Annotated in this window: 51 protein-coding genes; 38 read left to right on the forward strand and 13 right to left on the reverse strand. The window is 66.7% G+C overall.

What is annotated here, in order from left to right:
- Positions 1-107: 107 nt before the first annotated feature.
- From rplP to MEICH_RS0107980, 25 genes are all read left to right on the forward strand, one after another.
- Positions 108-533, forward strand: a complete 426-nt coding sequence (gene rplP / locus MEICH_RS0107860; protein WP_027892143.1) for a 50S ribosomal protein L16 — start codon at positions 108-110, stop codon at positions 531-533.
- Positions 511-708, forward strand: a complete 198-nt coding sequence (gene rpmC / locus MEICH_RS0107865) for a 50S ribosomal protein L29 (RefSeq protein WP_119315157.1) — start codon at positions 511-513, stop codon at positions 706-708. Before rplP ends, rpmC begins: the two co-directional genes overlap by 23 nt.
- 144 nt (positions 709-852) lie before the next feature.
- Positions 853-1,146, forward strand: a complete 294-nt coding sequence (gene rpsQ / locus MEICH_RS0107870; protein ID WP_027892145.1) for a 30S ribosomal protein S17 — start codon at positions 853-855, stop codon at positions 1,144-1,146.
- Complete coding sequence (gene rplN / locus MEICH_RS0107875) at positions 1,143-1,511, forward strand: 50S ribosomal protein L14 (RefSeq protein WP_018466899.1); 369 nt, start codon at positions 1,143-1,145, stop codon at positions 1,509-1,511. The genes rpsQ and rplN overlap by 4 nt, the downstream gene beginning before the upstream one ends.
- Complete coding sequence (rplX, locus tag MEICH_RS0107880; RefSeq protein WP_027892146.1) at positions 1,511-1,900, forward strand: 50S ribosomal protein L24; 390 nt, start codon at positions 1,511-1,513, stop codon at positions 1,898-1,900. The genes rplN and rplX overlap by 1 nt, the downstream gene beginning before the upstream one ends.
- Position 1,901: 1 nt before the next feature.
- The gene (gene rplE / locus MEICH_RS0107885) at positions 1,902-2,450 is read left to right on the forward strand and encodes a 50S ribosomal protein L5 (RefSeq protein WP_027892147.1); all 549 of its coding nucleotides are present in this window, start codon (positions 1,902-1,904) and stop codon (positions 2,448-2,450) included.
- A 16-nt stretch (positions 2,451-2,466) separates the two neighbouring features.
- Complete coding sequence (gene rpsN / locus MEICH_RS0107890) at positions 2,467-2,736, forward strand: 30S ribosomal protein S14 (RefSeq protein ID WP_027892148.1); 270 nt, start codon at positions 2,467-2,469, stop codon at positions 2,734-2,736.
- A gap of 168 nt (positions 2,737-2,904) precedes the next feature.
- On the forward strand, positions 2,905-3,300 hold the full coding sequence (gene rpsH / locus MEICH_RS0107895; RefSeq protein ID WP_027892149.1) for a 30S ribosomal protein S8: 396 nt from the start codon (positions 2,905-2,907) through the stop codon (positions 3,298-3,300).
- A 106-nt stretch (positions 3,301-3,406) separates the two neighbouring features.
- On the forward strand, positions 3,407-3,946 hold the full coding sequence (rplF, locus tag MEICH_RS0107900) for a 50S ribosomal protein L6 (RefSeq protein ID WP_027892150.1): 540 nt from the start codon (positions 3,407-3,409) through the stop codon (positions 3,944-3,946).
- Positions 3,947-3,958: 12 nt separating this feature from the next.
- Positions 3,959-4,297, forward strand: a complete 339-nt coding sequence (gene rplR, locus MEICH_RS0107905; RefSeq protein ID WP_027892151.1) for a 50S ribosomal protein L18 — start codon at positions 3,959-3,961, stop codon at positions 4,295-4,297.
- Positions 4,298-4,385: 88 nt separating this feature from the next.
- Positions 4,386-4,859, forward strand: a complete 474-nt coding sequence (rpsE, locus tag MEICH_RS0107910) for a 30S ribosomal protein S5 (RefSeq protein ID WP_027892152.1) — start codon at positions 4,386-4,388, stop codon at positions 4,857-4,859.
- Positions 4,856-5,038, forward strand: a complete 183-nt coding sequence (gene rpmD / locus MEICH_RS0107915; protein ID WP_119315161.1) for a 50S ribosomal protein L30 — start codon at positions 4,856-4,858, stop codon at positions 5,036-5,038. Before rpsE ends, rpmD begins: the two co-directional genes overlap by 4 nt.
- Complete coding sequence (gene rplO / locus MEICH_RS0107920; protein WP_027892154.1) at positions 5,038-5,514, forward strand: 50S ribosomal protein L15; 477 nt, start codon at positions 5,038-5,040, stop codon at positions 5,512-5,514. Before rpmD ends, rplO begins: the two co-directional genes overlap by 1 nt.
- A 1-nt stretch (position 5,515) precedes the next feature.
- A complete protein-coding gene (gene secY, locus MEICH_RS0107925) occupies positions 5,516-6,841 on the forward strand; it encodes a preprotein translocase subunit SecY (RefSeq protein WP_027892155.1) in 1,326 nt (441 codons plus the stop codon).
- Positions 6,842-6,938: 97 nt separating this feature from the next.
- Positions 6,939-7,517, forward strand: coding sequence for an adenylate kinase (locus MEICH_RS0107930; protein ID WP_027892156.1), 579 nt, complete (start codon positions 6,939-6,941; stop codon positions 7,515-7,517).
- Positions 7,518-7,530: 13 nt separating this feature from the next.
- The gene (gene map, locus MEICH_RS0107935; protein ID WP_027892157.1) at positions 7,531-8,304 is read left to right on the forward strand and encodes a type I methionyl aminopeptidase; all 774 of its coding nucleotides are present in this window, start codon (positions 7,531-7,533) and stop codon (positions 8,302-8,304) included.
- Between the two features lie 22 nt (positions 8,305-8,326).
- The gene (infA, locus tag MEICH_RS0107940; RefSeq protein ID WP_026234799.1) at positions 8,327-8,545 is read left to right on the forward strand and encodes a translation initiation factor IF-1; all 219 of its coding nucleotides are present in this window, start codon (positions 8,327-8,329) and stop codon (positions 8,543-8,545) included.
- 17 nt (positions 8,546-8,562) lie between these two features.
- Positions 8,563-8,676 carry a 50S ribosomal protein L36 gene (gene rpmJ, locus MEICH_RS0107945; RefSeq protein WP_027892158.1) on the forward strand — a complete coding sequence of 38 codons (114 nt, stop codon included), beginning with the start codon at positions 8,563-8,565 and terminating at the stop codon, positions 8,674-8,676.
- A 14-nt stretch (positions 8,677-8,690) separates the two neighbouring features.
- The gene (rpsM, locus tag MEICH_RS0107950; protein WP_027892159.1) at positions 8,691-9,071 is read left to right on the forward strand and encodes a 30S ribosomal protein S13; all 381 of its coding nucleotides are present in this window, start codon (positions 8,691-8,693) and stop codon (positions 9,069-9,071) included.
- A 215-nt stretch (positions 9,072-9,286) separates the two neighbouring features.
- A complete protein-coding gene (gene rpsK / locus MEICH_RS0107955) occupies positions 9,287-9,682 on the forward strand; it encodes a 30S ribosomal protein S11 (protein ID WP_027892160.1) in 396 nt (131 codons plus the stop codon).
- Positions 9,683-9,696: 14 nt separating this feature from the next.
- Positions 9,697-10,314 carry a 30S ribosomal protein S4 gene (rpsD, locus tag MEICH_RS0107960; protein WP_027892161.1) on the forward strand — a complete coding sequence of 206 codons (618 nt, stop codon included), beginning with the start codon at positions 9,697-9,699 and terminating at the stop codon, positions 10,312-10,314.
- Positions 10,315-10,388: 74 nt separating this feature from the next.
- Positions 10,389-11,366, forward strand: a complete 978-nt coding sequence (locus MEICH_RS0107965) for a DNA-directed RNA polymerase subunit alpha (protein ID WP_027892162.1) — start codon at positions 10,389-10,391, stop codon at positions 11,364-11,366.
- Positions 11,367-11,376: 10 nt separating this feature from the next.
- A complete protein-coding gene (locus MEICH_RS0107970; RefSeq protein WP_027892163.1) occupies positions 11,377-11,856 on the forward strand; it encodes a bL17 family ribosomal protein in 480 nt (159 codons plus the stop codon).
- An 83-nt stretch (positions 11,857-11,939) separates the two neighbouring features.
- Positions 11,940-12,875, forward strand: coding sequence for a tRNA (guanine(46)-N(7))-methyltransferase TrmB (gene trmB, locus MEICH_RS0107975; protein WP_027892164.1), 936 nt, complete (start codon positions 11,940-11,942; stop codon positions 12,873-12,875).
- Positions 12,876-13,126: 251 nt separating this feature from the next.
- Positions 13,127-14,293 carry a MalY/PatB family protein gene (locus tag MEICH_RS0107980; protein ID WP_027892165.1) on the forward strand — a complete coding sequence of 389 codons (1,167 nt, stop codon included), beginning with the start codon at positions 13,127-13,129 and terminating at the stop codon, positions 14,291-14,293.
- Between the two features lie 353 nt (positions 14,294-14,646).
- Here the strand turns inward: MEICH_RS0107980 and MEICH_RS0107985 are convergent, their stop codons facing one another.
- Complete coding sequence (locus MEICH_RS0107985; protein WP_036218458.1) at positions 14,647-15,246, reverse strand: GNAT family N-acetyltransferase; 600 nt, start codon at positions 15,244-15,246, stop codon at positions 14,647-14,649.
- 66 nt (positions 15,247-15,312) lie between these two features.
- On the opposite strand from MEICH_RS0107985, the gene MEICH_RS30130 reads away from it, so the two are divergent.
- Positions 15,313-15,984, forward strand: coding sequence for a hypothetical protein (locus MEICH_RS30130; protein WP_245587632.1), 672 nt, complete (start codon positions 15,313-15,315; stop codon positions 15,982-15,984).
- A gap of 29 nt (positions 15,985-16,013) precedes the next feature.
- On the opposite strand, the gene MEICH_RS0107995 is transcribed toward MEICH_RS30130, so the two are convergent.
- Positions 16,014-16,421, reverse strand: coding sequence for a ketosteroid isomerase-related protein (locus MEICH_RS0107995; protein WP_027892168.1), 408 nt, complete (start codon positions 16,419-16,421; stop codon positions 16,014-16,016).
- Between the two features lie 64 nt (positions 16,422-16,485).
- Between MEICH_RS0107995 and MEICH_RS0108000 the strand changes: the two genes are divergently transcribed.
- The 4 genes from MEICH_RS0108000 to MEICH_RS0108015 all read left to right on the forward strand — a co-directional run bounded on the left by MEICH_RS0108000 (position 16,486) and on the right by MEICH_RS0108015 (position 20,869).
- Positions 16,486-17,442, forward strand: a complete 957-nt coding sequence (locus MEICH_RS0108000; RefSeq protein WP_027892169.1) for a prohibitin family protein — start codon at positions 16,486-16,488, stop codon at positions 17,440-17,442.
- Positions 17,443-17,698: 256 nt separating this feature from the next.
- Positions 17,699-18,961, forward strand: a complete 1,263-nt coding sequence (locus MEICH_RS0108005) for an extracellular solute-binding protein (protein ID WP_027892170.1) — start codon at positions 17,699-17,701, stop codon at positions 18,959-18,961.
- A 99-nt stretch (positions 18,962-19,060) separates the two neighbouring features.
- The gene (locus tag MEICH_RS0108010; protein WP_027892171.1) at positions 19,061-19,966 is read left to right on the forward strand and encodes a carbohydrate ABC transporter permease; all 906 of its coding nucleotides are present in this window, start codon (positions 19,061-19,063) and stop codon (positions 19,964-19,966) included.
- 87 nt (positions 19,967-20,053) lie between these two features.
- A complete protein-coding gene (locus MEICH_RS0108015) occupies positions 20,054-20,869 on the forward strand; it encodes a carbohydrate ABC transporter permease (RefSeq protein ID WP_027892172.1) in 816 nt (271 codons plus the stop codon).
- A 93-nt stretch (positions 20,870-20,962) separates the two neighbouring features.
- Here the strand turns inward: MEICH_RS0108015 and MEICH_RS0108020 are convergent, their stop codons facing one another.
- The 5 genes from MEICH_RS0108020 to MEICH_RS0108035 form a co-directional block, all read right to left on the reverse strand.
- Positions 20,963-21,727, reverse strand: a complete 765-nt coding sequence (locus MEICH_RS0108020; RefSeq protein ID WP_027892173.1) for a glutaminyl-peptide cyclotransferase — start codon at positions 21,725-21,727, stop codon at positions 20,963-20,965.
- Positions 21,728-21,729: 2 nt separating this feature from the next.
- Positions 21,730-22,335, reverse strand: a complete 606-nt coding sequence (tmk, locus tag MEICH_RS0108025; protein WP_027892174.1) for a dTMP kinase — start codon at positions 22,333-22,335, stop codon at positions 21,730-21,732.
- On the reverse strand, positions 22,332-23,474 hold the full coding sequence (locus MEICH_RS28525; RefSeq protein ID WP_157202673.1) for a DUF3800 domain-containing protein: 1,143 nt from the start codon (positions 23,472-23,474) through the stop codon (positions 22,332-22,334). The genes tmk and MEICH_RS28525 overlap by 4 nt, the downstream gene beginning before the upstream one ends.
- Positions 23,471-24,217 (reverse strand): Nif3-like dinuclear metal center hexameric protein, encoded by a 747-nt coding sequence (locus tag MEICH_RS0108030; protein ID WP_027892175.1) that lies wholly within the window; start codon positions 24,215-24,217, stop codon positions 23,471-23,473. Before MEICH_RS0108030 ends, MEICH_RS28525 begins: the two co-directional genes overlap by 4 nt.
- A gap of 275 nt (positions 24,218-24,492) precedes the next feature.
- Positions 24,493-25,947, reverse strand: a complete 1,455-nt coding sequence (locus MEICH_RS0108035) for a UDP-N-acetylmuramoyl-L-alanyl-D-glutamate--2,6-diaminopimelate ligase (protein WP_027892176.1) — start codon at positions 25,945-25,947, stop codon at positions 24,493-24,495.
- A gap of 310 nt (positions 25,948-26,257) precedes the next feature.
- Here MEICH_RS0108035 and MEICH_RS0108040 point away from each other — a divergent pair, with 310 nt between their 5' ends.
- The 6 genes from MEICH_RS0108040 to MEICH_RS0108065 all read left to right on the forward strand — a co-directional run bounded on the left by MEICH_RS0108040 (position 26,258) and on the right by MEICH_RS0108065 (position 30,454).
- Entirely contained in the window at positions 26,258-26,866 is a 609-nt protein-coding gene (locus MEICH_RS0108040) for a helix-turn-helix domain-containing protein (protein ID WP_027892177.1), read from the forward strand.
- A gap of 181 nt (positions 26,867-27,047) precedes the next feature.
- Positions 27,048-28,067, forward strand: coding sequence for an NAD(P)/FAD-dependent oxidoreductase (locus tag MEICH_RS0108045; RefSeq protein WP_027892178.1), 1,020 nt, complete (start codon positions 27,048-27,050; stop codon positions 28,065-28,067).
- Between the two features lie 213 nt (positions 28,068-28,280).
- Positions 28,281-28,703, forward strand: a complete 423-nt coding sequence (locus MEICH_RS27040) for an NUDIX hydrolase (protein ID WP_027892179.1) — start codon at positions 28,281-28,283, stop codon at positions 28,701-28,703.
- On the forward strand, positions 28,704-29,222 hold the full coding sequence (locus MEICH_RS0108055; RefSeq protein ID WP_027892180.1) for a ribonuclease FAU-1 family protein: 519 nt from the start codon (positions 28,704-28,706) through the stop codon (positions 29,220-29,222).
- 477 nt (positions 29,223-29,699) lie between these two features.
- Entirely contained in the window at positions 29,700-29,936 is a 237-nt protein-coding gene (locus tag MEICH_RS0108060) for a zinc ribbon domain-containing protein (protein ID WP_027892181.1), read from the forward strand.
- Positions 29,937-29,947: 11 nt separating this feature from the next.
- Complete coding sequence (locus tag MEICH_RS0108065; RefSeq protein WP_027892182.1) at positions 29,948-30,454, forward strand: hypothetical protein; 507 nt, start codon at positions 29,948-29,950, stop codon at positions 30,452-30,454.
- Here the strand turns inward: MEICH_RS0108065 and MEICH_RS0108070 are convergent.
- The gene (locus tag MEICH_RS0108070; protein ID WP_027892183.1) at positions 30,451-31,119 is read right to left on the reverse strand and encodes a LuxR C-terminal-related transcriptional regulator; all 669 of its coding nucleotides are present in this window, start codon (positions 31,117-31,119) and stop codon (positions 30,451-30,453) included. The genes MEICH_RS0108065 and MEICH_RS0108070 overlap by 4 nt on opposite strands.
- 480 nt (positions 31,120-31,599) lie before the next feature.
- Here MEICH_RS0108070 and MEICH_RS0108075 point away from each other — a divergent pair, with 480 nt between their 5' ends.
- Together MEICH_RS0108075 and MEICH_RS24245 are read left to right on the forward strand one after the other, a co-directional pair.
- Positions 31,600-32,061 (forward strand): DinB family protein, encoded by a 462-nt coding sequence (locus MEICH_RS0108075; RefSeq protein WP_027892184.1) that lies wholly within the window; start codon positions 31,600-31,602, stop codon positions 32,059-32,061.
- A 9-nt stretch (positions 32,062-32,070) separates the two neighbouring features.
- The gene (locus tag MEICH_RS24245) at positions 32,071-32,622 is read left to right on the forward strand and encodes a DinB family protein (protein WP_051304043.1); all 552 of its coding nucleotides are present in this window, start codon (positions 32,071-32,073) and stop codon (positions 32,620-32,622) included.
- Between the two features lie 229 nt (positions 32,623-32,851).
- Here MEICH_RS24245 and MEICH_RS0108085 read toward each other — a convergent pair whose 3' ends face one another.
- The 5 genes from MEICH_RS0108085 to MEICH_RS24250 form a co-directional block, all read right to left on the reverse strand.
- A complete protein-coding gene (locus MEICH_RS0108085; RefSeq protein ID WP_027892185.1) occupies positions 32,852-34,780 on the reverse strand; it encodes a DNA topoisomerase subunit B in 1,929 nt (642 codons plus the stop codon).
- A 425-nt stretch (positions 34,781-35,205) separates the two neighbouring features.
- Positions 35,206-36,741, reverse strand: a complete 1,536-nt coding sequence (locus MEICH_RS0108090; RefSeq protein ID WP_027892186.1) for a S8 family peptidase — start codon at positions 36,739-36,741, stop codon at positions 35,206-35,208.
- A 132-nt stretch (positions 36,742-36,873) separates the two neighbouring features.
- The gene (locus MEICH_RS0108095; RefSeq protein ID WP_027892187.1) at positions 36,874-37,779 is read right to left on the reverse strand and encodes a hypothetical protein; all 906 of its coding nucleotides are present in this window, start codon (positions 37,777-37,779) and stop codon (positions 36,874-36,876) included.
- Between the two features lie 303 nt (positions 37,780-38,082).
- Positions 38,083-38,469: a hypothetical protein gene (locus MEICH_RS0108100; RefSeq protein WP_027892188.1), complete on the reverse strand. Its 387-nt coding sequence runs from the start codon at positions 38,467-38,469 to the stop codon at positions 38,083-38,085.
- A gap of 248 nt (positions 38,470-38,717) precedes the next feature.
- Entirely contained in the window at positions 38,718-40,319 is a 1,602-nt protein-coding gene (locus tag MEICH_RS24250) for an amidase family protein (protein ID WP_051304044.1), read from the reverse strand.
- Positions 40,320-40,700 lie beyond the last annotated feature (381 nt).

The following is a 40,700-nucleotide window of genomic DNA, read 5'->3' on the forward strand; positions in this document are numbered from 1 at the left end:
CTTCCGATCTCGCCGCGCCCCGCCGCGACCGCGAAGACGGCCGTCCCCGCCGCCGCTCGGCCGTGCGCCGCAGCGGGGGTGGCACCCGTGAGGGGGGTGAATAAGCCATGCTGATGCCCAAGCGCATGAAGTACCGCAAGGCCCACCGCGGCCGCATGGCCGGGGCCGCCAAGGGCGGCGACTACGTGGCCTTCGGCGAGTGGGGCCTGGTGACCACCGAACCCGGGTGGATCACCGCCCAGCAGATCGAAGCCGCCCGTGTGGCCATGGTGCGCCACTTCCGCCGCGGCGGGAAGATCTTCATCCGCATCTTCCCCGACAAGCCCTTCACCAAGAAGCCCCTGGAAGTCCGAATGGGTAAGGGTAAGGGTAACGTCGAAGGCTACGTGGCCGTGGTCAAGCCCGGCCGGGTGATGTTCGAGGTGGCGGGCGTGACCGAGGAGCAGGCCCGCGAGGCGCTGCGCCTGGCCGGCCATAAGCTCCCGGTGCTGACGAAGGTGGTGAGACGCGATGCCTACGATGAAGCTCAGTGAGATCCGCAAGCTCTCGGTGGCCGACCTGCAGAAGGAGGTGGCCGCCCGCAAGAAGGAGCTCATGGAGCTGCGCTTCCAGGCTTCCATCGGCCAGCTCGACAAGAACCACCGCGTGCGGGAGACCAAGCGCGAGATCGCCCGGCTCCTCACCGTCCTGACGGAGAAGCAGAAGTAGCTCGCGGCCCCCGCCCAGCGGGGGCGCGGCCCTTGGCGGCCAGGCAGCGTTGGTGTATACTCGCCATTTGGACTGCTTGGGTCGCCCCTTTCCTGCAGGGCAGAGTGCGGCCTGTGGCTCTTGAAATAAAGGAGAAGATCGAGGATGCCGAAGAAAAGCCTGACCGGCGTGGTGGTCAGCGACAAGATGGAGAAGACCGTCGCTGTCCTGGTGGAGCGCCAGTTCCCCCACCCCATTTACGGCAAGGTGATCAAGCGCTCCAAGAAGTACCTCGCCCACGACGAAAAGGGCGAGTACAAGCTGGGCGACGTGGTCGAGATCCGGGAGTCCCGCCCGATGTCGGCCCGCAAGCGCTTCACCGTGGTCAAGAAGGTCGAGGAAGGCCGGATGGACCTGATCGAGCGTTACCTGCTGCGCAAGGAGCGTGGTAAGGCATGATCCAGAACGAGACCGTACTCGACGTAGCCGACAACACCGGAGCCCGCAAGATCGCGGCCATCCGCATCATGGGGGGCTCCAACCGCAAGTACGCCAGCGTGGGCGACATCATCGTGGCTTCGGTCAAGGAGGCCATCCCGCGCGGCATGGTCAAGGAGGGCGAGGTGGTCAAGGCCGTGGTGGTGCGCACCGCCAAGGAGATCCGCCGCGCCGACGGCAGCACCATCCGCTTCGACACCAACGCTGCCGTGATCATCAACAACCAGAACGAGCCCCGCGGCACGCGCGTGTTCGGCCCGGTGGCCCGTGAGCTGCGCGAGCGCGGCTTCATGAAGATCGTCTCCTTGGCCCCCGAGGTGCTGTGATGGAAAAGGCCAAGCTTCATGTGAAGAAGGGGGACACCGTCCTGGTGATCTCCGGCAGCAAGGACCGCACCGACCCCAAGACCGGCGAGTTCAAGCCCGGCATCAAGGGCAAGACCGGCAAGGTGCTGGCGGTCAACCCCAAGGAACAGACCGTGGTGGTGGAGGGGATCAACATCATCAAGCGCGCCGTGCGCCCCAACCCCCGCAACCCCCAGGGCGGCTTCGTGGAGAAGGAAGGCCCGCTGCACGTCTCCAAGGTGATGCCGGTCTGCCCGAGCTGCGGCAAGCCCACCCGCGTGCGCAAGAAGGAAGTCACCGAGAACGGCAAGACCCGCCGCGTCCGCGTGTGCGTGAGCTGCGGGGGCGCCTTGGACGTGAAGGAGAAGTGAGATGGCGCTCGAGGTTTACCTGCGCAACAAGTACAAGACCGAGGTCGTCCCCGAGCTGATGAAGCGCTTCGGCTACGACAACGTGATGGCGGTGCCGCGCCTGGTGAAGGTCGTGGTCAACCAGGCCCTGGGCGAAGCCAAGGAGGACAGCCGCATCCTGGAGAAGGCCGGGCAGGAGCTCGCGCTCATCACCGGCCAGAAGCCGGCCATCACCCGCGCCAAGAAGTCGATCTCCAACTTCAAGCTGCGCCAGGGCATGCCCATCGGCCTGCGGGTGACGCTGCGCAACGACCGCATGTGGATCTTCCTCGAGAAGCTCCTCACCGTCGGCCTGCCCCGCATCCGCGACTTCCGCGGCATCAACCCGGGCGGCTTCGACGGGCGCGGCAACTACAACCTGGGGCTGCGCGAACAGGCGATTTTCCCCGAGATCACCTTCGACATGGTCGACGCCGTGCGCGGCATGGACATCGCCGTCGTGACCACCGCCAAGACCGACGAAGAGGCGCGGGCGCTGCTCGAGCTGCTGGGCTTCCCGTTCCGCAAGTGAGAGAGGAGGTGAGTTAATGGCGAAGAAATCGCAAGTCGAGAAGATGAAGCGCAAGCAGAAGACCGTCGCCAAGTACGCCGCCAAGCGGGCCGCGCTCAAGGCCGCCGGGGACTGGGCCGCGCTGGCCGAGCTGCCCCGCGACGCCAGCCCCACCCGCCACAAGAACCGCTGCGCGTTCACCGGCCGGGCCAAGGGCTACATCCGCTACTTCGGCATCAGCCGCATCCAGCTGCGGGAGATGGCCCACAGGGGGCTCCTGCCCGGCGTGAAGAAGGCTAGCTGGTAAAGGTGGTCTGGCCGGTCGGAGGCTTTGCTCCGAAACCGCAGGCCAACCAAGCCCACGAGCCGGAGGGGTTACCCAAGTCGCACGGTTGAGCGCAAACGGCTCAAGACCTGACTTGCGGGGCAGACCCGCCAAGACAAGCTCCGCTCGGGGTGTAAGAGGAGAGGAAGAATGTACAGCGATCCTATTGCCGACATGTTGACCCGGATCCGCAACGGTCTGACGGTCCACAAGGAGAGCGTGGAGGTGCCTGCTTCGAAGTTCAAGGAGCAGATCGCCCAGCTCCTGGTGCGCGAGGGCTACCTCAAGGGCCTCGAGCGCGTCGAGGTCGAGGGCAAGCCCTACCTGCGCCTGATCCTCAAGTACGGCCCCCGCCGTGAGAAGGTCATCCAGCACATCCAGCGCGTCAGCCGCCCCGGCCGGCGCGTCTACGTCAACGCCGAGAACGTGCCCGTGGTGCGCAAGGGCCTGGGCACGGCCATCATCTCGACCTCCAAGGGTGTGCTCGTGGACCGCGAAGCCCGCAGGCTGGGCGTGGGCGGCGAAATCATCTGCGAGGTGTGGTAATCGAGACCCCAAACCAGCTGATTTGGGGCCGGCCCGAAGTTGACACCAACTGCCGAACGAGACCGTCGCGCTTGTTCGGGGGCCCCCAGAAGGAGAAATAAAAGCCATGTCTCGAATTGGTAAACAAGCCATCCCCCTGCCCAAGGGCGTGACCGTGGAAGTGGCCTATGCCAACGTCAAGGTCAAGGGCCCCAAGGGCGAGAACACCGTTGCCGTCGACCCCGAGCTCAAGGTGAGCGTCGCAGACGGCAGCGTCAAGGTCGAGCGCCCCACCGACCAGCGCCGCCACAGGAGCCTGCACGGCCTCACCCGCACCCTCATCGCCAACGCGGTCAAGGGCGTGGCCGAGGGCTACAGCCGCGAGATGCTGATCAAGGGCATCGGTTACCGCGCCAAGCTCGCCGGCAAGAACCTCGAGCTCACCGTCGGCTACAGCCACCCGGTGGTCGTCGAGCCCCCGCAGGGCATCACCTTCGAGGTGCCCGAGCCCACCAAGGTGGTCATCCGCGGCATCGACAAGCAGCTCGTGGGCCAGACTGCGGCCAACCTGCGCTCGATCCGCAAGCCCAGCGCCTACCACGAGAAGGGCATCTACTACGCCGACGAGCCCATCAAGCTCAAGCCCGGCAAGACCGGCACCAAGTAAGGAGGATGAGCCATGTCCAAACTCTCCACTGCTGATCGCCGCAAGTTCCGCGTGCGCAATGCGGTCAAGGCTTCGGGACGGCTCCGCCTGTCGGTCTTCCGCAGCCTCCAGCACATCTACGCGCAGATCATCGACGACTCCAAGGGCGTGACCCTGGCCTCGGCCTCGAGCAAGGCCCTGGGCCTCACCGGCAACAAGACCGAGGTGGCCAAGAAGGTGGGCGAGGCCCTCGCCAAGGCCGCCAAGGAGAAAGGCATCACCCAGGTGGTCTTCGACCGCGGCGCTTACAAGTACCACGGCCGGGTCAAGGCGCTGGCCGACGGCGCCCGCGAGGGCGGTTTGGAGTTCTAACGCCGAGGGTCGAGCGTCCAGGGTTAACGGCCGACGGAAGGCGCTAGACCCCAGACCCTCGACACCCGACGCGCTGAAGGAGCAGATAATGCCCGAGACCGATTTCGAAGAAAAAATGATCGTGGTACGCCGCACCGCCAAGACCTACCAGGGCGGCCGCCGCTTCCGCTTCGGGGCGCTGGTCGTGGTGGGCGACCGCCAGGGCCGGGTGGGCCTGGGCCTGGGCAAGGCCAAGGAAGTGCCCATCGCGGTGCAGAAGGCCCAGAACTACGCCCGTCGCTCGCTGGTCGAGGTCCCCCTGCAGGGCGGCACCATCCCCCACGAGATCCAGGTGACCCACGGCTCCTCCACCATCCTGCTGCGCCCGGCGGCCCCCGGCACCGGCGTGATCGCAGGCATGGTGCCCCGCGCCATCCTCGAGCTCGCCGGCGTCACCGACGTGCTCACCAAGGAGCTGGGCTCGCGCAACCCCGTCAACATCGCCTACGCCACCATGGAGGCGCTGCGCCAGCTCCAGACCTGGCAGGACGTCAAGCGCCTGCGCAAGGAGGAGGTGGCCTGATGGCGATCCGCGTCAAGCTGACCAAGAGCCCCATCGGCTACCCCAAGGACCAGAAGGCCGCCCTCAAGGCCCTGGGCCTGACCAAGATGCACCGGGTGCGCGAGCTGGCCGACAACCCCGCCGTGCGGGGCCAGATCGCCAAGGTCGCCCACCTGGTCACTGTTGAGGAGGCCAAGTAATGAAACTCTCCGACCTGCGCCCCAACCCGGGGGCCAACAAGAAGCGCAAGCGCGTCGCCCGCGGCCCCGGCTCCGGCCACGGCAAGACCGCCGGGCGCGGCCACAAGGGCCAGAAGTCCCGCTCGGGCGGCCTGAAGAACTCCAACCGCTTCGAGGGCGGGCGCTCGACCCTGCTCATGCGGCTGCCCAAGCGCGGCATGAGCGGCCAGGTGCCCGGCGAGATCAAGCGCGTGGAGTACCAGGTGGTCAACGTCGGCGCCATCGCCAAGGCCTTTACCCAGGGCGAAGTCACCCCCGAGGCCCTGGCCGACGCCGGGCTGGTGCGCCCCGGCTACCCGGTGAAGGTGCTCGCCAACGGCGAGATCGGCACCGCCCTGAAGGTGACGGCCCACAAGTTCTCCGCCGCCGCGGCCGAGAAGATCAAGGCCGCCGGGGGTGAGGCCATCGCCCTCGAGGGCAACAGCGAGGGAGCCTAACATGCTCCGGGCTTTTCGGGATGCCCTCTTCATCCCCGAGCTTCGCGCCCGGATCATCTTCACCTTGATGGTGCTGGCGGCCTACCGCCTGTGCGCCTTCATCCCCACCCCCGGCGTGGACTACACCAAGATCAAGGAGTACCTGGGCACCCAGGCCGGGGGGGCGCTGGGCATCATCAACCTCTTCTCGGGCTCCAACTTCGAGCAGTTCTCCATCTTCGCGCTGGGCATCATGCCCTACATCACCGCCTCGATCATCATGAACCTCCTGGTCACGGTGGTGCCGGCGCTCGAGAAGCTGCAGAAGGAGGGCGAGGAGGGCCGCCGCATCATCAACCGCTACACCCGCTACGCGGGCGTGGCGCTGGGCGGCGTGCAGGCGCTGTTCCTTTCCACCGCCTTCCTCTCCTCCAACAACGGGCAGTTCCTGCTGCCCGGCTGGGAGCCCAACTTCTTCTTCCACTTCATCGTGGTGGTGACCCAGGTCGCGGGGATCGCGCTGGTGCTGTGGATGGCCGAGCGCATCACCGAGTACGGGGTGGGCAACGGCACCAGCATGATCATCTTCGCGGGCATCATCGCGGGCTGGCCGCTGTCCATCGCCCAGACCGCCGGTCTGGTGGGCGCCGGGCAGTCCAACCTCATCGCGCTGATCCTCTTCATCGCCTTCCTGGTCGCGGCCTTCGCCTTCATGGCGACCATCACCCAGGCCGAGCGCCGCATCCCCGTGCAGTACGCCCGCAAGCAGGTGGGGCGGCGGGTCTACGGCGGGCAGGCCACCTACATCCCGGTCAAGGTCAACGCGGCGGGGGTCATCCCCATCGTGTTCGCCGCCGCGCTGCTGCAGGTGCCCTTGTTCATCGCCGGCTCCTTCACCCAGAGCCAGGTGGCCCAGTCCATCGCCAACTTCTTCAACCCCACCAACCTCTCCGGGCTCGTCATCGAGGTGCTGCTGATCTTCGGCTTCACCTACATCTACACCGCCGTGCAGTTCGACCCCCGGCGCATCGCCGAGAACCTGCGCGAGTACGGCGGCTTCATCCCCGGCATCCGCCCGGGCGACCCCACCGTCAAGTTCCTCGAGCACATCGTCTCGCGCCTGACGCTGTGGGGGGCGCTGTTCCTGGCGGCGGTCGCGGCCATCCCCACCCTGGTGCTGCAGGCCACGGGCTTCAGCCTGGTGGCCTTCTCGGGGATCAGCCTGCTGATCGTGGTCGGGGTGGCGCTCGACACCCTGCGCCAGATCGAGTCGCAGCTCATGCTGCGCAACTACGAAGGCTTCTTGTCCAAAGGCCGCATCCGCGGCCGCACCGGCTCGCGCTTCTGAGTCTCCCGGCGGCGGGCGTGTAGTCCGCCGCCGGGGGCCCCGGGGCACGAGCTCGGGGAAGACCGGAGGCCGCACACTTTTCAGGGGAACATTCACTATGGGCGAAGCGGTTATCTTCCTGGGACCGCCTGGGGCCGGAAAAGGCACCCAGGCCAAACGTCTGGCTGCCGAGAAGGGCTACCGCCAGCTCTCCACCGGCGATATCCTGCGCAGCCACATCGCCCGCGACACCGAGCTGGGCCGGAAGGTCGGGCCGATCCTGGACCGGGGCGATCTGGTGCCCGACGACCTGATCCTCGAGCTCGTCAAGGAAGAGATCGCCGCCATGCCCACCCCCAGGATCATCTTCGACGGCTTCCCGCGCACCTACGCCCAGGCCGAGGCCCTGGACCGGCTGCTGAAGGAGCTGGGCGTCGAGCTGCGCGGTGTGCTGCTGGTGGACGTGCCGCGCGAGGAGCTCATCAAGCGCCTGCTGGGCCGTGCCGAGGCCGAGGGGCGCTCCGACGACAACGAGGCCACCATCCGCAACCGCCTGGCGGTGTACGAGGAGAAGACCCAACCCCTGGTCGAGTACTACGCCCGCACCGGCAGCCTCAAGGCCATCGACGGCCTGGGCAGCATGGACGAGGTGTGGGCCCGCATCCAGAGCGCCCTGAACAACGGGCGCCTGCACTGAAGGAGACGGCGGCGTGGCGATCGTGATCAAAAGCCCCTGGGAGCTCGAGCGCATGGCCGAGACTGGCCGGCTGCACACCGAGATCTTCGCCGAGCTCGAGCCCCTGATCCGCCCCGGCGTGACCACCCTGGAGCTCGAGCAGTTCGTCGCCCGGGCCATCAAGGAGCGCGGCGGGGTGGCCCCGCAGATGGGCTACCAGGGCACCTACCCCTTCGCCACCTGCATGTCGCTCAACGAGGTGGTGGTCCACGGCTTCCCCGGCAAGCGCCCGCTGAAGGAAGGCGACGTGCTCAAGGTGGACTTCGCCTTCACCTACCAGGGCTTCACCACCGACATGGCCCGCACCTACGCCATCGGCAAGGTCTCGCCCGAGGCCGAGAAGCTCATCCGCGTCACCGAGGAGGCCTTCTGGGCGGGGCTCGAGGTCATGAAGGCGGGCAACCGCACCGGCGACGTGGCGGCCACCGTGCAGCAGTACGTCGAGGGCCACGGCTTCTGGGTGGTGCGCGAGATGGTGGGCCACGGCGTGGGCCGTTCGATGCACGAAGACCCCCAGGTGCCCAACTTCGGCAAGGCCGGGCAGGGCCCCAAGCTGCGCCCGGGCATGACCCTGGCCTTCGAGCCAATGGTTACGCAATTCCCGGCCAAGGTGGTAATATTGGAGGATGGTTGGACGGCCAGCGCCGGCAAGGGCAACCTGGCCGCCCACTATGAAAACACCGTAGCGATCACCGAGGCCGGCCCAAGGCTCCTCACCGGGAGCCCGCGGTCGGTTGCGGCACGCTGAGGGTGAGGGGAAGGAGAGGCGCTTGGCGAAGGACAAAGACACGATTCGGATGGAAGGGGTCATCTCGGAGGCCCTGCCCAACACCACCTTTAGGGTTCAGCTCGACAGCGGCCCCGAAATCCTGTGCTACATCTCGGGCAAGATGCGCATGAACTACATCCGCATCCTGCCGGGCGACCGGGTGGTGGTCGAGGTCACCCCCTACGACCCGAGCCGGGGCAGGATCGTTTACAGGAAGTAGCCCACGGAGGAGAGAGCATGAAGGTCAGAGCGTCGGTCAAGAAAATCTGCGACAAGTGCAAGATCGTGAAGCGCCACGGTCGGGTCTTCGTGATCTGCGAGGAGCCCAAGCACAAGCAGCGGCAAGGTTAAAGGAGAGAAGAGGAATGGCTCGTATTGCAGGCGTCGAAATCCCCCGCAACAAGCGCGTGGACATCGCCCTCACCTACATCTACGGCGTGGGCCCCCACCGCGCGAAGGAAGCCCTCGAGGCCACCCAGATCGACCCCTCGGTGCGCGTGAAGGACCTCAGCGAGGCCGACGTGGCCAAGCTGCGCGAGCACATCGAGAACAGCTACAAGACCGAGGGCGAGCTGCGCGCCGAGGTCGCGGGCAACATCAAGCGCCTCATGGACATCGGCTGCTTCCGCGGCCTGCGTCACCGCCGCGGTCTGCCCGTGCGCGGCCAGCGCACCCGCACCAACGCCCGCACCCGCAAGGGCCCGCGCAAGACCGTGGCCGGCAAGAAGAAGGCCCCGCGCAAGTAACCGTCAGGGCTTCCGGGACCCGCTTGGGGTTTTGGAGGCGAGGCAATTAGGAAGTACAAAGCTGGAATGAAGTCCCACTTTGGGCCAGCAGAGACTCCTAGCTAGCGTTGAGCCCCCGGTTTCGGGGTTTCCGCCCCGGGCGCGACCAGGCGCACCCAAGTCGCAGTAACCCCCAGCGGAAGAACTCGCTCAACGTGGGTGCAACCGAGGAGAGTATGGCCGCACCGAAGAAGGCAACCAAGAAGAAAGTCAAGCGTCACGTGACCAGTGGGCGGGCGTTCATCCACGCCTCCTACAACAACACCATCGTCACCATCACCGACGCCGACGGCAACCCCGTGACCTGGTCGTCGGGCGGGGTGATCGGCTACAAGGGCAGCCGCAAGGGCACCCCCTACGCCGCCCAGCTCGCCGCCATGGACGCCGCCAAGAAGGCCCAGGGCTTCGGCATGACCAGCGTGGACGTGGTGGTGCGCGGCACCGGCGCGGGCCGCGAGCAGGCCATCCGCGCCCTGCAGGCTTCGGGGATCCAGGTGCGCTCCATCGTCGACGACACCCCCGCCCCCCACAACGGCTGCCGCCCGCGCAAGAAGTTCCGCAAGATTGCTTAAGGAGTGATTGAACGATGGGTCGTTACGCTGGTCCTGTTGTCAAAGTCGCCCGCCGGCTGGGCATCAACATAGCCGAAACCGAGAAGGTACAGAAGTACCTCGACCGCCGCCCCTACTCGCCCGGCCAGCACGGGCAGAAGAAGACCCGCCGCCCCTCCGACTACGCGGTGCGCCTGCGTGAGAAGCAGAAGCTGCGCTTCATCTACGAGGTCGGCGAGCGCCAGTTCCGCAACCTCTTCGAGGAGGCCAGCCGCAAGAAGGGCGTCACCGGCACCATCTTCCTCCAGCTCCTCGAGTCCCGCCTCGACAACGTCGTCTTCCGCATGGGCATCGCCTCCACCCGCCGCCAGGCCCGCCAGTTCGTGCGCCACGGCCACATCCTGGTCAACGGCAAGAAGGTGGACCTGCCCGGCTACCGCGTGCAGCAGGGCGACGAGATCGCCGTGAGCGAGAAGGGCAAGAAGCTGGCCTTCATCCAGGCCAACGTCGAGCGCTTCAAGGGCCGCAAGTCCTTCCCCTGGGTCGAGTTCAACCCCGAGACCATGAAGGGCCGCTTCCTGCGCGTCCCCGAGCGCGAGGCCCTCTCCATCCCGGTCAACGAGCAGCTCGTGATCGAGTTCTACTCGAGGTAAAGCGTCGGGTGTCTGGGGTCGGAGCCTCGGACTGAGGATGCCCCAGACCCCAGACGCCTCCGTAGGAGGAAACTTTGGAAACCACCAAGACCAAAGCTCCGGTGTTCAACGCCCGAATTGACGGGAACTACGGCGAGTTCGTGCTCGAGCCCCTGGAGCGGGGCTTTGGCGTGACCCTCGGGAACCCGCTGCGGCGCATTCTGCTGTCCTCGATCCCCGGCACCGCCGTCACCAGCGTCTACATCGAGGACGTGCTGCACGAATTCTCCACCATCAACGGCGTCAAGGAGGACGTCGTCCAGCTCATCCTCAACCTCAAGGAGCTGGTGGTGAAGTTCCACACCCCCGGCACCAAGACCCTCACCCTGCGCGCCCAGGGGCCGCGCGAGGTGTACGCCCGCGACCTCGAGGTGCCCTCCGACGCCGAGATCGTCAACCCCGACCTCTACATCGCGACGCTGGGCGCGGGGGCCAAGCTGGTGCTCGAGGTGCGCGTGGACGAGGGCGTGGGCTACGTGCCCGCCGAGCGCCACGGCATCAAGGACCGCATCTCCTCGATCCCCGTGGACGCGCACTACTCGCCCGTGCGGCGCGTGGCCTACCAGGTTGAGGACACCCGCCTGGGCCAGCGCACCGACCTGGACAAGCTCACCCTGCGGGTGTGGACCGACGGTTCGGTCTCCCCCATGGAAGTCCTCCAGCAGGCGGTGGGGATCCTGCGCGAGCAGCTCGGCTTCTTCGACCAGTCCCCGGTGATCCGCGCGCAGGAGAAGCCCGTGACCCCCTCGCTCAGCAGCTCGAGCTTCGCCCCCCCCGCCCGCGAGGTGGGCGTTCCCAGCAAGCCGGCGGTGGCCTCCACCGGCCTGACCCTCGACGAGCTGGGCCTCACCACCCGCGTGCTGCACAACCTCAAGGAAGAAGGCATCGAGTCGGTGGAGAGCCTGCTGGCCCTCTCCGAGCGCGAACTCAAGAAAGTGCCCGGCATCGGCGACCGCAGCCTCGACGAGATCAAGGCGGTGCTGATGCAACACGGGCTCGACCTCAAAGAGTAGGAGTCAGAACATGCGTCACCTGAAGTCCGGACGGAAGCTCAACCGCAGCTCCTCGCACCGCGTGGCCCTGGCGCGCAACCAGGCCAAGGCGCTGCTCGAGCACGGCCGCATCACCACCACCATCCCCAAGGCCAAGGAACTCGTCGGTTTCGTCGACGGCCTGATCAACACCGCCAAGAAGGCGCCCACCGTCAGCGTCCCCGAGGGCGTGCGCTTCACCAAGCCCCTCGACAAGGACGGCAAGCCCCGCGCCCTGAAGGAAGGCGAGCGCATGGCCACCCCCGAGGAACTCAAGGCCGTCTCGCAGCGCAACCACCTGCGCCGCCTGCTGCTGCGCGACCTGCACGACCCCAAGCTCGTGCGCAAGCTCTTCGACGAGATCGCCCCCAAGTACGCCTCCCGCCCGGGCGGCTACACCCGCGTGCTCAAGCTGGCCGAGCGCCGCCGCGGCGACGGCACCCAGCTCGCGCTCGTGGAGCTGGTGGACTGATCCGCCCAGCGCCCGACGTTCAACATCCAACGCCGAAGGCCGAAAACCTTTGGCGTTTTTTTCGCTCCGAAGGTGAAAGCGTGTTGCTGTTACGTCCCGGAACCCTGAATTTTCCCCTTTCCCCCGCCGAGGTCTGGGGCCGGGAGGGGGAGCTGGTGCTCGAGGTCGGCCACGGCGACGGCCGCTTCACCGCCGAGATCGCCCGCCGCCACCCGGGGTGGAACATCCTGGGCGTGGAGGTCTCGGCGGCCAGCGTGGCGCGCGCCCTCAAGCGCATGCGGCGGGAGGGCGTGACCAGCGTGCGGCTCTACCACGGCGAGGCAGCCTTTGCCCTGCGCAACCTCGTCGCCCCGCGCAGCCTGAGCCGGGTCTACGTCAACTTCCCCGACCCCTGGCCCAAGGCCAAGCACGAGGAGAACCGCCTGCTGCAACGCTCCTTCTTCCGCCGCCTCTCCACCCGGCTCGCGGGAGGCGGCGCCCTGCTCCTCACCACCGACCACGAGGAGTACTGGCGGTTCGCCCAGGCCGAGGCCCGCGCCAGCGGCCTCTTCGCCGTCGAAACCCCGCCCCCGCCCGAACACCACCTGCAGACCAAGTACGCCCTGAAGTGGAAGGAACAGGGCCGCGACTTCTACCACGCGGTCTTCACCAAGACCGGCGAAGACCCCCAGCCCTGGCCCGTGCTCGAGAGGTTTGAGATGGCCCACGCCCTGATGAGCGGCACCCTGCCCGAACTCACGTCCTTCGACAAGCAGATCATCCGCTTCGACGGCGGCACCGCCGTGCTGCTCGAGGCCACCCGCGACCTCGGCGGCGGCTACTTCTTCCTCACCCACGTCGAGGAGGAAGACCTCACCCAGGACGTCCTGCTCGAGGCCCGCCCCAGCGCCCGCGGCCTCTACGTCGGCATCAGCCGCTTCGGCGCCCCCCTGGTCACGAAGGGGGTCCAGCAGGCGGTGGCCTGGCTGGTCGGCTGGCTCGAGGGGCAGGGGTTGGAGACGGTGCAGCGCTCGTATTGAGGCTGAGCGGTCAGCTATCAGCGGAAGGCCCGTGGCTCCTGGCCTGTGGTGGACCCCACCCCGTCCCTCCCCGCACGCGGGGAGGGTTTATCCCCCCTAACCCCCCTTGCTAAGGGGGGTAAAGAAGGGGCGTTTTGCGTTTTGCGTCTTGCGTTTGGCGTATTGCGTATTGCGTACGGCGTAGGACGTACGACCCGCGCCCGGCGCCCGGCTATCGACCATCGACCACCCACATGCAATAAGCTATCCCCATGCCGCACCCGTTCGACGAGCTGAACCTCGAGGAAGTAAAAGGCTCCCACTCGGTGAAGTGGAGCCTTTTTCCTGAAGACGTGCTGCCCCTTTGGGTGGCCGACATGGATTATCCCGTTGCCGAGCCCATCTTAGAGGCCATCCGGGAGAGGCTTTCCCGGCGCATCGGTTATCCGCAGGGTGCGGGCGACCCCGAGTTGCTCGAGGCGATCATCGAGAAGCAGGAGCGGTTGGGGCTGAAGGGCTTGCAGCCTGAGAACCTGTGGCTCACCAGCAGCGTGGTGCCGGGCATCTGCGCCAGCATCCTGGCGCTGAGCAGCCCGGGCGACGAGGTGATCACGCAGGTGCCGGTCTATCACCCCTTCCTGATCGCGCTGAAGGAGTTCAACCGGGTCACCCGGGTCAACCCCATGCAGCCGGGGGAGACCCGCTGGGAGATCGACTTCGAGCAGCTCGAGTCCCTCGTGACCCCGGGCACCCGGATGCTGATGCTGTGCAACCCGCAGAACCCCACCGGGCGCGTGTTCACCCGGGCTGAGCTGGAGAAGCTGGCCGAGTTCGCCCTCCGGCACCGCCTGTGGGTCATGGTCGATGAGCTGTGGTCCGACCTGATCTACGAGGGGCAGCACGTCCCCTTCGCCTCGCTCTCGGAGGAGGTCGCCCAGCGCACCGTCACGCTCACCGGCCCCTGCAAGGCCTTCAACACCGCCGGGCTGGGGGGCGGGGTCGCCATCAGCCACAACAAGGAGATCCTGGCCCGCATGCAGAAGGTCAGCCTGGGCATCGGCGGCCACCCCAACGTGCTCTCCATGGCCGCCTGGCTCGGTGCCCTGCGGCACGGCCAGCCCTGGCTCGAGCAGACCCTGGCCTACCTCAAGGCCAACCGCGACTTCCTGACCCGCTTCCTCGCCGAGCGCCTCCCCGAGGTGCGCTACACCCCGCCCGAGGCTACCTACCTCGCCTGGCTCGACTTCCGGGCGCTGGGCCTCGAGGACCCCCACGCCTTCGCGCTCGAGCAGGCCAGGGTGGGCCTCAACGACGGCGCGATCTTCGGGGAGGGCTTCAAGGGCTACCTGCGGCTCAACTTCGCCACCAGCCGCCCGCTGTTGCAGGAGGCGCTCGAGCGCCTGGCGTCGGCGCTGAAGATGTCGATGGTCGATAGCTGATAGCTCATAGCCGGACGCCGGGCGCGGGTCGTACGCCGTACGCCAAACGCCAAACGCCAAACGCCAAACGCAATACGCTGGTTGTAGTGGTGGGCATGGGGAAGCGGTAATACCAGATTCGGTTGGTCCGTCACCGTTCGGTGACGGACCAACCCGACCGAAGGGAGTGCTCTAGGATTCAAAAAGATAGCCTCCGGGCTCTTCGGATCGGATGATTATCTTTTTGAATCCGGTATAAGCTCTCAGCCCTCAGCTATCAGCTTTCCCAACCCCTTCCCCTCCCTCCGGTCGGAGGGAGGGGTGTTCAGCGTCTTGCGTTTGGCTATCGACTATCGACGTTTGGCCATCAGCTATCAGCGTCCGGCGCCCTCCAAGCCCTTGACCCAGAACACCATCGGCTTGGGGCTCTCCTGGGCCTCGTCCAGGTCCTGCCAGCTAAAGTGGGCGAGGAGGTCGGGGCGCTTGCGGTAACCCTGGCGCTCCCAGAAGGCGTCGAGCGGGCGGTAGTCGGGGGGGCGGAGGGGGTGGTTCTCGGGGCGCGCCACCGCGCAGAAGGTGGTGTTGGCGTAGCCCAGCGCCCTGGCCCGCGCCTCGCGCTGCTTGAAGAACTCCACCCCTAAGCCCCGGCCCCGGTAGGGGCGCTCGAGCACGCTCTCCCCGAAGTAGTACCACTCGGCGGGCTCGAGCCCGGCCTCCCGGAAGGGCTCCTGGAACTCGGCCTCGGCCTGGGCCAAAGGGAGGGCGGTGGAAGCCCCCACCACCCGGTCCGCGTCCTGCACGACGACGAGGGTGCTCTCGGGGAGGTGGAGGAACTTCTTTAGGTAGCGCTGCTCGTACTCGAGGCTCCCCGCGTAGAGGTAGGGGAACTCGCGGAACACCTCGATGCGCAGCCGGGCCAGCTCGGGGATGAATCCTATGGACTCGCTCCCGCTCAAAACCTGAACCTTTAGCATCGGAACTCCTGGGCCTGCGGGCATGCTGGGATGGAATTGCTCCGGCAAGCGTGCTACTGTCAGAGCATGAGAATATTATCCCGCGACGTGCTTATCGGCTGTGGCCTGTTGCTGCTTTCCGCGTGCGCGCCCTCGTCGGTCACCCCGGCGCCGGGCGGGCCGGGGTACGGGCCCGCGATCCCGGCCTTCCTGCCGACCTCGGCCTCGGCGCGGGTGTCCAAGCCCGAGGGGACGGCCCTGGGCATCAAGCTCGACTCGGTCGGGCTGGGCTTCGAGGTCACCGACGGCCCCTTCGGCTTCGAGCTCAAGGTGCCGCCGCGCTCGGGGGTGTTCGCCCGCGGCTCGTTCGTGCAGGGCAACCTGGCGGCCTCGCTGAGCCTGGGTTGGGATACCTACGGCGAATACGGCGGCTACCCCGACTACCGCTACCGGGTCTACAACCGCGGCGGCCTCGGCCTGGACGCGGGCTATTACTTCCCCATCCCCCTGGAGTCGGGGCAGGGCTACGTCGGGCCGCGCCTGTACACCTACTTCTTCTGCGAGAGCGTCGACAACAGCCCCCTCGAGTGCGTCGGCCCCCGCTTCAACCCCGGCGCGACCATCGGCGTCAACCTCCGCTTCGGCGACCGCTTCAGCGTCTCGCCCGAGATCTCCGTCTTCCTGCTCCCGCCCGACGAGTACTTCGTGAACCCCAGGGGCACCACGCTGTTCAGCCTCTCGCTCTCCTACCGCTTCTGACGGGGGTTGCCCTCAGGCTCCGGCGGCGCTCACGCGACCTGCCGGATCCAGTCCTGGAGGTTGTAGTGGTTGGAGACGCGGGCGATCTTGCCGCCCCGGATTTCGAAGAAGGCCCCCACCCGCAGGGTGTACCTCTGGCCGCGGGCCGGGGGGAGGCTCCCGTCGGTCTCGAGGTACTCCCCCTCGAGCATGAACTCCGCGGCGGCGCGGCGCCCGTCGGCGCTGACCATGACGGCGAGGTCGTAGACCCGCTCGAGGTAGCAGCGGTTCATGCGCTCGAGGAAGGCCCGGAAGGCCTCCTTGCCGCGCTCGACGGGCCCCTGGCTGATCTCGTGAACCACGTCGTTGCTCAAGAGCTGGAGGAAGCCCTCCACGTCGCGGGCGTTGAAGCGGTCGTAGTACACGCGCAAGAGCGTTTCTGCGGGGGTGGCGTTCACGGGACTAGTTTATCTGGGCCAAACGCCCCGGCTCCCGTATCCTGAGGGGCGAGGGAGGAAAATCATGCTAACCCTGATCGGAATTGCCCTACTGCTGCTTGGCATCGTCCTGCTGGTCCAACCGGGGCGGCGCAGCCTGGGGGGCTTGGTAGCCATCATCGGCCTGGGGGTCGCCGTGCTGTCGCAGAGCTTCGTGGTGATCCCCGCCGGGCACGTGGGCGTGGTGTTCAACGTCTTCGGCGGGGTGCAGTCCACGCCGCTGGGCGAGGGATTCCGCATCGTGCTCCCCGGCATCCAGAACGTGGTGCTCTACGACGCTCGCCTCAAGGAGGTGACGCTGGCGGTGCCCACCCCGGGCACGCGGCAGCCCGGCCCCAGCGAGGAAGCCATCACCGCCCGCAGCAAGGAGGGTTTGGAGATCGGGGTGGACGTGACCGTGCAGTACCGCATCAAGCGCGGCGCGGCCGCCCAACTGCACCAGAACGTGGGGCCGGGCTACGTAGACACCCTGGTGGTGCCGCAGATCCGCAGCAAGGTGCGCGACGCGGTGGGCTTGTTCAACGCCGCCGACCTCATCAGCACCCAGCGCACCCAGCTCGAGGCCGCCGTCACCCGTGAACTCTCCGAGGACCTGAACGCCCAGCACGTCGAGCTGATCTCGGTGCTGCTGCGCCGCATCGACATCCCGCAGTCGGTCGCCAAGGTCATCGAGGAGAAGCAGACCGCCGAGCAGCAGGTCCAGGTCGCGGAGAACCGCCGCCGCCAGGCCGAGATCGACGCCCAGCGCGCGGTGGTACAGGCCAAGGGCGAGCGCGACGCGGCCATCCTCAAGGCCGAGGGCGAGGCCCGCGCCATCCAATTGCGCGGCGAGGCCCTGCGCCGCTCCCCCGAGGTCATCCAGCTCACCGTGGCCGAGAAGCTCTCGCCCGGCATCAACACCGTGCTGCTGCCCTCGGACGGCAACTTCCTGCTCGACCTGCGGAACCTGCAGACGCTCAACCGGGCGGCTCCGGCGCGGTGAGGGGTGCTGGTGGCCGAACGCTGAACGTCGATAGCCGATAGCCGATAGCTCAACGCTTTTGAAGACAGGGCCCCTCCCCACCGGCGGGGAGGGGTGTTCTTTTCACCCCACACCACAGGCCACGAGCTGTCGGCCTCCTGCTTCCGGCTCATGCGCAATGTGAGGGAGTGTACTTGTGAGTCCTTGGGGCTGAAGCGGTAAACTGGGCACGCAGGTTTCGATCTAAAGCTTCTGGTTGTGCAAGGAGGAATTCCTCATGCTCAGATCTTTCGTTCGCGCTCGAGCGTTGTGGGCGGGCTTGCTGGCTTTCGGGCTGATGAGCGCTCAGGCCCAGGTGACCATCACCTACTGGCAGTACGATTTCAAGAGCAAGATCGAGGCCATCGACGAACTGATCAAGCGCTTCGAGGCGGCTAACCCGGGCATCAAGGTCGTGCACCAGACCTTCCCCTACGACGCCTACCAGCAGAAGGTGGGCTCCTCCATCCCCGCCGGGCAGGGCCCGGACGTGGTCAACCTTTTCTACGGCTGGCTGCCCACCTGGGTCAAAGCCGGTTACCTGGTCCCGCTGCCGGAGAACCTGGTTAGCCCCAAGCAGGTCGATAACGACTTCGTGAGCATGGCCCAGAGCGCCAAGATGGGCGGCAAGTACTACGGCCTGCCCACCGCCGTGCGCAGCCTGGCGCTGTTTTACAACAAGGACCTCTTCCAGCAGGCCGGGATTAGCAAGCCGCCCAGGACCTGGGCCGAGTTCTTCGAGGCCGGCAAGAAGCTCACCGTCAAGCAGGGCGACCGCTACACCCAGATCGGCTACGGCATCTCGCCCGACGGGCAGGACCACCACCTCGTGCGCGAGGTGCTGCTGCGCCAGATGGGCGGGCGGCCCTACTCCGACGACGGGCGCAAGGTGCTCTTCGGCGGGGCCGAGGGGCTCAAGGCCTTCACCATGTACACCGACTGGGTGAAGAAGCACGGCATCGGCATCCCCAGCTTCTTCCCCGGCAACAACGGCTACCGCGACGGCTTCATCGCCGGCAAGATCGGCATGATCATCGATGGCTCCTTCGCCATCGGCACCATCCGCAGCGGGGCCAAGTTCAACTGGGGCGTGGCCGAGCTGCCGGTGGAGAAGGTCGGGGGGCGCAAGGCCAACTTCGGCTCCTTCTGGCTCCACGGCATCACCCCGCTGGCCAAGGGGCCCAAGCTCGAGGCCAGCGTCAAGCTCCTCAACTTCATCACCTCGGCGGAGGCCCAGCGCTACTGGCTCGAGAAGGTGGGCGAGCTCCCCGCCCGCAAGGACCTCATCAAAGACCCCAAGCTCTCCCTTGACCCCGTCTACGGGCCCTTCATCCTCAGCCTCTCCTACGCCAAGGCCACCCCCTTCGTGGACGAGGCCGCCCAGCGCACGGTGATCGTCAACGCGATCAACCGGGTGCTCCTGCAGAACATGGACCCCGCGCAGTCGTGGAAGATCGCGGTGGAGGAGGAGCAGAAGATCCTCGACAGCTTCTACAAGTAGCGGGGCAGGGCTCAGGGGGCCGGGGTTTGGGTAGGGCTCTTCCCGTCCCCCTTTCCCCGTCCCCCTGAACCCGCCTCCCACGCGCCCTGAAGCCCCCTTATGAAGCGATCCCGGCTCAGCCTGGCCACCCGTGAAGCCCTGTGGGCTTATGCCTTCCTGCTCATCCCGCTGGCCTTCTTCCTCTTCATCCGCATCTGGCCCGCCTTCCAGGCGCTGTGGCTGTCGCTGTACGACTGGAACGCCGACCCGGCCAAGCGGGCCTTCGTGGGGCTCGAGCACTACGCCCAGATGGCCCAGGACCCCCTCATTGCCCGCTCGCTGCGTAACACCCTGCTCTACACCCTCATCGGGGTGCCCGCCCAGTTGGTGCTGGGGCTGGGCATCGCCCTGCTGCTCAACGCCGTGACCCGCGAGCGGCTGCGCGATGTGTTCCGCGCCATCTACTTCGCGCCCTACGTGACCCCGGCGGTGGCGGTGGCCTGGGTGTTTAGCTGGATGCTCTCGGCCAACTTCGGCGTCGTCAACGAGATGCTGCGGGCCGTCGGGCTCCCCGCGCAGGACTTCCTGCGCAACCCCAGCCTGGCGCTGCCCACCGTGACGGCGGTGGTGGTGTGGCAGAACCTGGGCTTCCAGGTGGTGCTCTTCCTGGCGGGCCTGCAGAACATCCCCCGCGACTACTACGAGGCCGCCCGCATCGACGGGGCCGACGGGCGGCAGCTTTTCCGCCACATCACGCTGCCGCTGCTGAACCCGGTGATGGTCTTCTCGGCGGTGATCGGCACCATCGCCTTCCTGCAGCTTTTCACCCAGGTCGTCAACCTCAGCTTCACCGACCAGGGCGGGCCCCTCCACAGCACGCTCACGGTGGCGCTGTACATCTACCAGGTGGCCTTCGGGCGCTTCGACCTAGGCTACGCGGCGGCCATCACGGTGCTGCTGTTCGCGATCATCCTGCTCATCACCCTGGTCCAACTGCGGCTGCTGTCGCGGCGGGTGGAGTACTGATGCTTGAAGCCGAACGCCCAACGCCCGACGCCAACCCGGCAGGCGGCCAGGTAGGGGAGGGGAAAGGGCCGGCGCAGGGTATCCGAGATGAATAAACGCCTTTCCTCCTTCTTCGTCTACACCCTGCTGACGCTGGGTGCGTTGGCGATGGTCTTTCCCTTCGTCTGGATGGTGCTGACCTCGCTCAAGAGCTTCCAGGAGCTCTTCGACCTGCGCTGGCTGCCGCAGGAGCCGACGCTCGAGAACTACCGCGAGGTGCTCTTCGGCACCCAGTTCCCCCGCTGGTTCCTCAACAGCCTGGTCGTGGCGGGCGTCACCACCGTCTCGGTGTTGTTCTTCGACAGCCTGGTCGGCTACACCCTGGCCAAGCTGCGCTTCCCCGGCAAGAACCTGATCTTCGTGCTGATCCTGGCCACGCTGATGGTGCCCACCGAGATGCTCATCATCCCCTGGTACGTCATGAGCGTGGACTACGGCTGGGTCAACACCTTCTGGGGCATCCTGTTCCCCGGCCTCATCAGCGCCTTCGGCGTCTTCCTCATGCGCCAGTTCTTCGAGTCGCTGCCCAGCGACCTGCTCGACGCGGGCCGCATCGACGGCCTGAGCGAGTTCGGGGTGTTCTGGCGGGTGGCCTTCCCGCTGGTGCGCCCGGCGCTGGCGGCGCTGGGCATCTTCACCTTTTTGGGCAACTGGAACGCCTTCTTGTGGCCGCTGGTGATCATCCAGACCCCCGAAATGCGCACCCTGCCCGTGGGGGTCGCGCTCTTCTCGGGCGAGGCGGGCACCGCCTGGCACCTGATCATGGCGGCCAGCAGCCTCGCGGTGATCCCGGTGCTCATCGTGTTCTTCATCTTCCAGCGCCAGATCATCGAGGGCGTGGTGCTCACCGGGGTCAAGGGGTAATTTCGCTGATAGCCCATAGCTCATAGCCGATAGCTACTGAACGGTTAAGTTCCTTAGCCATCGACTATCGACTATCGACTATCGCCCCCCCACCTACTTCACCAGCTCGATCTCGAACAGGTAAGGCCACAGCTTGCCCGTCACGAAGAGGCGCTGGCCCTGTGCGTCGTAGGCGATGCCGTTGAGCACGTCGGCCTTGGTGATGAGCATGGTCAGCTTGGTGAGGTCGATCCAGGCCTCCACGTGCCCGTCCTTGGGGTCGATGATGGCGATGCGGTTGGTCTGCCAGACGTTGGCGTAGACGAAGCCCTGGACGTACTCGAGCTCGTTCAGCCGCGTCACCGGCTCGCCCCCCGCCGTCACCTTGACGGTGCGGACGGGCTTGAGCGTCTTGGGGTCGAGGAAGAACAGCCGGTCGGTGCCGTCGCTCATGATGAGCTGGTTGCCGTCGTGGGTCAGGCCCCAGCCCTCGGTGGCGTAGCTGAAGGTGCCGGTCTGCTTGAAGGTGGCGAGGTCGTAGATGAAGCCCTTCTTGCTGGTCCAGGTGAGCTGGTAGATCTTGCCCTCGAAGAGGGTGATGCCCTCGCCGAAGTGCTCGGCGGCGAGGGGCTGGCGCTGGAGCACCTTGCCGGTCGCCAGCTCCACCTTGCGGATCTCCGAGCGCCCGTTGAGCCCGGTGCCCTCGTAGAGGAAGCCGTTGTGGTAGACGAGCCCCTGGGTGAAGGCGGCAGGGTCGTGGGGGTACATCTTGACCAGCTTGAAGCCGTAGACAGGAACCGAGCCGTTGCCCTCGTGGGCCCTGACGCAGGCCACGCCGAACAGCAGGGCGAGGGCGGTGAGGAGGAGCGAGCGGCGCATGGTCATAGCATAGGGGCCAAGGATGAACGCAGGCTTTGCTGGATGGCCCCGACGCTCTGGGTGGCGTCGAGCACGACGAAACGACCGGGCTCGAGGCGGGCGAGCTCGAGGTAGCCCTCCCGCAGGCGGCGGTGGAACTCTAAGGGCTCGCGCTCGAGGCGGTCGCGGCTGTCGAAGCGCCGCAGCCCCACCTCGGGCGGCAGGTCGAGCAAAAAGGTGCGGTGGGGCTTGAGCCCGCCCGTCGCGCCCTCGGCCACCGCCCTCAGCCAGCCCAGCGGCAGCCCGCGCCCGTAGCCCTGGTAGGCCAGCGAGGAGTCGAGGTAGCGGTCGCACAGCACCACCTCGCCGCGCTCGAGGGCCGGGCGCAGCACCGTGCGCACGTGCTCGGCGCGGTCGGCGGAGTAGAGCAGGTACTCGGCCTCGGGGGTCATGTCGTGGTGGTGCAGCAGCAGTCGGCGGATCTCGGCCCCCACCGCGCCGCCGTCGCCGGGCTCGCGGGTGGTGAGCACCGCGCGGCCCTGCTCACGCAGCCACTCCGCCAGCAGCCGGATTTGCGTGCTCTTGCCCGCACCCTCCGGGCCTTCGAAACTGATGAACAGCCCTTTCATGTAGTATTCTCCGTTGACAACCCTTCACCGGCGGAGTAACTTTGGGGTACGGGGCCACGGCTTAGTCCGTGGTCTTCGCCATTTTTAAGGACCGAAATACCGGCGGCTTTGCTACGGAGTGCCATTCTCTGTCTTTCGATAAATTCATCAATGGTTATTAAGTGATTACGGGCGATATCCGGGTTTACTTGATGGAGTGCACGATACGCCATCTCATAATGCAAAACCTGAGATAACAAATGGTGATTTTCTCGCCTGGCTGCTGCACCGGGATTGAAGCGGCTATGCGATCGAAATGGGTGTTTAGAAAGTAAAGCTTCCATTACTGGATCACTTGAGTGGTCCAAACCTCGTTCCCTGCGATACTGCATTAAATATCGACGGAACAAGAAAAAGCCTACCAAGTCTGCAGCCTGAACTAAAGGGTTATCATCTGAGTTCTGGATTCGCTCAACTGTAATGTACTGTAATTGTTGCCTTGAACGCATTACCTCAAAAGTAGTGAGGACATCGATTCCTCTAGAGGATTCAGAGGGATCTATCCATATATGGCCTGTCTTGTGGCCAAAATGGTATAATTGCTTGTTGATCGTAAATATTGTCATTAATAATAGGGGCAAGAGCGAACTAAACGCCGCGTTGTGATATGCCTTGTACGCCTTGCTGCCGGCCAGCCTGCGTAGGGCTTGCATTTCTCGTTTGAAAAAATCATCCTGAAAATATCTAAGTAGGTTGTTTGCAAGGTTTTGCCTGGTATTTTGATTGAAAATTATGCTCAAATCCTGTTTGAGGTTATATTTGCGTAGAATTGCAAAACCCTGGTCAATCCAACCAACTATATCATTAAAGTTGGACCCTAAATAGGGATTTGGCTTTCCACGATACTTGGGGGGTAATTTCCTACCATACATGAGCCGTAGGTGGATTGGTGGTAAAGAGTCAAGCCTCAACTGTTCTGCGATTGTCTTTTGTAAAGCTAACCATTCATTGGAAAAGGAGGATAGCGCTTCTGCCCGCAATAAAATTGCACAGATAAGTGATACCGGGTGATCACCCTCGATAAAAGCGCCATTCCAATCAACTAAGGCTTCTATCCCTCCAGACTCATCTATTGCTACAAAATAGTCGGCTCTTCTCATAGCCCCGTGGGGTGCTCGAGGAAGACCCAGGGCAGGCCGAACTCGCGCTCGATGCGCTCGGCCAGGGCCTTCACGCCAAAGGTCTCGGTGTCGTAGTGCCCGGCGTAGATGGCGTTCATGCCCAGCTCGAAGGTGGGGTGGAAGTTCTGGTGCTTGGGCTCGCCGGTGATGAGCAACTCGGCCCCGGCGGCCTTGGCCTCGGCCACGTAGTCGGAGGCCGAGCCCGACACCACCGCCACCCGCGTGACCTCGTTGGGGCCGCCCTGGTGGATGAGGCACTGCATCCCGGTCATCTGGCCCAGCCGGTCGCCGATCTCGGAGAGGGTGTGGGCCCGGAAGAGCGTGCCGATGAACCCCGCCTCGAAGGGCTCGAGGTTTTGCAGCCCCAAAGCCTGCGCGATCACCGCGTTGTTGCCCACCTCGGGGTGGACGTCGAGCGGCAGGTGCGAGGCGTAGAGGCTGATGCCGCCCTGGAAGAGGGCCTCGAGGCGCCGCTTGTGAATCCCCACCACCGGCATGACCCCGCCCCAGAACAGCCCGTGGTGCACGATCATGAAGTCCACGCCCTGCTCGCGGGCCTGCTCGATGGTGGACTGCGCGGCGTCCACCGCCGCGCCCACTTTCGTCACCCGCTCGGCCCCCTCCACCTGGAGCCCGTTGAGCGAGAGGTCGCGCATCTGCCTTGTGATCTCCTGGGTCTTGAGGAATTCGTCCAGCCAGCGGACGAGGGTGTCGCGGTGCATGGGTACAAGTCTACTGCTGAACGTCGAACGCTGGACGCCGGGCGCTGATAGCCGATAGCCCATAGCTGATAGCTGGGCACGGGTCGTGCGGCGTACGTCGTACGTCGTACGCAAGACGCCAAACGCCAAACGCGAAACGCAAGACGCAAAACGCAAAACGCAAAACGTAAAACGTAAAACGCAAAACGCCTTGTCACCCCCCTATAACAAGGGGGGCTCCTCCCCGCTGGCGGGGAGGGAAGGGGAGGGGCCCACCACAGGCCACACGCCTCCCTTCACCCGTCTCCCTGAACCCGATGCCCGCGCAGGGCGGTCTGCACCTCCTCCACCTCGTTCCAGGGGATCGCCTCGGTGCCGCGCTCGAGCGTGCGCTCGTGTCCCTTGCCCGAGAAGAGGACGGTGTCGCCGGGGCGGGCGGTCTCGACGGCGTAGCGGATGGCCTCGCGCCGGTCGCCGAGGCAGACGTGGCGGCGGGGGTCGCCGTGGGCCTGGGCCATGGTTTGCAGGATGGCCTCGAGGCTCTCGGTGCGGTGGTCCTCCTCGGTGAAGACGGCGAAGTCGGCGAGCTCGGCGGCGACCTGGCCGATGCCGGTGCGGCGGCTGGGGTCCTGGTTGCCGGCTGCGCCGATCACCACGACCAGGCGGCCGCGGGTGGTGGGGCGCAGGGTCTCGAGCGCCGCCCGCAGGCTGGCGCCGGTGTGGGCGAAGTCCACGATGGCCCGGAAGGGCTCGGCCTGCAGGAGTTGCATGCGGCCTGGGACGCCCGGGAAGCTGGCGAGGCCCTGCTGGAGCTCCTCGACCGGGAGGCCCAGCCGGGCGGCGGCGGCCATCGCCGCCAGGGCGTTGTCGGCGTTGAAGCGGCCGACCATGGGGAGTTGAACCTCGAAGGCGCCGACGGGGGAGCGCACCTCGAACTCGAGCCCCCCCGCGTGCTCGCGCAGCTTCGCGGCGCGCCAATCCCCGGCCGCGCCGTAGCTCCAGGTGCCGGGCTCCGCGGCCAGGGTGCGGGTCCAGGGGTTGTCGCTGTTGACCACGCGCCAGCGGGAGCGCTCGAGCAGCTTCTTCTTCTCGGCGAAGTAGTTCTCCATGCTGCCGTGCAGGTCGAGGTGGTCCTCGAAGAGGTTGGTGAAGATGCCCACCGCGTATTCCAGGCCGCGCACCCGCTCGAGCTGCAGCGCGTGGCTGGAGACCTCGAGCACCGCCCGCCGGCACCCGGCCTCCACGAAGCGGTGGAGCATCTCCTGCACCTGCGGGGCCTCGGGGGTGGTGAAGTGGCCGGGGAGGAACAGCTCTTCCGCGCCGATCTTGACGCCCACCGTCGAGAGCCGCCCCACCGGGGGCTGCGCCGACTGGAGCAGGTGGTGCAGCAGCACCGCCACGGTGGTCTTGCCCTTCGATCCCGTCACCCCGGCGAGCTCGAGCCGCCGCGCGGGGTAGCCCCAGAAGGCCGCGGCTAAGTCGGCCAGGGCGGCCCGGTCGTCGTCCACCTTGCAGTAGGGGACGGGCAGAACCAGCTCCCGGGTGCCCACTACCGCGACGGCGCCGCGCTCGAGCGCCTGCGGGATGAAGTCGTGGCCGTCGAGGGGCGGGCGGCTCTTGAGGGGGACGCCCCGGACGGCCACGAACACGAAGCCGGGCTCCACCTGCCTCGAGTCGTGGGTCACCCCCCGCACCGGCAGGGCAGGGGCTTCGCGGCCGAGCAGGGCGAACAGGTCGCGCAGCGTGGTCACGTTCGCATTCTATCGGCGGCTCGAGGTGGACGGCCCCGCCCATCGAAAGGTGGACGCCGTTCCATCCCGAAGCCGACCACCGTTCGCCCAATGCCGGGCGGAGGGTGCCGCCGGGTAGGCTCAGAAGAACAACCCCCAGGCATGTTCCGGAAGGAGGCTACCGACCCCGAAGCAACGCTTCACCGGCCCGGATCGCGTCAGGGAGCCGATCCCCGGTTTCCCTCAGCCAAGCCTCAGGAAATAATCAACATATCTATTTACAAAATCACAATTAAAGACTAGACTGGGGAGCAAGGAGGCGATGACCAAAATGCAAAACAGCATCATCGACACCATCGGCTTCCACGCCGGAGAAATCATCCTCTACCCGGGCAAGCCTGGCCCCAAGGACAAGCTCTACCGGGTGCGCGAGGGGTTGGTGCGCCTCCAGAGCGTGGACGAAGAGGGCAACGCCCTGACGCTGCGCTTCGCCCGTCCGGGGGAATACTTCGGCGAGGAAGTGCTCTCCGGTGACGAGCGCACCTACTTCGCGGAGGCGGTCACTCGCACCCGCGTCGATATCGTCTCGCCCGAGGAGCTCACCCCCGAGGAAACGGTCAAGCTCGCCCGCCACCTCGTCAACGCGCTCACCCAGACCTACCGCACCATCCAGCGCCTGTCGGGCCAGCGCCTGAAGAACCGCATCGCCGCCACCCTGCTCGAGCTCTCCAACACCCCCATCGCCTTCCGCGAGAGCAGTGGCCGCGTAGGCGTGCGCGCCACCCACGACGAGATCGCTTCGGCCGTCGGTTCGGTGCGCGAGACCGTGACCAAGGTCATCGGCGAGCTCTCGCGCGAGGGCTACATCAAGTCCGGCTACGGCAAGCTGGTGCTCGAGAACATCCGCGGCCTCGAGGACCTCGCCCAGCAGGCTGCATAAACTCTCAGCATTTGGGAATAAAGGACGGCCTTCGAGCCGTCCTTTATTCGTGGCGGGGGAGCGCCGCCGGAAGGGTTTGCATTCCCGGCATGCCGGGCGATACACTGGAGGAAACAGCTGAGCGGAACCGGGCGGGACTTACGGTATACCAAAACCGGGGTTCTGTGTTATCTTATTCACCATGTTGCGGACCGACGTGACGGTGATCGGGGCGGGGCCTGCAGGGCTGTTTGCGGCGTTCTACGTGGGTATGCGTGACCTCACGGTGCGCATCCTCGACCCTCTGCCTGAGCCCGGGGGCCAGCTCATGGCGCTGTACCCCGAGAAGTACATCTACGACATCGCCGGCTTCCCCAAGATCCTCGCCAAGGACCTGGTGAACAACCTGGTCGAGCAGCTCGAGCCCTTCAAGCCCGTCTACACCCTGGGCGAGCGGGCGGAGAAGCTCGAGGAGGTCGACGGCGACTTCCACATCACCACCTCCAGCGGCAACACCTACGTCACCGGCGCGGTCATCATCGCCGCCGGCGTGGGCGCGTTCGAGCCGCGCAAGGTGGGCTGCACGGGCGAGGCCGAGTTCACCGGCCGGGGCGTGTACTACGCGGTCAAGAGCAAGGCCGAGTTCGCCGGCAAGCGCGTGCTGATCGTAGGCGGGGGCGATAGCGCCGCCGACTGGACGCTCGGCCTGAAGGACATCGCCGACGTGACGCTGATCCACCGCCGCGAGCAGTTCCGCGCGCACGCCGCCACCGTCAACCAGATGATCGCCGCCGCCGAGGCGGACGAGGTGCGCATCCTCACCCCCTACGAGCTCAAGGAGATCCGGGGCGACGAGCGGGTGCGCGAGGTGGTGATCTTCAACAACGCCACCAAGGAAGAGACCGTGATGGGCGTGGACGCGGTGGTCATCCTCGCCGGCTACCTCTCCAAGCTGGGCCCCCTGGCGACGTGGGGCCTCGAGATGGAGGGCAACAAGAAGATCAAGGTGCTCGACGGCACCATGCGCACCAGCCGCCCCGGCATCTTCGCCTGCGGCGACGTGGCGAGCTACGCCGGCAAGCTCCCCCTGATCTGCCTGGGCTTCGGCGAAGCCTCCATCGCCGCCAACTACGCCGCCGCCTACGCCCACCCCGAGCTCAAGGTCAACCCAGGCCACTCCTCCGAGCGCGACGAGTCGCCGACCCCGGCCCCGGCGCACTGAAGCGGGAAACGGCGAGCTGACAGCCTTCAGCCGTCAGCGGTAAGCGTGTGGCTCGTGGTTCGTCGGGGGTCGGGGGCCAAAGCTTTTTGCGGTTGGCGTAGGGCGTAGGACGTACGACGTACGACCCGCGACCCGCGCCCGGCACCCGGCGCGGCATCCGGCGTCCGACCGGCCCTCGACCTCCGCCCTCCTCTCACGGCACAATGGCAACGTATGCGCACGCGCCGCAGGGCCTTCGTCTACATCACCCGGGAGACGCCGCATGGGAGGCAACTCCTGGTGTTCACCCAGGACGACCCCGCCGCCGGGGTCCAGACCCCGGGCGGGACCATCGAGGCCCACGAGTCGGCGCTCGAGGGCGCCCTACGCGAGGCTTACGAGGAGACCGGGCTGAGCCACTTCGGGGAGCCGCGTGAGGTCGCCTTCCAGGTCTTCGATGGGCCCGATGAGGCCGTGGAGTGCCGCTACGTGCACCTGCCGCTGGCGGGGACGGCCGCGGAGAGCTGGACGCACGTCGTCACCAGCGGCACGGACGACGAGGGGATGACCTTCCGCTGCTTCTGGTTCTCGCTCGAGGAGGCCCGCGCCCGGGTGTGGCCGCACATGGTCTACGGGCTCGAGGCGCTGGGGGGCTGAATGTACGCGCTCGGCCAGCAGGTGCGCGTGGAGTTCTGGAAGTACCCCGAGGAGCGGCTGCACTACTGGTGGGAGGCCGAGGTGCGCGAGGTGCGCGAGGGCGCGGTGCTGCTGTACATGCCGCCGGGCTTCGAGTTCCACCACGAGAGCAAGCAGCGGGTGCTGCGGGTGGACCACCAGGCCTACGTCGCCTTCTTCGAGGGGCGCTGGTACTCCGGCGGCCCCGACCTCGACGCCCAGGGGCGGGTGCTCGAGTACTACTGGAACGTCCAGACCCCCCCGCGCTTCGAGCCCGGGGCCATCCGGCAGTACGACCTCGAGCTCGACGTGAAGTGCAGGGCCGACCACCGCTGCCAGACCTTCGACCTCGAGGAGTTCGCCGCCAAGGTGAACCACTACCCCGCCGAATGGGTGGAGCAAGCCCGACGGGCCGTCGCCGAGGTCGAGCGCCACATGCGCCAGCGGGAGTGGCCCGTCCTGCCGCCGGGAAAGGCGGGGGACTGGCTCGAGCGGGTTTGAGCGAGGGATGAGCGGTCAGCGATCAGCCTTAGCCCTCAGCTCGTGGCTCGTGGTTCACCCCTTCCTCCCCGCGTGCGGGGAGGGTTTATCCCCCCAGCCCCCCTTGCTAAGGGGGGTGAAGAAGGGGCGTCTCGCGTTTTGCGTTTGGCTATCGGCTATGGGCTATCAACCATCGACCATCGACATCCTGTAACGCTCCTGTAACGGTCCCCGCGCTAGGATTTTCCTCGAAGTTCAGCAGCCCCTGCGGCAGCGAGGGCAGGCGAGGCTTCGAGGAAGGGTGCGGGTCGGCTTTGGATTTTCAGCTATTCGGCAAGCGCTTATTCGGCGGATGCGAGGGAGCAGAGCCACCGTTATTGTAGCCCCCAGCGTTGGGCTAAAAGCCGGGAGCCGGGTCCCGCCCTTCCAAAGGACGACAACTGCCGAAGGACGGCAGTTGTTCGTTTTTGTGGGGCGGCGTAGTGTAGGGAGGTAGCCATGAAAATCGACGAGCAGTTGGCCCAGCGGTTCGTCTGCCCCAAGTGCCAGTCGGCGGGCGCTGCCGTCAAGCGCTTCGCCGCGACGGGGACCGGCCTCTCGCGCATGTTCGACATCGAGCACAACGTGTTCATCGTGGCCTCGTGCCGCAACTGCGGCTACACCGAGGTCTACAACCCGGAGATCCTCGAGGGCAAGGACGACGTAGGCGCCGTGCTGGACCTGATCTTCGGCTAGCGAGGTGGGCCATGAGCACCAAGCCGCGCAGGCCCTTCGCCAAGATCCGGCGCTACACCCTGGCGACCATCGGGGTGGTCGCGGCGGTGGGCGGGGTGGCGGGCAACCTGGGCTCGATCGTGGACCTGTGGGACAAGTTCTTCGGCGGGGGCAAGGCCGCGGTGGAGGGTGAGCTGGCGCCCGTGACGGACGTCAGCGGCACCTGGTACGCCGAGGTGGGCTACGACTGGGGCGCGAAGCACCGGGAGGAGTTCGTGCTCGAGCTCGAGGGCAACGAGTTGCGCGGCACGGCCTCCTTCCTGGGGGTGCGGCGGGGGGTGCTCGAGGGGCGCATGAGCGGCGACCGCCTGAGCTTCGTCACCCGCACGTTAGAGACCTTGGGCAACGGGCCCTCCCGCGAGGTCGAGCACCGCTACGTGGGGCGGGTCTCGGGCTCGGAGATCCGCTTCAGCCTGCAGAGCACGGGGGGCTACTCCGAGCACGTCCCCGTGGAGTTCGTGGCCCGGCGCGGGCCCTAGCCGGCCAGCGGGAAGGCCCCGGGCTTTTCGAGCCGGATCAGGTTGCGCTGCAGCGCGACCACGATGGCCGCGGTGCGGTCTTGCACCTCGAGCTTGGCGAACAGCCGCACCAGGTGGGTCTTGACCGTGGACTCGGCGATGCCGAGCTCGCGGGCGATGCCCTGGTTGGAGAGGCCGCGGGCGACGAGGGTGAGGATCTGGCCCTCGCGGGCGGAGATGGGCTCGAGGGCGGGCTTGCGCAGGCTCTCCAGCAGCACCCCGGCGATAGGGGGGGAGAAGTAGGACTTCCCGGCGGCGGTGGCGAGGATGGCGTCGGTGAGCTCGGCCGCCGAGCTCTCCTTGAGCAGGAAGCTGCAAGCCCCCGCCTGCAGCACCCGCAGGACGGCGGCGGGATGGTGCAGGTCGCTGAAGACCAGGACCTGCGTCTGCGGAGAGCGCTCGCGGGCGGCGGCGACGAGCTCGGCCCCGTCCACGCCGGGGAAGTTGAGGTCGGTGACCAGCACCTGAGGGCGCAGCAGCCCCACCAGCGCCAGCAGCTCGTCGGCGCGGGTGGTGTGGCCGCGCACCTTGATGCGGGGGTTGCTGGCGATGAGGCGGCAGCAGCCGCTCAGGACCACCGGATAGGCGTCGGCAACCACGGCGCTGACGGCTTCAATGGCTTTCATAGTGTGCGTTCACCTGACCTTTCTCGAGGGCTGTGAGTTGGGGGAGCGGAATGCCGGGTACTAACTCTCCAACTTAGGAGGGGTCTACTCCAATCACAAGGGCCAATTCTATGTTGTGGACAGAGCCAATTCCCGCACCGGCGATCCGGTGTTCGCGTAAAGCGGCTGAGGCAAAGGGTACTCGCCCCCCTCCGGCCCTTCTGGCTTACGCCATCGGCAAAACGGCTACTCCACGATCGGCTTACCCCCGACCCGCTCGGCCGTCCCAACCCTCACCGACCCACCAGCACCGATCGGGGGATAACCGGCTGGCCTCGAGCGGTTCGATACCGGGATTTTTCGTGCCGAGGCGGCCGGCTTGGCCCTGGGCTGTGACCTGCCGGGCGACGCCCTGGCCGGCAGCGCCGCTGCCGCCGGGCCTCCTTATGCTGTAAATTAACTTCGCACCATTCCTTCTGTGTTCAGGCAAGGAGGCCCCGGATGAACCGGCTCATGCAGAACCAGCTCGAGATCCTCAAGCAGACCCTCAACCTCCGCGACGAGGTGCTGCAAAGCCTCGCCGACGCCGACCTGGCCTACCGCCTCCCCGGCAACCCCAGCCTGGGTGAGCTCGTCCGCGAGTTCGGCAGCGTAGAAGCGGCCTACACCCGCTCCTTCCGCGAGTTCAGCCTGCGCTTCACCGAGGCGCCGGCCGAACCGGGCACGCTCGAGGGCCTGCGGGAGTGGTTTGCCGGGCTCGACCGCGAGCTCGTCGAAGCACTCAGCGCCCTGCAGGACGCCGACCTCGAGCGCCCCGTAGACCGCGGCGGCTGGAGCCTGCCGGCGGAGGTCAACTTCCACGTCTTCCGCGAGGCGGTGCTGATCTTCGCGGCCAAGGCAGTGGTCTACCTGCGGGCGCTGGGCAAGCCGCTGCCCGGGCAGCTCGAGGCCTGGATCGGCTAGGAGCTTGCCGTGAGCTATCCCGACGACCTCTTCCTCATCGGGGAGCGTGAGGGCTACAGCCCCAAGGTCGGCGTGCTGGTGAGCATGCTGGCTAACTCGAGGCACTACCTCCTGCGCGCGGTGCGCGACCTCACCCCCGAGCAACTCGACGCCCCGCCCCAGGGGGCCATCAACTCCGTCGGCGCGCTGCTGGCCCACCTCGACGCCGCCGAGAACCTGTTCCAGCGCATCACCTTCGAGAGCCGCCGCTTCGACGAGGCCGAGGCCGCCCGCTACAACCCCGCCTTCCGCTTCGAGCCGGGGCCGCACTCGAGGGGGCGAACGCTGGAGTCCTACCTCCACGACCTCGCCGAGACCCGCGCCCGCACCCTGGCCGCGCTGAAGCAGCGCGACGACGCCTGGCTACAAGAGCCCAAGACCTTCTCCGGCCAGCCCGCCAACGTGCACTACTACTGGTTCCACTACCTGCAGGACGAGGTGCGCCACACCGGGCAGATCAGCCTCATCCGCAAGCACCTCATCCCCGGCGCCAGCCCCGACTTCAACCCTTACGCGCTGTAGGCCCAGGCCAGCCGCGCCACCCACGCCCGCTCCTCGGGCCTGAACCAGGCCGATAGCCCAACGCCGGGGGCGGGTCGTACGTCGTACGTCTTACGTCGTACGCCTTGGCCCTCGACCCTAGACCCTGGACCCTCGACGGCGGAGGGGAGGGAGGAAAAGGGAAGGGCGGGCACGAGGCCCGCCCCTACGTTTTGTGTCTTGCGTTCAGCACCCCGCGTATGCTCAAACCTCAGATGTCGAGCTGCGCGAAGCGGGCGTTCTCCTCAATGAACTCGCGGCGCGGCTGCACGTCGGAGCCCATCAGCTTCTCGAAGATCTCGGCGGCGTAGAGGGCGTCCTCCATGCTGACCTTCTTGAGCACGCGCTTGGCAGGGTCCATGGTGGTCTCCCAGAGCTGCTCGGCGTTCATCTCGCCCAGGCCCTTGAAGCGCTGGATCTCGTAGCTCTTGTCGCCGATGTCGGCCAGGGCCTTCTTGAGGGCCTCGTCGTTGAAGAGGTACTCGATGTTCTTGCTCTTGCCCACGCGCAGGCCGTAGAGCGGGGGCTGGGCCACGTAGAGGTAGCCCTGCTCGATGATGGGGCGCATGTAGCGGTAGAAGAAGGTCAGCAGCAGGGTGCGGATGTGCGAGCCGTCCACGTCGGCGTCGGTCATGATGATGATCTTGTGGTAGCGCAGGCTCTCGATGTCGAAGTGGGCCTCGTCGCTGGTGCCGCCGATGCCCGCGCCGATGGCGGCGACCATGGCCCGCACCTCGGCGTTTTTGAGGGCCTTGGAAAGCCCGGCCTTCTCCACGTTCAAAATCTTGCCGCGCAGGGGCAGGATGGCCTGGAAGCGGCGGTCGCGCCCGCTCTTGGCGCTGCCGCCCGCGCTGTCACCCTCCACGATGAACAGCTCGGCCTCGGCGGGGTCTTCGCTCTGGCAGTCGGCGAGCTTGCCGGGGAGGTCGTCGGACTCGAGCGGGTTGGCGCGGCGCACGAGCTCGCGGGCCTTGCGAGCTGCCTCACGGGCCTGGGCCGCGCGCTGGGCCTTTTCGTAGATCAGCTTGGCGACGCGGGGGTTCTCCTCGAGGTACTCCGAGAACTTCTCGTAGACCACCTTGCTCACCGCGGTGCCGGCCTCGGGGTTCAAAAGCTTGCCCTTGGTCTGGCCCTCGAACTGCGGCTGGGGGATCTTGATGGAGACCACCGCCGAGATGCCCTCGAGCAGGTCGTCGCCGGTGGGCTCGAGGTCCTTGACCAGCCCGGCCTTCTTGGCGTAGGCGTTGATGGCACGGGTGTAGGCGGTCTTGAAGCCCGAGAGGTGGGTGCCGCCGTCGCGGGTGGGGATCATGTTGGCGTAGGTGACGAGCTCGATGTTGTAGCCGCGGGTGTGGACCAGGCCCACGTCCACGCTCACGTTCTCCACCTCGCCCTGCAAGAGCACCGGCTTGTCATAAAGCAGCTCGTCGCCCTCGGCCAGGAAGCGGGCGAAGGAGGCCACGCCGCCCTTGTCGAAGAAGACCTCTTCCTTCTGGTGCTGCTCGTCCTTGAAGACCAGCCGCAGGCCCGCGACCAGGAAGCTCACCTCGCGCAGGCGGTTCCTGAGCTTGCTGGCCTCGAAGGTGAGGCCGGGGTCGAAGATGGTGTGGTCGGGCATGAAGGTCACGCGGGTGCCGCGCTTGCCCTTGGGCGCGTTGCCCACGACCTCCAGCGGCTTGGTCACGTCGCCGCGGCTGAACTCGATCTTGTAGTGCTTGCCGTCGCGGAAGACCTCCACGATGGTGTACTCGGCCAGCGCGTTAACCACGCTCGCCCCCACCCCGTGCAGGCCGCCCGAGACCTTGTAAGCCCCTTCCTCGAACTTGCCGCCCGCGTGCAGCACGGTGTAGATCACCTCGACCGCCGGCTTGCCCTCGCCGGGCATGACGTCGACGGGGATGCCGCGCCCGTTGTCCTCGACCGTGATCGAGCCGTCGGGGTGCAGCGTGGTGACGATCTCGGTGGCAAAACCCGCCAGGGCCTCGTCCACCGCGTTGTCCAGGATTTCCTTGAAGAGGTGGTGATAGCCGTCCGACTGCGTCCCGCCGATGTACATGGCGGGCCGGTGGCGAACCCCCTCGAGACCTTTCAGGACTTTGATTTGGGATGCGTCGTAGTTTGCGGTAACTTCAGTGCTCACCCGGACATTATAGCATATTACGTAAAAAACATAATATAACCGACCATTGTCGGAGATGGTGAAAAGCAGCACCCGAACGTGAAAAATTGAGACGGAACGGAGAGCCTCGAGGCGATGTATACGGGCATTAGGGTTTTATAAACGCCCGAGAATGCCGGCCAGAACACCACATCTACGCAGCAATGCATATGGTGAGGAGAACCCTAATTCCGGTGGGGGCGAAGTGGGGCGGGGTAGCCGATGGCTAAACGCGCAAAACGCAAGACGCAAGACGCCTTGGCCCCTCGAGCCTCGACGCTGGCGGGGAGAGTTGGGGAGGGGTTCCTTTTTCACCACGAGCCACACGCCACAGGCCAAGAACCTCACAAGCCACGTGAAAGCTCCCCTCGAGCCTTCCTCGAGGGGAGCAGGGTAGGGGCTTCGGTCTATTTCTGTACGGTCAGGGTGTAGGAACCCGAGCCGCTGTAGGAGTAGACCAGCCAGCGGTAGGTGCCCGAGCTGGCCGAGTAGGTGATGCTCTCGCTCGAGGTGTAGCTCTCGGAGCGGGCTACGGTGCTCCAGGTGCCCGAGCTGTTGCGCTTTTGCAGGTAGAGGTCGAAGTCGGCGTTGGACGGGCCGCTCAGGGTGCCCCTGAGGGTGCCGCCGCCGTAGCTGAAGCCGGTGGAGCCGGGGTGGTAGTTGTACGCGCCGGTGCCGTTGAGGGTGCCGGTGTAGGTCTCACCCGAGGGCGGCGGGGGCGTGGTGCTGCCGAGCAGGGAGTAGAGCAGCAGGTTGGGCGAGCCGGTGCCCACGCCGGAGATCCGGCCCGAGGTGGCGCTGCCGACGATGGCGTTGGTCACGGCGCTGGGGGTGGCGCTGGGGTTGGCCTGCAGGTAGAGCGCCGCCACACCCGCGACGTGCGGGGTCGCCATCGAGGTGCCGCTGATGGTGTTGGTGGCGGTGTCGGAGGTGTGCCAGGCCGAGGTGATCGAGGAGCCCGGGGCGAAGATGTCGAGGCAGCTGCCGTAGTTGGAGAAGGAGGAGCGGGCGTCGGAGGAGGTGGTCGAGCCCACGGTGATGGCGTTGCCCACGCGGGCGGGGGAGTAGTTGCAGGCGTTGGCGTTGGAGTTGCCCGCAGCGACGGCAAAGCTCACGCCGGCGGCGATGGCGTTGTTAACCGCGCTGTCGAGGGCGCTGGAGGCCCCGCCGCCCAGGCTCATGTTGGCGACGGCGGGCTTGACGTGGTTCTGCGCCACCCAGTCCACCCCGGCGATCACGCCCGAGTTGGAGCCCGAGCCGTTGCAGTCGAGCACCCGCACCGCGTGCAGGGTCACGCCCTTGGCCACGCCGTAGGTGGTGCCGCCCACGGTGCCCGCGACGTGGGTGCCGTGCCCGTTGCAGTCGTTGGCGCTGCCGCCCGGGGTCACCGCGTCGTAGCCGTTGCCCATGCGCCCGCTGAACTCGGCGTGGGTGCGGCGGATGCCGGTGTCGATGATGTAGGCGTGGACCCCGGCGCCGGTGTAGTTATAGGTGTAGCTGTTCGACAGCGGGAGGTCGCGCTGGTCGATGCGGTCGAGACCCCAGGTGGCCGGGCTCTGGGTGGCCCAGGCCTCCATGACCTGGTCGGCCTCGATGTAGGCTACCCGCGTGTCCTGGCGCAGGCGGCTGAGCTGCTCGTCGGAGAGGCGCACGGCCACGCCCTGCAGGGCGGCGGTGTAGGCCTGCTGGACCTGGGCGCCCTCGAGCCCCAAGCTCTGAAGGGCCTGGCTCTGCACCGCGCCCGCGCTCAAGCCTGCCTTCAGGCTCTGCAGGGCCGGCAGCACCCCGGCGTCCTTCTTGTAAACCACGATGTACTGCCCAGGGATCACCTGGGGGTTGTCCAGCCCGAGCACGGGAACGCCCGTGTCGTCGGTGCCCTGGGGCCTGGACGTACAGGCAGCCATGACCAGCAAGGCTGCGGCCAGAAGGGTGAATCGGCGCATTACTACCTCCACTAAGGATTTGGGCTTTGAACCCTGCGCTGAATCCTAACTGTTCGGTGGATGATAAATCAACCTTTAGGTTGATTAGTTCTTCTTTAGACTCGTTTCATGAGTTTAAAGAATAATGAGACTTTACCGCTTGACCGAGCCCACCGCGCCGATGGCCTGGTCGTCGCTCAACGAGCGCAGGCGCTTGCCCAGGTCCTGCCACCACAGCAGGGGCGGGCTGTCGAGGCGGGGCATGGAGGCGATCTCGGGCTGCTTGCGCCACAGCTTGAAGCGCAGCAGCGCCAGGTTGAGGAAGAGCTCGCGGTACTCGGGCGGCGTGCGCTGGATGTGGAAGTGGAAGCGGATGCCGCGCGTTTGGGAGAAGGAGAGGATCATGGGGATCCCCTCGGGGCCCTGCAGGGGGATCTCTACGGTCTGGTCGGGGAAGGTGTAGGCGGTGGCCTCCTCCTCGCTCTGGATCATGCCGATCTCGATGAGGATCTGGGCGAAGGCGGAGAACTCGAGCCCGCTGATCTCGCGGTAGAGCCGGTCGAAGAGGAGGTAGGTCTGGCTGAGCTCGAAGCGCTCGCCGGGCTGCTCGGCCCACCACATCGCGTACTGCCCCTTGGGCGGCATGAGCGAGGCCTGGATGAACAGCCGGTCTTGCTGCGCCACCTCGCCCACGTCGTCGGGGTAGATGGCGAAGAGGTCGTCGGTGCTGTAGAAGACCGGCCTGAGCCGGCCGTACCGCTGCGCGATCTCGTGCACCGCCACGAAGTGCCCCGCGGCGCGTTCGTCGGCCTCGGGGTAGAAGAAGAGGTCGTACTCCCCGTCCGGGGCCTTCACCCGCAGCGGCACCACCAGCACGCCCTGCCGCGTCACCCGCACCACGTCGGCCTCGAGCACCTGTACGTGCGAGGTGCGAAAGCGCGTCTCGACGGCGGTGATGAAGTGCAGGGTGGGGGTGTGCGCGGTGAGGGGTCCCTCGAGGTAGACCTTGGGCCAATCCGGAGGGGCGTTGGTGACCAGTTCGACGGGCCCGGGCCGCACGAAGATTAAGCTACCGTAGGTCGGGCGGGAAACGCAAAATGCACGTCGATAGTCGATGGTCGATAGCTGATAGCCAAACGCCAAACGCAAGACGCAAAACGCCAAACGCAAAACGCCAAACGCAAGACGCAAGACGCAAAACGCAAGACGCGGGACGCCTTGTCACCCCCCTTAGCAAGGGGGGCAGGGGGGGATAAACCCTCCCCGCGCGCGGGGAGGGCTGGGGAGGGGTAAACCACGGGCCACAAGCTGACCGCTTACCGCTGACGGCTGATCGCTGAAAGCTTCCCGCTTCCTGCTTCCCTATCGCCCTGTTTCAATGAATCGCCACCACAGCAGCAGGCCCACGAAGCTGGCCCAGAAGAAGTAGGGGCCGATGCGGTCGGGGGGTTGTGCGAGGCTTTGCCGCAGCCAGCCGCCGGGCTCGAGGCCGCTGACGGCGTAGAGGATTAAGGCGGTGAGGAGGCCGTAGATCGAGTGCAGCCAGGCTGAGCCGCCGCTGACGAAGAAGCGCAGCAGCAGCTCGAGCACGAAACCCGCTATCGCCAGCGCGGCCACAGCCTTGAAGAAACGGAACTGCCACGCGGCGGGCTCGCGCACCAGCAGGGGCAGGCTCAGCAGCGCGCTGATCGCCAGGACGGGCAGCAGCAGGAGCACCAGCAGGTCGCGCAGGAGGAACACGGCTTCCATAGGCCTAATCTACGCTAGAAGCTGAACGCTGAACGCCGATTGCTGATAGCTGATAGCCGGGCGTGGGTCGTACGTCTTACGTCGCACGCGAGACGCCAAACGCTAAACGCCTTTTCTTCACCCCCCTTAACAAGGGGGGCCAGGGGGGATACCCCCTCCCCGCGCGGGGAGGGTTGGGGAGGGGTTCCCACGAGCCACTAGTTCGTTGCTGGCGGCTGACGGCTACCTGCTTCCCCCCGGCCCTCAGCTCACAGCGGGGGCGGGCGGCGTGTGTCCAGGCGCTCTGAGATTGCCTGTGCCAGGGAGATGAGGTGGGCGTCCTCGAGCAGGTCTCCTACCAGCGAAACCCCCACCGGCTCGCCGGAGTCGCGGTAGCCGGCCGGGAAGTTGAGCACGGGGAAGCCGGAGGTCGAGGTGTAGAGCGAGAGGCTGTTGCTCACCGTCACGAGCAGCGAAACCCCGTTCTGGCTCATCAGGTCGCGCAGCGTCGCCATGCCCGTCCTGCGGTTGTGCTCGACCAGGGCGCGGTAATCCTCGGCGCTCATGGGCTCGGCCTGGGAGGCCTGCAGCAGGTCCTGGCCGTAGGGGGCGGCGGCCGGGTTCTGGGCGTTGAAGGCGATGACCTGCTCGAGGCTTCGGACCGGGGCGCCGGTGGCCTCGAGGTAGGCGTTCACGCCCTGGCGCAGGCCGTAGCGCAGCACCGGCAGTATCTCGATCTTGGCTTCGGGGAAGGGTACGGGCACCAGCTTGGCCCCCAGTTCGCCCAAGGCCCGGGCGACGCGCTCGAGCACGGGAACGTCGCCCTCGCGCTGGACGTGCTGCACCCAGCCCACCCGCACGCCCCGCAGCGAGAGGGGGGCCGGGGCCCTGGCGAACTCCCCGACCCTGGGGTGCAGCGCCCGCTGGGTGAGGGGGTCGTTGAGGTCGTGGGCAGCCAGGACGCTCATGAGCACGGCGAGGTCGGTGGCGTTCTTGGTGAGGGGGCCGGCGGTGTCCTGCGCGTCGGTGATGGGGATGATGCGGTCGCGGCTGACCAGGCCCAGGGTGGGCTTGAGGGTGAAGAGGCTGTTCTGGGCCGCCGGGTAGACCAGCGAGCCCGAGGTCTCGCTGCCGACCCCCGCCACCGCCAGGTTGGCCGCCACCGCCGCGGCCGTGCCGCTGCTGCTGCCCCCGACGTCGAAGGGGCCGTAAGGGTTGCGGGTGTGGCCCCCGAGGGCGCTGAAGCCGTTGACCGAGGTGCTGGTCATGAAGTTGGCCCACTCCGAGAGGTTGTTCTTGCCCAGGATCACGGCGCCGGCCTCGAGCAGCCTCCGGGTCACGAAGGCGTCGCGGTCGGCGACGGCCTCGCGCAGGGCGGCGGCCCCGGCGGTGGTGTGCATGGGGGTAGCGGTGGCGATGTTGTCCTTGAGGCTTATGGGGATGCCGTGGAGGGGACCGCGCAGGCGGCCCTGCCGGCGCTCGAGGTCGAGGGCGCGGGCTTGCTCGAGCGCCAGGGGGTTGAGCTCGAGGTAGGCGCCCAGCCGGTCGTTGTAGCGGCGGATGCGCCCGAGGTAGAAGAGCGTGAGCTGTTCGGAGCTCGCCTCGCCGCGCTGCAGGGCGGCCTGGAGTTCGGGGATGCTCGAGGATTGGGTGAGGGCCTCGAGGCGCTCGAGGAGGGAGGGCTCGAGGGGGGCCAGGGCTTCCTCGAAGGGGGAAAAGTCCAGCTTCCGCCGTAGCGGGTATTCGTGCCGAGCCGTCTGCTCCTGCACCTGCCGGGCGACAAAGCTTTCCCAGTCGCGCTTGGGGCTGCTGGGTTTGTCGGCCTGTCCGGCTTGGGCGGCCGGGGCCGAAGGGGAGGATTGTTGGCTCATGACGCCCCACACTATCAGACCGGCCGGTGCGATGCTTGTAGACGGAGCTCTTTCTTTTCCCTCCTTGTTGGTGGAGGAGGGGCCGGTTTGCGGTGCTTCGATTTGGTGTCCCCCGCTCCGCCGTCAGGGGCCGGAGGGGGAGGCCATTCCACGTGGCGAGGGCATCGCGGTACGCGGTACGCGATCCGGCATACGCCGGAAACCTGCTCCCCCTGGCGGCCCCCGAGGGACTCCAGGTTACCGGCAAGGCCGGTATGGCCTGCGGCCACCCCCTAGCAGACATGCCGCCGGGCCTCAGTGCCCGCGTACGCGGGGGTGCGGGCCGCACCTTGACCCGGCGGCGTGCCCGGCTGCGCCACCCCGCCCACCCCCTCCCGCGTG

The organism is Calidithermus chliarophilus DSM 9957 (assembly GCF_000430045.1).
GTDB lineage: Bacteria > Deinococcota > Deinococci > Deinococcales > Thermaceae > Calidithermus > Calidithermus chliarophilus.

Bases quoted from the DNA above. Each gene is read 5' to 3' on its own strand.
- rplP (WP_027892143.1), top strand. From the start codon at position 108: ATGCTGATGCCCAAGCGCATGAAGTACCGCAAGGCCCACCGCGGCCGC.
- rpmC (WP_119315157.1), top strand. From the start codon at position 511: ATGCCTACGATGAAGCTCAGTGAGATCCGCAAGCTCTCGGTGGCCGAC.
- rpsQ (WP_027892145.1), top strand. From the start codon at position 853: ATGCCGAAGAAAAGCCTGACCGGCGTGGTGGTCAGCGACAAGATGGAG.
- rplN (WP_018466899.1), top strand. From the start codon at position 1,143: ATGATCCAGAACGAGACCGTACTCGACGTAGCCGACAACACCGGAGCC.
- rplX (WP_027892146.1), top strand. From the start codon at position 1,511: ATGGAAAAGGCCAAGCTTCATGTGAAGAAGGGGGACACCGTCCTGGTG.
- rplE (WP_027892147.1), top strand. From the start codon at position 1,902: ATGGCGCTCGAGGTTTACCTGCGCAACAAGTACAAGACCGAGGTCGTC.
- rpsN (WP_027892148.1), top strand. From the start codon at position 2,467: ATGGCGAAGAAATCGCAAGTCGAGAAGATGAAGCGCAAGCAGAAGACC.
- rpsH (WP_027892149.1), top strand. From the start codon at position 2,905: ATGTACAGCGATCCTATTGCCGACATGTTGACCCGGATCCGCAACGGT.
- rplF (WP_027892150.1), top strand. From the start codon at position 3,407: ATGTCTCGAATTGGTAAACAAGCCATCCCCCTGCCCAAGGGCGTGACC.
- rplR (WP_027892151.1), top strand. From the start codon at position 3,959: ATGTCCAAACTCTCCACTGCTGATCGCCGCAAGTTCCGCGTGCGCAAT.
- rpsE (WP_027892152.1), top strand. From the start codon at position 4,386: ATGCCCGAGACCGATTTCGAAGAAAAAATGATCGTGGTACGCCGCACC.
- rplO (WP_027892154.1), top strand. From the start codon at position 5,038: ATGAAACTCTCCGACCTGCGCCCCAACCCGGGGGCCAACAAGAAGCGC.
- secY (WP_027892155.1), top strand. From the start codon at position 5,516: ATGCTCCGGGCTTTTCGGGATGCCCTCTTCATCCCCGAGCTTCGCGCC.
- MEICH_RS0107930 (WP_027892156.1), top strand. From the start codon at position 6,939: ATGGGCGAAGCGGTTATCTTCCTGGGACCGCCTGGGGCCGGAAAAGGC.
- rpmJ (WP_027892158.1), top strand. From the start codon at position 8,563: ATGAAGGTCAGAGCGTCGGTCAAGAAAATCTGCGACAAGTGCAAGATC.
- rpsM (WP_027892159.1), top strand. From the start codon at position 8,691: ATGGCTCGTATTGCAGGCGTCGAAATCCCCCGCAACAAGCGCGTGGAC.
- rpsK (WP_027892160.1), top strand. From the start codon at position 9,287: ATGGCCGCACCGAAGAAGGCAACCAAGAAGAAAGTCAAGCGTCACGTG.
- rpsD (WP_027892161.1), top strand. From the start codon at position 9,697: ATGGGTCGTTACGCTGGTCCTGTTGTCAAAGTCGCCCGCCGGCTGGGC.
- MEICH_RS0107970 (WP_027892163.1), top strand. From the start codon at position 11,377: ATGCGTCACCTGAAGTCCGGACGGAAGCTCAACCGCAGCTCCTCGCAC.
- MEICH_RS0107980 (WP_027892165.1), top strand. From the start codon at position 13,127: ATGCCGCACCCGTTCGACGAGCTGAACCTCGAGGAAGTAAAAGGCTCC.
- MEICH_RS0107985 (WP_036218458.1), bottom strand. From the start codon at position 15,246: ATGCTAAAGGTTCAGGTTTTGAGCGGGAGCGAGTCCATAGGATTCATC.
- MEICH_RS30130 (WP_245587632.1), top strand. From the start codon at position 15,313: ATGAGAATATTATCCCGCGACGTGCTTATCGGCTGTGGCCTGTTGCTG.
- MEICH_RS0108000 (WP_027892169.1), top strand. From the start codon at position 16,486: ATGCTAACCCTGATCGGAATTGCCCTACTGCTGCTTGGCATCGTCCTG.
- MEICH_RS0108005 (WP_027892170.1), top strand. From the start codon at position 17,699: ATGCTCAGATCTTTCGTTCGCGCTCGAGCGTTGTGGGCGGGCTTGCTG.
- MEICH_RS0108010 (WP_027892171.1), top strand. From the start codon at position 19,061: ATGAAGCGATCCCGGCTCAGCCTGGCCACCCGTGAAGCCCTGTGGGCT.
- MEICH_RS0108015 (WP_027892172.1), top strand. From the start codon at position 20,054: ATGAATAAACGCCTTTCCTCCTTCTTCGTCTACACCCTGCTGACGCTG.
- MEICH_RS0108020 (WP_027892173.1), bottom strand. From the start codon at position 21,727: ATGCGCCGCTCGCTCCTCCTCACCGCCCTCGCCCTGCTGTTCGGCGTG.
- tmk (WP_027892174.1), bottom strand. From the start codon at position 22,335: ATGAAAGGGCTGTTCATCAGTTTCGAAGGCCCGGAGGGTGCGGGCAAG.
- MEICH_RS28525 (WP_157202673.1), bottom strand. From the start codon at position 23,474: ATGAGAAGAGCCGACTATTTTGTAGCAATAGATGAGTCTGGAGGGATA.
- MEICH_RS0108030 (WP_027892175.1), bottom strand. From the start codon at position 24,217: ATGCACCGCGACACCCTCGTCCGCTGGCTGGACGAATTCCTCAAGACC.
- MEICH_RS0108040 (WP_027892177.1), top strand. From the start codon at position 26,258: ATGCAAAACAGCATCATCGACACCATCGGCTTCCACGCCGGAGAAATC.
- MEICH_RS0108045 (WP_027892178.1), top strand. From the start codon at position 27,048: ATGTTGCGGACCGACGTGACGGTGATCGGGGCGGGGCCTGCAGGGCTG.
- MEICH_RS27040 (WP_027892179.1), top strand. From the start codon at position 28,281: ATGCGCACGCGCCGCAGGGCCTTCGTCTACATCACCCGGGAGACGCCG.
- MEICH_RS0108055 (WP_027892180.1), top strand. From the start codon at position 28,704: ATGTACGCGCTCGGCCAGCAGGTGCGCGTGGAGTTCTGGAAGTACCCC.
- MEICH_RS0108060 (WP_027892181.1), top strand. From the start codon at position 29,700: ATGAAAATCGACGAGCAGTTGGCCCAGCGGTTCGTCTGCCCCAAGTGC.
- MEICH_RS0108065 (WP_027892182.1), top strand. From the start codon at position 29,948: ATGAGCACCAAGCCGCGCAGGCCCTTCGCCAAGATCCGGCGCTACACC.
- MEICH_RS0108070 (WP_027892183.1), bottom strand. From the start codon at position 31,119: ATGAAAGCCATTGAAGCCGTCAGCGCCGTGGTTGCCGACGCCTATCCG.
- MEICH_RS0108075 (WP_027892184.1), top strand. From the start codon at position 31,600: ATGAACCGGCTCATGCAGAACCAGCTCGAGATCCTCAAGCAGACCCTC.
- MEICH_RS0108090 (WP_027892186.1), bottom strand. From the start codon at position 36,741: ATGCGCCGATTCACCCTTCTGGCCGCAGCCTTGCTGGTCATGGCTGCC.
- MEICH_RS0108100 (WP_027892188.1), bottom strand. From the start codon at position 38,469: ATGGAAGCCGTGTTCCTCCTGCGCGACCTGCTGGTGCTCCTGCTGCTG.
- MEICH_RS24250 (WP_051304044.1), bottom strand. From the start codon at position 40,319: ATGAGCCAACAATCCTCCCCTTCGGCCCCGGCCGCCCAAGCCGGACAG.